Below are 56699 nucleotides of genomic sequence, written 5' to 3'. Positions count from 1 at the left end.
GGCCAGATCGCCGTCCTTGTCATAAAACACCTTCATACTGCCTCCTTTTTGTGAGTTCTGTGTTCTGTATACAGAGTTCAGTATTGTGGGGAGATATTCGAGGTGTCAAGGAAAAATTGGCAGGTCGGGGGAAATCCCTAGAACAGAAATTTTGCTTAGCGCATCGGGGTCAGGCTGGCCTCGCGAAGCAGCCATTCACGCAGGTGTTCAACGCGTTTGAGCGTGTCGCGGTGGTTGCGGTAGTAGAGAAAATGCATCTCGCGTTGCAGGCTGCGACCATTGGGGGCGGGCAAGACGATCAGTTCCCGATTGTCCAGTTCGCGTTCGGCAAAGCGCTGTGTTTCCAGGCAGACACCCAACTGATCCACCGCTGCTGCAACTGCCATGGCTCCGCGGTCAAAGGACAGACGTGGACCGGGGGAAGCGGCCATGCCATTGCTGCCAAACCAGTCGGCCCAGCTGACCGGACTGATGGTGGAATCGATCAAGGGCAAATGCAGGTACCAGGGCTGATGCAGAGCCAGGCTGGCATAGAGTTTGGGTGAGCATAAAGGCAATAGGGGTTCAGGATGCAGCGACTCCACCACCAGCCGGGGATCGTGGCTGGGGGCGTGTCCATAGCTGATCACGCAGTCAATGTCGGTGGCCTGGTGCAGATCGGGCGGCGTGGCATCCGTGCGCAAATGGATAGCCAGTCCGGGGTGATCCCGCATGAAGGCATGTAGACGTGGTCCCAGCCACTTCACCGCCAGGCTAGGAGCGCAATGCACGGTCAAGGCGTGCGTACCCCCGCCCTCGCCCTGTGTGTCCTCGCAAAGCCGGGCCAGCTTGTCCAGCAAGGGCGTCAGTTCTCGATAGAACTCCTGGCCCCGGCTGTTCAAGCTGACACGCCGGTTGTGACGGACGAACAGGCTGCGTCCCAGATGGGTTTCCAGGCTTTTGACCTGATGGCTGATCGCAGAAGGAGTCAGGTGCAGCTCATCGGCTGCCAGGCTGAAACTCTCCAGCCGGGCGGCCGATTCAAAGGCTCGTAGCCAGGCGAAATTAGGGATGGCTCGCATGAGGGTGCCTTAAACAGATGAATATTTTTAATCAATAGCTGAAAAAGCTTCGTTTGTCATTCATGGTTTTCGACCTCTACCATGGTTTTACGTTTCACCCGTACGCTGCGCTGGATGGGCTGGCGTGCGGGCAACGCAACATCTTGCCGAACCCGAAGGAGACCTTCCCATGAACGCTAAACCCGATATCAAAGAAATTTTGGCCATGACGGGCCGAAAGTCGATTTATCAGCCCGAACAGCAAGGCCTGATCTACCCGGAAGAGCCCCAGTTTGATTCTTTTGAAGAAGCGCGCACGCATTTGAAGCAGCGCCTGGTGGCCGCCTGCCGTGCCTTTGCCCTGCATGGTCTGGACTATGGCTTTGCAGGCCATCTGACCATTCGCGATCCCGAGCATCCCAGCCTGTACTGGACCAATCCCATGGCCGTGCACTTTGCTGACGTGAAGGTTTCGAACCTGATCCTGGCTGACCATGAAGGCAAGGTGGTGGAAGGGGATTACGCTCTGAACCGCGCAGGTTTCGTACTGCATGCCGCCGTGCACGAGGCTCATCCTGACATTGTGGCGATGTGTCATGCGCATACCGTCTATGGCACTGCCTTCGCTTCGTTGGGTCAGGAAATTCTGCCCATTACGCAGGATGCTGCCGCCTTTTTTGAAGACCATGTCGTCATTCGCGAAGAAGCCGGTCAGGTGGCGGTGGAAACCAAGGCTGGTCACAAAGTGGCTAATGCCTTTGCTGGCGTCAAGGCGGCCATCCACCAGAACCATGGCTTGCTGACGGCCAGCCGCCACAGCATTGAAGCCGCCGCTTTCTGGTTCATTGCGCTGGAACGCTGCTGCCAGCAGCAATTGATGATCGCTGCAACCGGCATGACGCCCACATTGGTGACCCCCGAACGTGCCCGTTACAGCCGTGAGCATGTAGGGAGCGAATACATTGGCTGGCTGCACTTTCAACCGATTTGGGAAAACCTGTTGCGCACCCAGCCCGATATGTTTGATTGATCCGTCCCGCAGGCAGCTCGATCCGTTGGGGGCAAGCTGCTGACTTTGCATAAATAAAACGAGGAGACACAAGCGTGGAACGACGAGCAATGCTGAAACTGACCGGCCTGGCCGGCATTGTGGCCAGTGGCATGGCCCCTGCGGTCGTCAAGGCGCAAGAGAATTTGCGCTGGCGACTGGCATCCAGCTTCCCCAAGAACCTGGATACGATTTATGGCGGTGGGGAAGTCTTTGCGCAGAAAGTGCGTGAGCTTAGCGATGGCAAGTTCAATATCTCCGTGCATGCGGGCGGGGAACTGATGCCGGCCATGGGTGTGGTCGATGCGCTGGAACAGAACTCGGTGGAAGCGGCTCACACGGCGCCCTACTATTTCTTTGGCAAGAATGAAGCGTTTGCCTTGAGCTGTGCCATTCCATTTGGCATGAACTCTCGCCAGCTGACGGCCTGGATGTACCACGGCAATGGCTTGAAGCTGACGCGCGACTTTTATGCCAACTACAACATCGTCAACTTCCCCTGTGGCAACAGCGGTGTGCAGATGGGCGGCTGGTTTCGCAAGCAGATCAATACCCCGGAGGATATACGGGGCCTGAAGATCCGGATTGGTGGTTTGCCCGGTAAAGTCATCGAGAAGCTGGGTGGCATTCCACAAAATATCGCCGGTGGCGAGGTGTACCAGGCACTGGAAAAAGGCGTTATTGATGCCGCCGAGTGGGTGGGACCCTATGACGACTTGCGACTGGGCTTTCACAAAGTCGCGCCCTATTACTATTACCCAGGATGGTGGGAAGGTTCAGTAGGGCTGGATCTGCTGGTCAACAAGAAAGCGTATGACGGTTTGTCGCAGCACTACAAAGATATTGTCTCGGCAGCCAGCACGTATGCGCATCTGGATATGCAGGCCAAATACGATGCCCGCAACCCAGGTGCCTTGAAAGAACTGGTCGGTCAGGGAGCCAAGGTCTTGCCTTTCTCCAAGGAAGTGCTGGATGCCTCATTCAAGGCGAGTGAGGAACTGTATGCCGAACTGAATGCAAGCAATCCGCAATGGCGAACGATTTATGCGGATTATCGGGCGTTCCAAAAGGACGAGCTGCTGTGGTTCCGCTTCGCGGAAGCTCGCTTTGATCAGTACATGCAGTCCGTGTCTTTATGAATGACTGGTAGGAGTGGCAGGACCTCAAGGCCGCTTTCTGTCAGGGAAAGCGGCCTTTTTATGTCTGCCAGCAGGTAGTTTCAACCCGGCTATCTAGCGAAATACATGCCCTGGCCATGACTTTTCCATATAAATATATAGACTAAAGTCCGTACAAATAAACCGACAACCCACGTCGGTGTTTTCCCTTAAATTGGTGCGTATCCCCCTGTAGGTGCTGGTTATAAGGTCATTATCAATCCATATTTCCATAGACAAGTATCGGCTCCTTATTATATTGTTCGTATCAAACAACAATTATGTCCGGTCAATTAATAGGAGCAGGTCCATGAAAAACGGGATACGGAGTGTACTGGCAGCAGCAGGGATGGTGGCCGCGCTGGGCGCGCAGGCTCAAACGCTCAAGCTGGGTGTGGTAGGAGGCATGACAGGTCCAGGCGCGCCCTGGGGTCTGGCTATTGATGGTGGCGTGAAAATCGCCGTGGATGAAATCAATCAGGCCGGCGGCCTGGAAGTGGGCGACAAGAAGTACAAGGTTGAAGTGCTGACCTACGACGACCACTACAAGGCAGCGGATGCAGTAACCGCCACCAACCGTCTGATCGATCAGGATGAAGTGAAATACATCATCGGCCCGATTGGCTCGGCTTCGGTCATGGCCATGAAGCCGATTACCGAGCGCAACAAGGTCATCATGCTGTCCAACAGCTACTCGACCGAAGTGCTGGATGCGAATACGCAATACATGTTCCGCGTGCTGCCTACGCAGTACGAATACAACCGTCAGCTGATCGGCTGGTTGAAGCAGGAACGCCCCGAGCTGAAGCGTCTGGCGATCCTGTCGCCTAACGATGCAACCGGCTGGAGTACGCAAAAGATCCAGACCGCTGCATACAAGGACGCCGGTTACGACGTGGCTGAAACCAAGTTCTTCGAGCGCTCGCAAAACGATTTCCGCACCTTGCTGACCAGCATTCTGGCCAAGAACGTGGACTTCATCGAACTGGATACGGTGCCACCCGGCCCGGCCGGTATTGTGATACGTCAGGCACGTGAAATGGGCTTCAAAGGCCAGTTCACCAAGTTTGGCGGCAATAACGTGGCTGAAACCGTGAAGTCTGCCGGTGCGGACAATGCGGAAGGGACCTTGGTGTATTTGTCTGCCGATCCGTCCAGCGAACCCTACCAGAAGCTGAGCCAGGCTTACGCCAAGGTCCACAGCAACAGCATGGATGACTTCGTTTTCTACTTCTACGATGCCACCCGCCTGCTGTTCAAGGCCATTAACGAAGCTGGCACCGTGGACGATACCGATGCCGTGCGTGCCCGCATTGAAGCCAATAGCAGCTTTGATGGTATTCAAGGCGCGATTGTGTGGGGCGGCAAGGATGTCTATGGCGTGAACCACCAGATCGCCACCCCGGCCTACCTGGGTGTGATCGAGGGCGGCAAGGCCAAGGTCATCAACAAGTTCGACGCCCGCTAATTACCGGTTTTGTTTCAGTACGCACTCCGCCACGGCGGTGGAGTGCACCTTGATACGGTTAGCAATTATGCAGATCGCAATGCAAATCGCCATCATCGCCCTGATGTCCACTTTCGTGTACGCCCTGGTAGCCCTGGGTTTCACGCTGGTGTTTGGCATCTTGCGGGTGGTGAACTTCGCTCACGGCGAGTTTTACATGCTGGGCGCTTACGCCATGTATGTGTTTTATGGTCAGTTTGGCTGGCCCTACCTGCCCTCTATCGCGGCCGCTGCCGTGCTGGTGGGGTTCCTGGGTTTACTGGCTGAACGTGGCCTGTTCCGTCGCTTTGTGGGCGACGAGATGGGCGGCATGATCATGTCCCTGGCTTTGGCGATTACCTTGCAGGCCGGGATCTCGCTGTTGTTCTCGGTGGACGAGCAATCGGTACGCCGTCCGGTGGAAGGTGCCTGGCAAATTGGCCAAGCCTTTTTCGCCAAGGATCAATTGCTGATCGTGGGCATGAGTGTGCTGGCGCTGGCTGCCTTCTATTTTCTGATCGAGCGTACCCGTATCGGCATGACGATACGTGCGGTGGCGCAGGACCGGGAAGTGGCACGTCTGCAAGGCGTCAGTTCCTGGAAGATCATGGCCTTCACCTTTGCCTTGAGCTGCGGCCTGGCTGGTTTGTCGGGTGCCCTGATGGCGCCGGTTTACACCGTGCACCCCTATATGGGCGAAGCCGTGGTGGTGAAAGCCTTCATTATTGTGGTTCTGGGTGGCCTGGGCAGCTTGCCCGGTGCAGTGGTTGCCGCCCTGATTCTGAGTGTCACCGAGGCCGTGGCGTCGACCTTCTATAACGCGACCGTGGCCACCATGTTGTCCTTCCTGATCGTGATGGCCGTGTTGCTGGTCAAACCCAGCGGTTTGATGGGGAAATCGTCATGAGCGCGATCAAAACTGCTTCGTTCTATCCGCGCGATGGCGCCCTGCAATGGGTCTGGCATGCCGTCGTGGTCGCGGTGCTGCTGGGCTGGCCCGTGTGGGCCGGACAGCCTCGCTTTGCCCTGCATCTGGCCATCATGGTGTCGCTGTACGCCTGCCTGGCCATGAGCATGAATCTGGTTTTGCGCATCGGCCAGCTCTCGCTGGCGCATGGCGCCTTGTTCGGGCTGGGGGCGTATGCCTCGGCCATTTTGAGTCGAGATTATGGCTGGTCCTTTCCAGCCGCGTTTTTGGGCGCCGGAGTACTGACGGCAGCATTAGCTGTGATCACCGGCCCTGTTTTTATGCGTATCAAGGGCGTGCATTTCGCGCTCTTGACCTTCGCCCTGGGCGAAGCCGTGGTGCTGTGCTTTATCGAGTTCCACGAACTGTTTGGCGGCAATAACGGCTTTGGGCAGATTCCGTCCCTGCAAGCCAGCTTGCCGATTCCTGAAGGGCGTTACGGCGTTTATCTGGTGACGGTCAGCTTTGCCTTGGTGGTGTATTTCGTGCTGCGGGCCTTGTACCGCCGCGAATGGGGCATGGTGGCGGACTCTTTGCATCAGAACGAGCAACTGGTGCGTTCCGGTGGTTTGAATGTGCTGCGCTTTCGGGTCAGTGTGTTTGTCCTTAGCGCCCTGATTGCCGGCTGGACAGGCAGCTTGTATGCCCATTACCAAGGCTATATCTCGCCTGATTCCTTCGGTTTCTGGACAGCGGTAAATGCCGTCATCATGAATGTGCTGGGTGGTGTGGGTGCCCTGGCTGGTGCCGTGGTGGGGGCCGCAATCCTGATCCCCCTGCCCGAATTGCTGCGCGACTTGCAGCAGTATCAGCGCCTGATCTATGGCCTGACTTTGATTTTGCTGCTCTTGTTCATGCCGCAAGGTTTGGCGGGTCTGTGGCGTAAGTGGCGCGGCGCGCGCAAGGAGGCAGCATGAGCGTGCAATTGAATGTTCAGGGTCTTAGCCGACATTTTGGTGGGATCCGTGCGGTGGACGAGGTGTCCTTCAGCACGGCCCCCGGCCAGATTACCGGCGTGATCGGCCCCAACGGTGCCGGTAAAACCACGCTGTTCAATCTGATTGCCGGTACGACCAAGCCCAGCGCGGGTGCTGTCACCATGGATGGTGCCGCGATTACGGGTCGCCCGGCCGCGTCCCTGGCGCGTCAGGGTCTGGTGCGTACCTTCCAGATGACGCATGTATTTGCAGGCCATACGCTATTTGAAAACCTGTATCGCGCGGCTCTGTTTCGTCAGTTTCCTTCGCCCTGGTCGCTGTTCAACCCTTGGGGTGTGCGTCGTGGCCGCGAAGAGGCCGCGCGGCAGGCTGAACAAGCCTTGGCCTTGATTGGGCTGGAGTCTGTAGCCGATGAGCAGGCCGATTCGTTGGCCTACGGTTTGCAGAAGATTTTGGGTGTGGGCATGGCCCTGACAGCCATGCCCCGCCTTCTTTTAATGGATGAGCCCGCTGCTGGCCTGAACCCGGTGGAAACCGTGGCCATGGCCGATCTGATCGAACGCATTCACGCCAGTGGCATTGATGTGGTGGTGGTCGAGCACGATATGGGTCTGGTGATGCGCCTGTGCCAAAAGCTGGTGGTGCTGGTCAATGGTCGTTTGCTGGCCGAAGGCCCGACCGCACAAGTGCGCCAGGACCCGCGGGTGATTGAAGCCTATCTGGGTGCGGATCTGGACAAGGAACCTGGGCTGGAGCCAGCAGTGGAAGCCCGCGCTGCGCAAAACGGGACGGGACACTCGGCTTCGGTCGCTACAGCTGGTCAGGGAGCTGCCAAGGTCAGCAAGCCTGCGCCCATGCTGGAAATCAAGGACTTGAGCGTGTCCTATGGCGCAGTACGGGCCTTGGACAAGGTCAGTTTTGCGGTGGAAGAAGCCAGTGTGTGCGCCGTGATCGGAGCCAATGGCGCGGGTAAATCGACCCTGATGAAAGCCATTAGCGGTCTGGTACCGGTTGCCGGGGGAGAAATCCTGCTGGAAGGCCAGCCTATCCAGAACCTGAGCGCAGAGCGCCGTGTGAATCTGGGCATCGCGCTGTCGCCTGAAGGTCGTCGCCTGTTCCCCGAACTGACGGTGCGCGAGAACCTCTTGATGGGGGCGTATCTGCGTCGCGATCATGTCGACATTACGGTGGATCTGGAGCGTATTTATGGCTACTTTCCGCGCCTGTTGGAGCGCGAGCAAAGCCAGGGTCGTCATCTCTCGGGCGGCGAGCAGCAAATGTGCGCGATTGGCCGTGCCCTGATGTCCCGGCCTCGTCTGCTCTTGCTGGATGAACCCTCTTTGGGGCTGGCCCCGGCGGTCACTTTGGAAGTGGCGCGCGCAATTCGCCAGATCAGCCAGGACGGCACCACGATTGTGCTGGTGGAGCAAAACGCCAGACTGGCCTTGAAGTTGTCCAAGCATGCTGTGGTGCTGGAAACCGGGCGTTTGAGCCTGGCAGGCGACAGTAAGGAAATCATGAATAACCCACAGATTGCAGCGGCCTATCTGGGCCATGCCGCAGAGGCTTCGCATCATGCCTAATATTTACCAGGTCGCCATGTTTAATGCCGAACGCTACCCCGACAAGGTAGCGGTCTCGGACGAACGCCAGGCCCTGTCCTTTGGCCAGTTCTGCGCCCGTGCGCGCGCCTTGTCGGCCTATTTGAAAGGTTTGGGTGTACAGCCAGGGGATCGGGTGGCCATCATGACGCCCAATTCCATCGATTATCTGGCCTTGCTGCATGCCACGGCCGTAGGCGGTTTTTCTCTGGTGCCGGTGAACACCCGTTACGGCGCTGCCGAACTGCGTTACTTGCTGGACGATGCCCAGCCTACCGTGTGCATTGTGGACCCGGCCTACCGTCCCTTGCGCGAGCAGATCGAGTCTGAAGGCGGCTTGAACAGCGCCGTGCAGTGGCTGGAACACCTGCCTGAGTCCTTGCCCGATCACCGTGCGGATGATCCGGTGCAGCATCGTTTTGGACGTGTGGGGGATGAGGATGTTGCCATTATCATGTACACCTCGGGTACGACCTCAGCCCCCAAGGGGGCCATGCTGACACATGGCAATCTGTCGGCCAATGCGGTGAACTACATCATGGAGCTGGGCATTGATGCCAACAGCCGCTCCTTGCTGGCGACACCCTTGTTTCACATTGGCGGTTTCGGGGTGGTGAATGGCCCCATTCTGTATGCCGGTGGCAGCTTGCATGTGGTGCCGCGTTTCGAGGCCGATGCGGTCATGGACGCGCTGCGTCTGTACCAGCCTACGCATGTGTTTTTGTTGTCCGCCATGTGGGTGGGCTTGACCGATCACCCAGAGTTCAAAGCGCTGTCCCTGCCCGGTGCCCAGTTTGTGCAAACTGCGGCTGCGCCTTTGGGCCAGTGGCGTCAGGATTTGATCCGTACCGTGTTTCCCAACGCTGAATTCAGCTGGGGCTTTGGCATGACGGAAAGCTGTGTCACTACCATCAAGAATCGCTACACGCAGGAGATTCTGGAGCACCCCGGTTCCATCGGTTACCTGTGGCGGCATGTGCAGTACCGCTTGGTCGATGCCGACGGCAAGGTGCTGCCCGATCAGCGCGGGCCGGGCGAAATGCAGGTGCGTGGCCCGACTGTGTTCAAAGGCTATTGGCGGCAGCCCGAGCTGACTGCCCAGGTGCTGGATGCGGATGGCTGGTTGCACACGGGTGATTTGATTCGGGTGGACGATGAAGGCTTTGCCTATTTCATGGGCCGCAGCAAAGATATGATCAAGACAGGTGGCGAAAACGTGGCCGCGCTGGAAGTGGAAAACTGTCTGGCCAGTCACACCGATGTACGCGAGGCCGCCGCCTTTGGCCTGCCCCACGAGTATTGGGGCGAAGAGCTGGTTGCTGCGATTGTGCCTGCCAATGGCCGTGAGCCGGATGTGGAAGTCTTGCGCGAGTTTTGCCGGGAAAAACTGTCCGGCTTTAAAGTACCCAAACGCATCTTTATTGTGGATTCCCTGCCCCAGTCCTCTTCGGGCAAAGTGCAGAAGTTCCTTCTTCGACAAAGGTATGTCTGATGCTGACTTCTTTATCTCTGTTTGACCCTGCCGTGCTGGCTGCCTGGGCCAAGCGCGCCCGCGCCGATGATTTTGTACGGCAGCACAGTGTGCTGGCCGATGTGTGTGTGGCGCTGCGCAATACCGACACCGGCGAGCATATTTGGCTGGCCGTGTCAGAGCAGGATGTGCAGGCGGGCACAGGCCCGCGCGAGGTGCCATTCTGGCTGGAAGGCGATAGTGCCGCCTTTGCAGATCTGGCCCAGGGCTTTCCATTTAACCGCTTGGTGCGTCAACACCGACTGGTGGTGGGAGGCGATTTGCGCGCCTGCGTGCAGAACTGGATGTTGTTGTACGCTTTGACCCGCCTGACGGGCGAGCTGGAGGTCTGAGCATGCCTTATGTGACAACTGCGGATGGTATCCGCGCCTATTACGATCTGGCCGGTTCCGGTCCAGCCTTGGTGATGGTGCACGGCGCCAGTCAGGACAGCCTGTCCTGGCAATATGTGCTGGATCACTTTGCGCCCTTTTACACGGTGTATGCCCTGGATTTGCCCGGTCACGGCAAGAGCGGCATGCCATTGGGTGGTCCTCATACCGCCACCCCGCAAAACGCTCAGTATCTGTTGCAATTTCTGGATGCGGCGGGTATTCAAAATCCGGTCCTGATGGGCCATTCCATGGGCGGGGGCGTTGTCGCGCAGGCCGCTGCCATGGCGCCCGAGCGTATTCGTGGCCTGGTGCTGGTTGATGGCGCCTCGGTGAATGTGGTGAAGTCCTCCGGCTACAACCCGCGCATTCTGGAGATGGCGCGTATCAATCCGGGTGACTGGTTTGAAGTGACCTTTCGTACCTTGATGGGCACCTTGTCCGACCCGGCCCGTGCGCTGGAAGTGGTAACGGACGCCCGACGTTGCATTCCGGCGGTAGCCTTTGCGGATATCTGCGCCTTTGGCGGTTTTCGCATGGAGCAGATTCTGGAGGATATTCATTGTCCGGTGGTGATTGTGGAAGGCAGCGAGGACTGGTCCGTGCCGCCAGAGTCCGCCAGAGAGGTCGAACGCTTGCTGCGAGAAGGCAAAGTTCCGGTGGAATATATAGAATGGCCGGGCATCGGGCATTTTCCCCAAAGTGAATGTCCTGAGCAGTTCACCCGCGACACCCTGGCTGCGATGCGCCGCCTGTCTCTTTAAGCTGAAAACCGTATGGCAAACACCGAATCCCAGTCCAGCGCCAAGCCAACCCTGTATCAGAACATGAGCGATCGCTTGTTGGAGCTGATCCGTTCGGGCCATTACCCCGTCGGTTCCAAGCTGCCCACCGAGATGGAGCTGTGCGAGATGTACGGGGTCGGTCGGCACACGGCGCGTGAAGCCATACGCAAGCTGACCGATCTGGGTTTGATCGAGCGGCGTCGCCGTGCCGGTACCACCGTGATACGTCAGCATCCCAAGCCGCAGTTTGGTCTGGCGCTGGATACCACGGATCAGTTGCAGCGCTATCTGGAATTTACCGATCTGCACGTGCATAAAAAGGCGGTCTGTGTGGACAAGCAGCCGCCTGAAACCGCGCTGGACGGTGAGCCGGCAGATTGGGTGAAGGTGGAAACCTACCGCAGTGTGCCGGGCAGCAAGCGCGGCATTTCCTGGACAGATATTTATCTGCGCAAGGAATACCAGGCGGTGGCTGACCTGATTTCCACCCAGCCTGGCGGTGTGTATCCGCTATTGGAGGAGCACTGTGGCGAAGTGGTGGAAACCATCGAGATGGAAATCTCCGCCTCGCGCTTTCCCCCGCATGTTGCCCGCTTTCTGGGCTACGAGGACTCCGACCCGGCGCTGCTGATTATCCGTACCTTCCGCAATCTGGCGGGCAAGGTCATGGAAGTGGCGGTCAGCTTTTACCCACCTTATGAATTCCGCTACGTCACGCGCCTGTCGCGCAGTGATGGGAGCCACCGCTCACAGAGCTGATTTTTCCGAACCTTTGGGGAGACATTCATGAAACGCAAATATGGCCGCAGTGTGACGGTCAAGGTGACGGGCGACCATGCGCTGGTGCGCTTTGATCGCGGCGTGAACCGTAATGCTATTGATCAGGACACTTTGCTGGCCCTGACGCAAGTGGCGCAGGATCTGGCCTTGTCGCTGGAGATTCACACCGTGGTGCTGACCGGGGCCAAGGATATTTTCTCGGCCGGGATTGATCTGAAAGACCCGCAAAAGTGGAACGATGAACAGGCTGGTTTGCTGGAGCGTCGCGATGTGGCCCAGCGTGGTGCGCGTTTGTGCCGTTTGTGGGAAGAACTGCCACAGCTGACCATTGCCGCCATTGAAGGCGCCGCCGTAGGTGGCTCGGTGGCCTTGGCACTGGCTTGCGACTGGCGTGTGGCCTCGCAGACGTCTTTCTTGTATCTGCCTGAAGCCAAGGTGGGCTTGAACATGGGCTGGGGCGCTATTCCACGCATGGTGAACATGCTGGGTGCCGCTCGCACCAAACGTGCCATCTTGCTGGCCGAACGCTTCGGTGCTGAACAGGCGCTGGACTGGGGCCTGCTGGATGAAGTCTGCGAACCCGGTCAGGCCGTGGCGGTGGCACAGTCTTTGGCCAAGCGGGCTTCGGAGTCGCCTGCGGCGATTATTCGTATGACCAAGGAGTCGGTGAATCAGGTCGCCAATGCCTTGAACCGTCTGGGCATTTATATGGATGCCGATCAGGCGCTGGTGTGTCGTGACAGCGTAGAGGGAGCCCAGGCGCGTGCGGGTTTTTTGTCGCCGGGCCGCCCCAAGACAAAAAGCTCCCCCTCGGGAGGCAGCAAGCCGAAGGCGTAGCGTTAGTGTCAGCAAATAGCGTGTTGCGTGCCCCTTGCCGTGTTCGCGGACAAGGGGCTATCTATACCGTGGTATCAAGCGGTTTGACGCTCTTGTGCCAGTCGCCCCATCCCCTGTGGGAACAAATCCAGTCCCGCCGTTGCCACCAGATCCCAGAAACCGGCGGGGGAACTGGACACGACGGTGACGCCCAATTTGTCCTCGACCTGACGCACGGCTTCCAGCGACACCAGGCCACCGCAAGACAGCAGCAAACCTTGTGCCTGACCGGGAGCCTGCTCCTGGGCGATGTCCCAGGTTTTCAGGCACAGATCGACCAGCTCCTGCGTGCTGATCTTGGACATGGCCGTGACGTCATTGACGCCCAAACCATAGGCGCAGACGGCTTGAATCTGGTTCTGGCCCAGGAAGTGGACCAGGCGCTGGTTCACGTCATCAATATAGGAAGAGGCGACCGCCACCCGTTCGATGCCGCTGGCACGCAGACCGCGCAAGATGGCATGGCTCATGGTGGAGCACGGCAGGCCGGTGGATTCGCGCAGACGCGCCACCAGATCTTCATTAAAATCCGAGCCCCGGTAAAAGCTCAGCGACGTCCCCATCAGGGACACGGCCTGGGCACCCCGGGCGGCCAGCTTTTGAGCGGCTTCGACTACCTGGTCAATGACCTGGTCATAGCCTTCCTTGTCTACCGAACTTAGTGCCAGACCTTGGGCGATGAAGTCAATTCCCGGGTACATTTCCGGGCCTTCCGGAGGCACCAGACCGGCGGCCGGTGGCACGATCAGGCCCAGTACGGGGCGCTTGGTGTCAGAGTTGTCAGTCGTCATAACAGTAGCTGCTTGTTTCATTGTTTAAAGTCGAGTTGGGCGGTCTTGATGACCTGGGCCCAGCGTTCTGTTTCTTCACCCAGCCATTTATCAGTGGCCTGGGCATCTTGGTAGCCGGCTACCGAGCCTTGAGCCAGGAAGGCATCCTGTACCTGCTGTTGCTGCATGCTGTTTTCCAGCGCCTTGCTGACGGTGGCGACCAGGGCGGGGTCTACGGTCTTGGGGGCCAGCATGAACAGCGACGGTGTCACGCTGTAGCCGGGAATGGTTTCCGAGACGCTGGGCAGATCGGGCATGCCGGGGAAGCGGCGCTCGGACAAGGTGGCCAGCAAGCGGATGCGGCCGGAGTTGGCCAGGCCAATGGAGGAAGCCAGGCTGGCAAAGGACATGGACACTTCACCTGCAGCCAGAGCCTGGCTGGCCGGTGCACCGCCGCGATAGGGGACGTGCACCAGTTCGGTTTTGGTCTGCAAGGCGAACAGTTCACCGCCCAGATGGTGCACCGAGCCTACGCCCACCGAGGCGAAGGTTTCTGTTTGAGGAGGTGCCTTGCGAATGGCTTCGATCAATTCGGCTACGGTTTTGACAGGGCTGTCACCCGGAACGGCCAGAGCCAGATCAGACTGGCCCACCATGCCGATAGGGGTGAAGTCACGTTGAAGGTCGTAGCGCAGCGCCGGGTAAATATACGGGGCGACCAGCAAGGAGGTATCGGCAAACAGCAGCGTGTTGCCATCGGCCTGGGATTTGGATACGTAGTCGGCCGAAATGGTGCCGCCTGCGCCGGATTTGTTTTCCACAATCACGGTGCGGTCCAGCTCCTTGCTTAGTGCCTGGGCGGTGACGCGGGCCAGGGTGTCGACCCCGCCGCCAGGGGCAAAACCCACGACCAGGCGAATGGGTTCGGCAGCGTGTAAAGCGGCCACAGGGCTTAATGTCAGGGCGAGCGCAGCCAGCGCACGCCGTGTGAAACGGCTTGCAAACATGAGAAAGTCTCCTCGGTATGAGTGGTAGTTTTTTAGCTAATTATTAATTCAGTGCCGCATATAAAACCCGGCTAAAGGGTTGAGCTGGGCGTTTAGCCAGCTATAGCGCTCGCGCTTGTCGAACTCCCATTTCTCGGGATGGGCTTGGGCGACACGACGCAGGGATTCGGCCCCGGACAGCACATGGCTGGCCGCTGCCTGCATGGCGCTGGGGCCGTCGCGTTTGGCCAGGGCCTGGGTCAGTGCCTGATGTTCATGCCAGGACTGCTCCATGCGGTTTTCCTGATCCAGATGGCGGTGGCGGTAAGGGTTGGTCAGACGGCGCAGATGTTCAATTTGCTGCACCATGAAGGTATTGCCGGCAATGCTGTGAATCAGGGCGTGCAATTCGGCGTTGTACGTGGCGTAGTCAGCCAGGTTTTTGTCCTGCAGGGCCTTGGCACCGCGCTTTTGCAAACGCTCCAGTTCGCGAATCTGGGCATTGCTGATCCGGTAGGCCGCCAGTTGCGTACAGGCGCCTTCCAGCAAGGCCAGGGTTTCCAGCATTTCTTCCAGTTCTTCAATGGTGTGCTGGGTGACAAAAATCCCGGCGCGCGGGGCGATGCGCACTTGCCCGGTGGCCGCCAGTTGCAGCAAGGCTTCGCGCACTGGGGTGCGTGATACCCGGAAAAACGTGCACAGCAAGGATTCATCAATGGCGCTGCCCGGCGGCAGATCACCGCTGGCAATGCGGTGCTCCAGTTCGATTCGTACCCGGTCGGTATTGCTAAGCGTCATGTCTGTCTCCCAAGCCCTTTCCTGTTTTTTAGGCTTAAATGATTCTAGGGAGGGCTTTTTGATATATCAATTAAGGCTTATCCGAGGGTAAAGAAAGTTTTGCCCCGTTTTGATTCAGGGAAATTTCACGGATAATCATTTTTTGCACCCCCCCTTTGCCCCTGTTCGGTCATAGGGAAAAGCACGCTATTTTTCGGATAAAAAAACCATGAGCGAAGAACGTAAACCACTGGATGCGCTGGCCAGCAGTGCCATGCTGGTTTTGTGCCTGATCTGGAGCTTTCAGCAGATCTTGCTCAAGGCGACGGCGCATGACATGGCGCCTATTTTCCAGATTGGTTTGCGCTCGGGCGTTGCCTGTGTGCTGGTCGCTTTGCTGGTTCTGGTACGCACACACAAGCTGGCCTTTACGGAAGGGGCCTGGCGGCCGGGGCTGATGGCCGGTTTGTTGTTTGCGCTGGAGTATTTGCTGCTGGGCGAGAGCCTGCGCTTTACCTCGGCAGCTCATGTCGTGGTGTTTCTCTACACCGCACCCGTGTTTGCGGCCTTGGGTCTGCATATTCTCTTGCCTTCGGAGCGTTTGGCCCGCCTGCAATGGGTGGGGATCGGGCTGGCAGTGGCGGGTATTGCCATTACCTTTTTGGGCCCGGCCAGCATGGACGGGGCTGATCTGGGACGCATGTTGATCGGGGACTTGATGGCCTTGGCAGCCGGGGCCTTGTGGGGCTTTACCACCGTACTGATCCGCAGCACGCGCCTGTCTGCTGTGCCGCCTTCGGAAGCCTTGCTGTATCAGCTATTCAGCGCTTTTGTGATTCTGATGGTGGCCGCGGGCCTGACCGGGCAAACCGAGATACATTGGTCCGGTTTGCTGGGTGCCAGCCTGGTCTTCCAGTCCGTGGTGGTGGCTTTCCTGAGCTTTCTGGTCTGGTTCTGGTTGCTGCGTAATTATCAGGCGTCGCGCCTGGGGGTGTTTTCATTCGCAACCCCTTTGTTCGGTGTTTTATTCGGCGCTTTCCTGCTGGGCGAGGCCATAGAACCCCGTTTTGTGATGGGCGCTTTACTGGTGTTGATGGGCATTACCCTGGTCAGCGCCTATAGCTGGATCAGTCAGCTGCGGCGTCGCAGAGCTTGACTGAATCAGCGAGATGACGCGAATGGCCTCAAGGCGCAATGCGTTGTCGCAAGCTGCTTTTCAACCATCGGCAAAACTGGCGGGCCTCACTTTGCTGGGGTGATTGTGCGTTGACATAGGCCATGTAGGTCGCGCCTGTGGCCACTTGGCCAGGGCCGACTTCCCGCAGGACGCCATCGCGTAGATGGTCCATCACCAGTAAACGCGGCACAACCAGAAATCCGGAGCCGGCAATGGCCCCGGCAATCGCGAAAAACAGGTGATCGTAGGTGGCGCTCATCAGCAGCCGCGAAGGCTCAATACCCTGATCCAAAGCCCATAAACCCAACATGTCTGGTCGTGAGCGTGCGGTCACCATAGGCCAGTGCTCCCAGGCCTGCCCGCTATGTTGCTGGATCAAGGCGGGTGCTGCCACGCATACCAGCTCTTCGCGTATGAGCTCCCAGCTTTCGCTGTCGGGCAGGCTCAAGTCGCGGCTGATCAATACATCAAACTCTTCATTAGGACGGGGTGGCGACAGATTGGTGATCAGATCAATCTGCCTATTGTGCTGGGCGGTGAACTGGCCAAGCATGGGCACCAGCACCGTCATTGAAAAGCTGGGCATGGAGGTGCGGACTCTCAGCCGTTCGTGCTGATCCTGCTGATGGGTGATTTGCTGAATGGCCATCTCCAGGGTGGCCATGGCATCTTTGACCGTGTCATACAGCTGCAAGCCGGCTGCCGTCAGCTCAATATAGGGGCCGCGCCGAATGAACAGAGCCTGCTTGCTGACTTTTTCCAGGGTGGCGATATGCCGGCTGACTGCGCTTTGGGTGATCCCCAGGCTTTGGGCTGCACGGGTGAAATTGCCTTGTCGGCCCACCGCGACAAATACGCGCAGGGGGACCAGAGGAACATTCTCAAGCATGATTAAAACTCATGATAGGGCCACGCTTAACAGGGGGTAGGTGTAGGGTGTAACAGAACCGTCATCTAAGATAAATACCATGATTTTCATGCAATTTTATTGAAATTACAGGAAATAATCATGCAAAACCGTTTCCCTTATCTATCCGCTTTGCTCATGCTTTCCTGCCTGGGTACGGGGGCTGCCAAGGCGGATGAAGTGGTGTTGTACTCCTCCAATAACATCGATGTGGTGAACACGGTGATTGAGCAGTTCCGTCAGGTCCACCCCGAGATATCGGTGTCCGTGGTGCGGGCGGGTTCCGGTGCCCTGATGCAGCGTATCAAGGCAGAAGCAGAGCAACCCCTGGGCGATTTGTTCTGGTCCGGCGGGTTTTCCACCTTGTCGCAGTATGCCGAGTACCTGGTGCCCTATTCGTCGCCCGAGGCCAGTGCAGTAGGTGCACAGTATCAGGGAGCCGGGCAACGCTGGCTGGGTACCAATACCCATGTCACGGTATTGATGCTCAACGAGCGTCAGTTGGGCAAGCTCAAGGCGCCTGCCAGCTGGGCGGATCTGGCTGATCCGGCCTGGAAGGGCAAGATCGTGATTCCAGATCCGGAGCGCAGCAGCTCTTCTTATGTTGCCTTGTACGGCCTGCAAGATCTGATGGGTCAGGAGGTGTTTGAGAAGGTCGTGCGCAATGCTGTGGTGGTCGGGACCACCTCCGGCGCCTACGAGGGCGTTGCCAATGGCGAGTTTGCGGTTGCGGTAACGATGGAATATGCCGCCTATCAATATGTGGCCGGTGGTCTGGATACGATTGACCTGGTCTACCCCAAAGAGGGCACTTTCTTGTCGCCGGAAGGCATGGCCTTGATCAAGGGCGGGCGTAACCCCGAATCCGCTCGCAAGCTGTATGACTTCCTTGCCTCCCGCCCTGCGCAGGAAGAGGTGTTCAAAAGTGCGTTCCGCCGCCCTTTGCGCAGCGATATTGCCGTTAATACGCTGACAAGCTTGCCTGCCATGGATCAGATCCGTGTGCATGCGCTGGATGATGATCGTATGGGGGTGGATCGTGAAGCCTTCCTGGCACGTTGGCGTGCACTGGTTTCCCAGCGCTAGGCGGGACTGGTATGCAGATACATCTATCAGGTATTGAGCAAAGCTACGGCTCACAGACTTTGTTTCACGGTTTGGGTCTGGACATCCCCAGTGGCTCCTTGTTTACCCTGCTGGGGCCATCGGGTTGTGGCAAGACGACCTTGCTGCGCATGCTGGCCGGGTTTGTGCGCCCTGATCATGGCAAGGTGCTGTTCGGCCAAACAGACATGACGCGAGTGCCTGTGCACAAACGCAATGTGGGCATGGTGTTTCAGGATTACGCGCTGTTTCCGGATCGCAGCGTGCTGGATAACGTCAGCTACGGTTTGCTGGCGCGTGGCCAGTCTCGCTCCCAGGCTCGTGTCCCCGCGTTGGAAATGCTGGCGCGCGTGGGCTTGAAGGACAAGGCGGATGCCTTGCCGTCTGCCTTGTCCGGTGGGCAGCGACAGCGAGTAGCCATGGCACGCGCTTTGGTGATCAAGCCCGATCTGCTCTTGCTGGATGAGCCTTTGTCTGCCCTGGATGCAAAGCTGCGCACCGATCTGCGCGAGATGCTGCGGGACTTGCAGCAGGAAGCCGGCATTACTACCGTGTTTGTGACGCATGATCAGGAAGAAGCGCTGAGCGTGTCTGATTACATTGCCGTCATGGATCGGGGCTGCGTCCGCCAGGTCGGGACACCCGAGCAGATTTATCGCTGCCCTGACAACAGCTTTGTGGCTGATTTTGTGGGAGGGGCCAATCTGATCGAGCTTCAGGAGGAGCTCGGTCAAGCCGCAGACGGCTGCCGCCGCTTCCGGACGGCAGGCTGCATTGTGCGTATCCAGTCTGCCGGGCGTTTTTCTGAGCAGACGATGTTGGCTGTGCGGCCTGAAACCCTGAGTGTGGATGCCTTGCGTCCGCTGGACGAGGGGGACATTGCCGCGCGAATTGAGAGCGTGGATTACCGGGGCCCCAGCACGGCATATCAATTGCGCACCGAATTCGGTTTTCTGAAGGCGGTGGTCTGGAATACCGGCGTCAGCCAGAGCTGGGAACGGGGCGATGCGGTGGTATTGCGCGTTCCCGAGTCGGCTCTTTTAGTGGAGCGGGCATGATGCTGGGTTCTTTGCGACGCGATCCAGCCTGGTTGATGCTGGCGCTGGGGGCGGTGGCCTTGCTGGGCTACTTTTTGCTGTGGCCGGTCTTGTCCATGCTGACCAGTTCCCTGTTCAACAAGGAAGGTCAGTTTGGCTTGCACGGCTACGTGCAGTTCTTCTCTGAGCCCGCTTACCGGGAGAGCCTGTTCAACACCTTGTGGCTAGGAGCTGCGGTCACCTTGCTCAGTCTGGTGCTGGGCGCCGGTTTGGCCCTGGCCGCCGCTCGCTTTTCCTTCCCCTTGGCCGCCTGCCTGGGTGTCTTGCCCCTGCTGACCCTGGTCATTCCAGATGTGGTGGTGGCGGCCGCCTGGATCGTGGTGCTGGGTAAGCAAGGCGTGCTCAATAGCTTGTTGGCGCCCTTGGGCCTGGAGCTGCCTTCCTTGTATTCCTGGTGGGGTCTGGTTTTTGTGATGACCTTGAACAACTACGTGTACGCCTATGTCGCCGTACTGGTTGGTTTGAAGTCCATGGATCGCAACCTGGAAGAGGCGGGCCTGAGTCTGGGCAGTTCCCCGGTTCGCACTTTGCGCACAGTGACCTTCCCTTTGATGGTGCCGGCTTTATGCGGTGCTGCGGTGCTGGTTTTCATGCACGTCATCGGGGATTTTGGTGTCCCAGCCATTCTGGGAGCCCGCACCCCCGTGCTGGCGGTCAAGACTTATAACGAGTTTGTCAGCGAGATGGGCGGTAATCCGCAAATGCAGACCACCATGGCTTCTTTGCTGGTGTTTCTGGGCCTGGCCTTGCTGCTGATTCAAAAGTGGGTGGTGGCCCGACGCACCTACCAGATGGAGTCCGGACGAGCTCCGGAGCGCGTGCCCCTGCGTGCCTGGCAGGCCGCCGTGTGTGCCACTTTGGTATCGATCCTGATTGTGCTGTCAGTGCTACCCGTGATGGTGGTGATTGTCACCGCATTTACGCCCTCTATCGGGCCGGTGCTGAAGTATGGCGGCTTTACCTTGAGCCATATGCAGCAAGCCTTGGTGCAGGCACCTGGACCTTTGTACAACTCCTTGCTGCTGGGTGCTGCGGCAACCAGCGCTGGTGCCGTGTTCTCCATCGTGGCGGCCTATCTGATTGTGAAACGGCCGTCCGGCTTGAGTGCGGGCCTGGATGTGCTGGTCATGCTGCCCTTGACGATTGCCGGCACGGTGCTGGGCATTGCCTTGATCAATGTGTTTAACAGCGGCTGGCTGGTGCTGACGGGCAGTTGGGTGATTATGGCGCTGGCCTACTTTTTACGCCGGGTGCCCACCAGTGTGCGTGCAGCCATGGGGCCTTTGCATAACTTGCGTAGCTCCATCGAAGAGGCTTCCATCAGCCTGGGCGTAGCGCCGATGCCAACCTTTGCAAAGGTCGTTCTGCCGGTGGTATGGCCTGCCGTCATTGCGGCCACGGTGCTGATGTGGATTACGACCTTGTCGGAGTTATCCGCCACGGTGGTTCTGTATTTTGGCGGGATGAGCACCCTGCCTATCGAGGTTTTTCAATTGGTGGACAGTGGGCGTTTGGCGCAGGCCAGTGCGTATAGCCTGGTGCTGTTGATGGCGATATTCCTGCCGCTGCTGCTGACCCGTTTCGTTTTCAAAGTAAAAGTAGGATGGACACAATGAGCTTTGTGCAATGTCAGGAAGAGATCGCGCTGGCCCAGCGCGTGTTGGGAGCCAAGGCATCGGCCACCAAAGAGATGACGCGTCTGGCCAATCAAATGAGGCAACAGGGACAGTCTGTGATTACCCTCAGTCAGGGCGAGCCGGACTTTGCAACCCCCGAGCATGTGCGTCAGGCGGCCAAAGAAGCGATTGATCGCAATGAGTCCCGCTATACCGAAGTAGCCGGCACCCTGGCCTTGCGTGAAGCTGTGGTGCGCAAGTTCGAGCGTGACAATGGCCTGCATTTCAGCCCGGATCAGATCCAGGTGGGTTGCGGGGCCAAGCAAGCCTTGTATAACGCCTTGCAGGCCACCGTGCAGGACGGGGATGAGGTCATCATCCCTACCCCTGCCTGGGTGTCTTACCCTGAAATGGTCTTGTTGGCAGGTGGCCAGCCGGTCATTGTGCGTTGCAGTGCCCAAGCCGGTTTCAAGCTGCAAGCCGACCAGCTTGAACGTGCCATCACCCCCCGTACCAAATGGCTGATGCTCAATTCTCCCTCCAATCCCAGTGGTGCCGTGTATTCACGGCAGGAACTGGAAGCGCTGGAGCAAGTGCTGTTGCGTCACCCGCATGTTTGGGTGATGGCCGATGATGTATACGAAAAAATTCGCTATAGCGATGAACCCTTCGCAACGCCTGCTGCCTTGTCTCCATACATGGCGGCGCGCACCTTGACCATCAATGGTGTCTCCAAGGCCTATGCAATGACTGGCTGGCGGGTGGGGTTCGCCGCCGGTCCGCTGCCTCTGATCAAGGCCATGAATCTGGTGCAGTCGCAAGCGACGTCCCATACCAGCTCCATCAGCCAGGCAGCGGCCGTGGCCGCACTGGATGGCCCCATGGATTTTCTGCCCGAGTTTGTGGAAGCGTTCCGCCGTCGCCGTGACAAGGTGGTAGCCGCGCTCAATGCCATGCCAGGCATTGAATGCGATCTGCCCATGGGGGCGTTTTACGTTTTCCCCAGCTGCCAAGGCGTATTGGGCCTGCGGGACCCGTCAGGCCAGTTGATCAGTACCGACAAGGACCTGTGCATGTATTTCCTGCGTAGTGCGGGGGTGGCCGTGGTGCCCGGTTCGGCGTTTGAACTGCCGGGCCACTTTCGGGTGTCTTATGCCTCCAGCGATCAGGAGCTGGAGGAGGCGATGAGCCGCATTGCCCAGGCCATTGCGCGACTGAGCTGATTCCTTACGGAGAAATAGTGTGAATAGCAAAAAAAACCAGGTGTTGAAAGAAGCGTTCTCCCAAGGGCGTTTGATGACGGCAATGGCCGCACATAATCCCCTGTCTGCTCGCCTGGCGCAGGATGCCGGTTTCGGGGCAATTTGGGGTAGCGGTTTTGAGTTGTCAGCCAGTTATGCCGTGCCTGACGCCAATATCCTGTCGATGGGAACCCACCTGGAGATGATGCGGGCGATCGCCTCGACCGTAGACATACCTTTGATTGCCGATATTGATACCGGCTTTGGCAATGCGGTGAATGTCAGCTACGTCATTCCGCTGTACGAAGCAGCGGGCGCCAGTGCCATTGTGATGGAGGATAAAACCTTCCCTAAAGACACCAGCCTGCGGGCGGATGGGCGTCAGGAACTGGTACGCATTGAGGAGTTCCAGGGCAAGATTGAAGCGGCGTGCGCGGCACGCCGTGACCCTGACTTTCTGATCATTGCGCGGGTCGAGGCCCTGATTGCTGGCCTGGGGCAGGAAGAAGCCCTGAAGCGAGGGCTGGCTTACGAGCAGGCGGGTGCAGATGCCATTTTGATTCACTCCAAACAAGCCACGCCAGACCAGATTCTGTCCTTTGTGCAGGCCTGGACCGGCAAGGTGCCGCTGGTGCTGGTGCCAACGGCCTATCCTCAACTGACCGAGGCGGACATTGCGCAACTGGGCAAGGTGGGCGTGGTGATTTACGGCAATCATGCGATTCGTGCGGCCGTAGGGGCCATGCAAGCTGTATTCGCCCAGATTCGCCAGGATGGTGGCATTCAGAATGTGGATGCCGGTCTGCCTTCCGTCAAAACCATTATTGGTTTGCAAGGTGATGCACATATGCGTCAGATTGAGGCCCGGTTTCTACGCTAGAAGGGACAGTATTGGGCTTCGTATAATGGCTGGTGGCCCGACGGCGGGCCCTTAGCCGGATGAATACGATGCCCAAATCTGCACAAGGCCCTATCCCGGTCACACTGTTGACCGGTTTTCTGGGTAGCGGGAAAACGACTCTGATCAATCGTGCTTTGCAAGAAGCGCAGATGGCCGACACCCTGGTCATCATCAATGAGTTTGGGCAGACGGCGCTGGATCATCATCTGGTGGCTCACAGTCAGGAAAACGTGATCGAGGCCATGGGTAGCGGTTGTCTGTGCTGCACCATACGGCGTGATCTGGTGCAGACCTTGCGTGACATTACCTGGCGGTTTTCGCGGGCCGGTCAGCGGCAGTTTCGACGGGTGCTGATTGAGACTACCGGGCTCGCCAACCCTGCCCCTATCTTGCATACCTTGTTAAGCGATCCACAGTTGGCGGGCAAGTACAGCCTGGCGGGTGTGGTGACGGTGGTGGATTTGGAGCATGGGTTGGAAACGCTGGCCCGTCATGTCGAAGCGCGACGGCAGGTAGCCGTGGCAGACCTGCTGCTGTTCAGCAAGCGCGACCGGGTGGATGCAGGGGCGGAAACGGCACTGCGTGAATACGTGCGCAGTTTGAATCCTTTGGCGCAGCAGCAGATTTTGTCGGCAGCGCAGACCGTTGCGCCCAGTTTGTTGGGCTTGGGCGAGCAAGCCGGACAAGGTCGGGCCTGGAGCCTGGAAGCGTTCGAGGCATTGGGGCAAGATACTGGCGATCACGATCACGATCACGATCACGATCACGATCACGATCACGATCACGATCACGATCACGATCACGATCACGATCACGATCACGATCATGTACATAGCCATAGCCATAGCCATAGCCATAGCCATAGCCATAGCCAAAGTCACGGCACGGGCACCATGGCTGGCGACAGCGACAGTCCTGGGTTCGCTCACTCTCATGGAAAGAGTCCAGAAACGTCTGCGGTCAGCACGCCAGATGTCTCCCGCCATGGAGACTCCATCTACTCGTTAAGCGCCCTGTTTCCTCAGCCTGTGCCTGCCGACAAGCTGCAATCCTGGCTATCGGATCTGTGCCAATGGGCAGGCCCGCGTCTCTTGCGCCTGAAGGCTGTTCTGCCCGTACAAGGCATGGCCCAGCCACAGGTGATTCATGCTGTGCAGCATCAGTCTTATCCTTGGCAGGCTGTGCCGCAATGGCCGTGGCCGGATCAGCAAGGACGTATGGTCTTGATTACACAGGATGTGGGTTTTCAGGAGCTTTGGGCGCGATTGCAGGCTTTGGATGCGGCGGTTCGCAAGACGGATTAAGACTCGATGAGTCCGGGCCTCTCTTGGCCGGATTTTCTTGAGTCTGAGCCTTTCTTGATCGGGCTCTTGAGTAGCCGGGAGCTTGATAAAGCATTGTCTCTTCGTCCTCCGAGCAGGCGACTCACCATTACGGTAGCCAGTTCCCCAAGCCGAAAAAAAGGACGCCTAAGCGTCCTTTTCAAAAGCCTTTGGGCTAACAGGTTTTATTGGGGCTCTACGCCCACTTTCTTGAACAGGGCGGCCCACTGGGGCACTTGTTGCTCCACCTTGGCCTGCAAGGCGGCCGGGTTGGCTTCCTTGTCCATGACCGTGGCTCCCAGAGTGGCCATACGGCTTTGGAAGTCCTTGTCAGCCATGCCAGCTTGCAGCGCTTTCACCAGGGTATCCACAACCGGCTGAGGCGTATCTTTAGGGGCCCACATACCGTGCCAGATACCCACTTCAAAGTCCTTGAAACCGGACTCCTGCATGGTGGGCACGTCCGGGAGGGTCGGGACACGCTCGCGGCTGGTCACCGCATAGACCTTCACCTTGCCGGATTTGATTTGCTGGGTGGTGTTGGTGGTCTGGTCACACATGACGTCCACTTGCTTGCCCATCAAGTCCGCGATGGCGGGGGCGGTGCCTTTATAGGGGACCGTCAGCAGCTCGATACCCAGTGCTTCGGTCAGCATGGTGCCGCACAAGTGGCTGGCTGCACCAATCCCGGCGTTGGCCAGGGAAACCTTGTCCTGGTTGTCTTTCAGGTACTGCACCAGCTCCTGGATGTTGTTGGGCGGGAAGTCCTCGCGGGCAATGATGGTCATGGGAACGTCCACCACCAGACCGATGGGGGACATGCCATTGATGGCGTCGTAGCCGGGTTTCTTGTACAGCGAAGGGGCGGTGGAAAAGCCGATGTGCATCAGCAGGATGTTGTAGCCGTCCGGTTTGGCGCGGGCGACCTGGGCGGTACCAATGGAGCCGCCTGCCCCGCCTTTGTTTTCAACCACAATGGTTTCACCCAGGACCGGGCGCATGGCTTCGGCCAGAGCGCGTGCCACGTTGTCCGTGGGGCCGCCCGCCGCAAAAGGCACCACCATATTGATGGGGTGGTCCGGATAACCCGCTGCCTGTGCGGTGACCGAGCAGGCCAAGGCCGCGCTCAGACTGACAAACAGCTTGTTTAATGCAACAGCCATAATGCCTCCTTGATAAGGATTGCTTATTCTTTTGGGAGATACTTGGGTCCGGTCGCTCTGTGTTGCGAAGCGCTGCAGGAGTGGCTTTATTCTACTGAGGGTAGGCGCGTTTCTTTTTCAGGTCTAACCCTAGTAAGGGGCCTAAATGGACTAGGGGAATATACGGGGTCAGCATGGGCAGCAAGCCACGCGCACAGGCGGTGGCTTGCCCCGATGCTTGTTCAGGTAGAGGCTGGTTTTTGCAGGACCGGCGTCAGGTAGGCAATGACGGCAACCGTTAGCGCGGCAGTGGCGATCAGGCTGCAAAAGATCATCAGACCCTGGTCCAGACCCAAGTGGTCGGCCAGCCAGCCCAGGCCCAAGATAGGCAGAATGGCGCCCAGATAGCCGGTAATCAGGTAGGTGGACGTCAGGCCGGCACGCTGATGCGGGGGTGAGACACGCTGCACGATGGACATGCCGCCGTACATGCACAGGCCGTGGCCAAAGGCGGTCAGCAGCACGCATAGAATGAATAGCAGCGAGGAGCTGGCCCACAGATTGATTAGCAAGGCGATACAGGCCAGGGTGAAGGACAGCAGTCCCACAATGACGCTGCGTTTGGCCGGCCAGCGGCGGATCAGTAGCTGAAAGCCCGAGGACAGGAACAGAATGATCCCGATGGAAAAGCCACTGGTGGCCGGGCCGTGCCAAGGCACCATTTGCGCCATGAAGCTGGGGGCCAGAGACGCAAACAGACTGAACATGGCAAAGGCGCAGCAGGCGGACAGACAGCCAATCAGGTAGGGACGGCGCAGATGCGTGGCGGGTAGCGTCAGGCGCGGCATCCAGGTGCGCCAGTTGGTTTTTTGTGGCACAGGCTGTTTGCTGGCAATGGGCCTGATCTGAAACAGGGCGTAGATGGCCAGCACGCCCAGCGCCATGGACGGGATGTAGCTGGAGAACAGCGGGTTCGGTACCCATTGTGCGATCAGGCCGCCTACGACCGGACCCAGGCCAAAACCGAAGGCCAGCATCAGCGAGGTGGTGGCTGCGGCTCGTTGTACATCCCCGCCCCGGTTGAATTGCCCCAGGCCGATGGAGGCCGAGGTCACAATCATGCTGGAGGCCATCCCGATCATGATGCGGCTAAACAGAAAGCTGCCCACATCCCAGGCGAAGGCGGACAGGGTCACGCCGCTGGTCACCAGAATCAGGCCGGTACGCAGTACGGGCATAAAGCCTTTCATGTCGCTCAAGCGGCCCAGGAACAGCAGGCCCGTCAAGCCGGCGGCCATATAGGCCACATACAGCTGGGTGATATGGCTGGCGTTCAGATCCCAACGGTCCTGATACAGCGGATACAGCGGGCTGGCCAGGGCCGTGCCCATCACCCCGATACACATGGCGATACTGATCCACACGTACGGGTCCCACTTGCTCTTCTTGCAGGCGGGCCGTGCTACTGCGGGCTTGTCGGTGCCCGCTTGTGGGCTCGGGTGGTTCAGGTGTTGTTCGACCCGTGCTTTTTGCAGGGTCTGGGCGGGGGCGCTGGCGTGAAAATCCTTGCAGCTTTGGGCGTCTCGCCAGCTTTCGTGCAGCACCCAGTGTCCTGGAGGCTGGTCCTTGCGCAATACATCGAAGCGTAAACAGGCCGCGTTGGCTCGGGCTTGCTCAGCCAGCGAGCCTGCATATGCGTCCTGCGCCTGCGGGTCCAGATCAGTGAAATGGTAGTTTGTAGTGCGAAAGTACGTATCGCCCATGCGACGCAATCCTTGACAGCGAAATCATTCGGGACCAACAAGGATACTCTTTCGTGTCTGTACTTACATGGCAAATAGCTGACACTAGGCTGGCTGGCGCAAATCCAGATGTATATCAGCCACACGCAAAATTTCAGCTTCGTGATCGGGATCGCGCCAGGTGTCCTGGCAGGCCATCTGGTGCCAGTGTTGCATGGCGGGCAATTCCAGCAAGCGATTCATGTAGTTCTGACAGGCTTCGTCCAGCTTCAGTCCGTAGGTTTGCAGGCGAAACACCACGGGGGCGTAAAAGGCATCGACCGCGCTGAAGCGCTCCCCGGCCAGGAAGGGGCCGCCAAACCGGCTCAGACCCTCTTGCCAGATTGTTTGCAGGCGTTCCAGCTCGCCTTGCAGGCGCATGTCCTGCTGATGGTGATGGGCGCGCAGGGCGACGGCGAAGGGGCACAGATTGCGTAGCGAGGAAAAGTTGGCGTGCATTTCCGCACTGGCACTGCGAGCCCAGGCGCGGGCTACGGGGTCGATCGGCCAGACGCCGGGATGCTGTTCGGCCAGGTATTCGGCAATGGCCAGGCTGTCCCAAATGATTTGTCCGTTGGCATGAAGGACGGGCACTTGGCCTGCAGGGGCCATTTCGTGAAAAGCCAGGGTGCTGAAGGGAGGGCCAAAATTGAACCATCTCACGTCAAAGTCCATGCCCAGGTGGCTCATTAGTAGCCAGGGGCGCAGGGACCAGGACGAATAATGGGGATTGCCCAGAACAAGGGTATAGCGTTTGGAGGCTTGCATGGTGGCACGGTGTCACGAAGGTGATAGTGTTTGCACTTTAGTAGGCTTTGTTCTGCTTGGGTAGTACCAGCGCAGGCTTGTCGTTTTGGTATGCTGTTTTTTTTGCGGATTTGGGGAGCGGTGCATGGCGTATGACCTGGAAAAACGACTGGTGATCGGGCTGGCTTCCAGCGCCCTGTTTGACCTGAGCCAGTCTCATCAGGTCTTTCTGGAGCAAGGCGAGGCGGCTTATCGCGATTACCAGCTGGCTCGCGAGCACGATCCCTTGAAGCCGGGCGTGGCCTTTTCCTTTATCCGGCGCTTGCTGGCCCTGAATGATCTGTCCCCTGACGATCCCTTGGTCGAGGTGGTGCTGCTGTCCCGTAACGATCCCAATACAGGGTTACGGGTGATGAATTCCATTCGCCACCACGACCTGGACATTACGCGGGCGGTGTTTCTGCAAGGGGGGGACCCCAGCCCTTATATTCAGCCACTGTCCATCAGCCTGTTCCTGTCGGCTAATCAGGAGGATGTGCATCGGGCGGTACAGCAAGGCTATCCCGCAGGCCAGGTTCTGAATTCTTCGTACGAGGATGCTTATGACGACCAGCCCATTCGCGTAGCGTTCGACTTTGACGGGGTGATTGCGGACGACGAGTCCGAGCGTGTGTATCAGCAGGAAGGCGGCTTGCCGGCCTTTTTTGAACATGAAGTGCGTTTGGTGCAAAAACCGCATAATCCCGGCCTGTTACAGGCGTTTTTGCTGAAATTGGCGCATATTCAGGAAGTGGAGCAACGGCGACAGGAGCAGGATGCCAGCTATGTGCCGCGCCTGCGGATTGCGATTGTGACGGCGCGCAATGCGCCGGCTCACGAACGTGTCATCAATACCATCCGCAGTTGGGGTATTGAAGTGAACGAGGCCTTCTTTCTGGGCGGCATCGAAAAGCGGCGGGTGCTGGAGGTCTTGCAGCCCCATATCTTCTTTGACGACCAGACCACGCACCTGATTCCCACCGCGCAGACTTTGCCTTCCGTGCATATTCCGTTTGGAGTGGTGAACCACCTGCCGGTGAAAGTGGCGGAGCCGGAAAAGAAGAAAGGGCGGAAACAGATAAAACCCAAGTCGAAACCGTAGCTGCTTGCTAATCAAATCCAGTGCCGGAATTGTCGTGCGCTAGGTGTCGTTCTCAAGCGATTGTGCAACAGATCAAGCCCCCTCATTGATGACCAGGCTTGTCCTGTTTTAGCCCCGCTCTGTACTCCTTGTGCTCTGACAACTGCGGTTGCAGCAAAGACAAAGCCGCGAACTGATGCTGGATCAGGCGCGGCTTGGTTCTTGTGGGCGTCAAGTCCTCAGACTTGGGCCAGAGCACGGCTAACGGCGCGTGCAGCGGGTTGGATCAGGCTGGCCAGCGCCTCGGGGTTGATGGCCTCAAAGCGTTCCAGCGACCCCAGCAAGGTCAGGCTGCCGAAGATACGTTTGGCATCGTCAAAAACAGGCGCGGAAATACCGGCTATGCCCGGATTGATCTGCTCCTTGGTAATGCAATAGCCCGCGCGGCGCAGCTCCTGCATGTGGGCGGAGAAGGCCGGCCATTCCTTGCCCAGGCGCTGTACGTAATCAATGTTCTGATTCTTCTCGTACAGACGGCGAAGATGGCGGGTGGGCAGGTAAGCCGTGACGATACGTGCCGTGGAACTGCGGAACATATCCATGGTGCGCCCTCGGCCAAACAGCAGCTCGAAACGCTCCGGCCCGGTTTCCTGATGGGTGGTCAAAATGCGTTCGCCGTATTGCTGGCCGATCAGGACGTCCAGCCCGGTTTGCTCGACCAGCGAGCGCAACAGGGGGCGGCAGCGGCTGACCAGCGGATCAAATTCGCGGATCAGCAAATCCATTTCTATAAACCGGGGCCCGGGAGCGTAGCCTTCTGGGCTGCGGATCAACAGGCCGCTATTGCATAGCTCTTTCAGATAGCGATAGGTGGTGGCGGGAGGGTAGCTCAGGCGGGTGCAGATGGTCTCCACATCCAGAACCGGCGTGTGTGCACCGTACAAGTCCAGAATTTGCAGCATGCGTCTTAGACTATTCATGTGCCCTCGTAAAAACGGAGTTGTTGGTTCTCTATTCTAACCACGCTCTGGCCTGTCAGTGGGGAGCAACAGCAGGCATCACTTCGGCCTACTGGTTTATACCTAAACTATCACATTATTCGAAAAATTTTCTCAGACTGCGGTAATAATCTTGAACATAAGCGGGTCTGTTATGCATTTGCTTACACATGGCCTACTCCTTTTGTGATGTCGGGTGAGGGATTTGCCCGGCCCCAGTTTTTATCGAGGCGGACATGGATCAGGCTCAGCCCAGCCAGGTGTCTTCAGAGATCAAGAATGTGCTGTTCATCATGTGTGACCAGCTACGTGCAGACCACCTGTCCTGTTATGCCCCTGGGGGCGCATTAAAGACCCCCAATCTGGATCGTCTGGCCGCCATGGGCGTGCGCTTTGATCGCGCCTATGTGAACTCTGCGGTCTGCGGTCCTTCGCGGGCCTCGTATTACACCGGCCGCTATCCCTTGTCGCACCGGGTCACCTGGAACCGCGTTCCTCACCCTATCGATGAGCTGTATCTGGGCGACTATCTGGCACAGTCCGGGCGAGACTGCCATCTGCTGGGCAAGACTCACCATGTGCCGGACTCGGCTGGCGCCAAGGCACGGCGTTTTCAGATTCAGCCCGAGGCGGCCGAGCGTTTCTGGCAAGGCGGCTTTACCGCCATTGAGCGCTACGACGGTCACTTTGAAATGGGCCCGGATAGCGAGTACCACCAGTATTTGCAGGCCCAGGGTTATGACAGCGAGCGTCCCTGGGAAGATTATGTGATCGGCAGCCAGGACGCCCAGGGCCAGTTCGCCTCTGGCTGGTACATGCGCAATGCCAGCCTGCCTGCACGAGTGCAGGCGCAGGACTCGGAAACCGCCTACTTCACCCAGCGGGCCATGGATTTCATCACGGCTAAAGGTGAAGAGCCCTGGGCCTTGCACCTGTCTTTCATCAAACCGCACTGGCCTTATAAAGCGCCGGCGCCCTACCACGATCGCTTTGGGGCGGAAGACGCCTGTACGCCCTTGCGTGCGGAGCATGAGCGCCAGAATGCACACCCGGTGCACGCGGCCTATCAGCAGCACGAAGAGTCTCAGTCCTTTGCTCAGGACGAGGTCTGGCGCACGATCAAGCCTGTCTATATGGGCCTGGTTCAGCAGATTGACGATGAAGTCGGCCGCTTGCTGGATATGCTGGACCAGCAAGACCGCCTGAAAGACACCCTGATTATTTTCAGCTCCGATCACGGCGATTTGCTGGGCGATCACTGGCTGGGCGAAAAAGAGTACTTCTTTGAAAACGCCATTCGCGTCCCGCTGATCGTGGTTGATCCACGGGCCTCGGCGAACGCCACGCGCGGCCAAAGCAGCGATGCCTTTGTCGAATGTGTGGATGTCACCCCCACAATTCTGGATGCCCTGCACCTGCCTGCCCAGGAACACCGGGTGGAAGGCCGGTCCCTGATTCCGCTTTTGCACGGCCAGTCCGAGTGGGCGCGTGAGTACACCGTGGCCAGCCTGGATTACGCTTATCGGGAAGCCCGCCAGATTCTGGGCCGTGGCGTGGACGAATGCCGTGGCCTGATGTTGCGTGATGGCGAGTATAAATACATGCATTGGCAGGGTTACCGGCCACAACTGTTCGATTTGAAGCAAGACCCTGACGAGCTGCACGACCTGGGCGCAGATCCGGCGTATGCAGCGGTTTGTCGGCGTATGAAAGAAGGCCTGCTGGACTGGCATGACACCCTGAAAGGGCGTGCCAGCGAGAGTTGGGCCGCGGTAGAGGATCGTACCAATGCGCACGAGCGCATGATGAATATCTTGATTGGACGATGGTAGATGCGCTGCGGGGGGCTACCAGTTGGTGGCGGGCCGCAATCAATAACGATAAGGAGTGGACAAATGAAGCAGCTTAAAAATACGACGCTGGCCCTGTTGTTGGCCGGCGTGGGTGCCTTGGCCCCGATGATGGCTCAGGCCGCCTGGCCGACTACGGATCAGGTTCGTATTGTGGTCCCTTACCCACCCGGCACCGAACCTGACATTCTGGCTCGCGATCTGGGTGTACATCTGAACAAGGCCACCGGCAAGGTCTTTGTGATCGAGAACCGTCCGGGTGCCAATGCCATTATCGGCACCGACAATATTGCCAAAGCCAAGGGGGACGGCTCGGCTCTGTTGATGGTTGATAGTCTGGCGGTATCGACCAACCCGCTGCTCTACAGCAACCTGCCCTACAAATGGGAAAAGGATCTGAAGCCGGTCACCACAGTCGCTGGCGTGAACCTGTATCTGCTGGTGCGTAATGATTTCCCGGCCAAGGACTACAAGGAATTCATCGCCCAGGCCAAGAAAGCCAATGGCGACACCAATGTGGGCACAGGTGGTCGCGGACACGTTACGCACCTGGGCATGGGCCTGCTGGCACGTGAGGAAGGGGTGAACTTCACCTATATCCCCTACAAGGGCATGGCCCCGGCCACGAATGCGATTCTGGGCGGTGAGACCGATGCCATGCTGGTTGGCGGCATTCTGGCTTCGCAGCATGTCGATGGTGGCAAGATCCGAGTTCTGGCGGTAGGAGCGGACAAACGCACTGAATTGCTGCCTAACGTACCTACTGTGCAGGAAGCAGGCGGTCACGCCAATAGTATTCCAACAACGACTTTTGCCCTGTTTGCACCCGGCACCACACCGGATGACACCGTGAAAGAGATTCAGGAAAAGGTGGATGCTGCCCTGAAGACCCCCGAAATGCAGGCTGCCTTCAAAAACCGTGGCCTGGCCCAGTTCTTCACCACCCCGGCCCAGACGCTGGAGCGCGTGCAGAACGACTCCAAGGTCTATTCCGAGCTGATCCCTACCCTGGGCATTCAGCCTGAGTAATGGGCTATCTGGCAGAGCCATACATCTGATCAGTAGCCTGGCTGCTGACGGTTATGGCTCTGTTAAGCCTCAAGGTTGGAAAGGATAAAAAAACACCACACACGCCCCGTTCAGGTGGGACCGGTGTGGTGTTTCTGGAATCTGGAAGTCGCTGCAGACCAGGGTCAGGACGCCAAGCCCGCGCTATGCAGGGTTAGAACCGATAGTGTGGCCGGGCGGGCTGCGTTTTACTGATCGTTGTAGTCGTGCTGCTCGGAAATCAGCCGCCGCAAGGTGGTCTTGAGGGCGCCGACATCCAGTGGCTGCAGGCGCTGCACCACTTCCTGCTCGTGCAGGCGAGCCTTGGCAATCAGACCCGAGATCAGGGTTTGGCCTTCCTCGGTAATGCGTACCAGCGTAATGCGGCGGTCCACATCGTGGGCCACGCGACGCAGCAAGCCCTGTTTTTCCAGCCTGTCCAGCAGGCGGGTGACGGTGGGTTGTTTGGTGGTGGCAATACGAGCCAGATGGCCAATACTGACTTCGCCCGCACCCGACAGGGTGGACAGGACACGCCACTCGGAAATGGACAAACCGTTGCTCAGCACCACTTCGTGGAATTCGGCAGAGATCAGCTGGCTGGCCTGGGCCAACAAGGCGGGCAGGTAGTTTTCGACAAAGACGGTGTCGTGTTCGGTGGGGCTCATGTGCTTATTGTCATTACAGGCTAATGGGTGCCGCAAGGCGGCAACAGGGCTCACTATAACCAAGCTGTCCGTTTGCGTGTCGCAAATAATTTGCTGACTTTACTAGGGAAAACCATGAGGATGGATATGTTGAGATATAAACATATTCAGATGAAAATAAATACCATGTTCACAATGAGCGGTAAGTAAGGAAAGAAAAATGGCTGAGCGATCGTTTGTCGAAGAAGTCAAAAAGCTGCGCCTGGGTGATGGAGACGTATTCAGTGGCGAAGGCATTCTGGCGGTGACCAAGGCCCTGCTGGAATCGGGCGTGTCCTACGTGGCCGGTTACCAGGGTGCGCCTATCTCGCACTTGATGGACGTGCTGGCCGATGCCCAGGACATCTTGCAAGAGAACGGTATCCGTTTTGAAAACAGTGCCAGCGAGGCAACGGCGGCGGCAACACTGGCCGCGTCGGTCAACTACCCGCTGCGTGGCGCCATCACGTTTAAAGCAACTGTGGGCACCAACGTGGCCTCGGACGCGCTGGCCAACCTGGCCTCCGGTGGGGTCAAGGGCGGTGCGCTGATCATTGTGGGCGAAGACTACGGCGAAGGCTCGTCCATCATGCAGGAGCGTAGCCACGCTTTTGCCATGAAATCCCAGATGTGGATGCTGGACCCGCGTCCTAACCTGCCCTGTATCGTGCAAGCGGTTAAAGACGGCTTTGATCTGTCCGAAGCGTCCAATACCCCCGTGATGCTGCAACTGCGTATTCGCGCCTGTCACGTGCATGGTCAGTTTGTGGCCTCGGACAACCGCCGCGCCAAGTTCACCATCAAAGAAGCCATGGAGCAGCCCACACGCGATATCAACCGTATCGTGTTGCCGCCCGCCAGCTTCCTGCATGAAAAAGAAAAGATCGAACAGCGCTGGCCGAACGCCGTCAAGTTCATCGAAGAGCGTCAGTTGAATGAATTCTTTGCTGATGGCACCGATGACGTAGGCTTGATCGTTCAGGGCGGTGGCTACAACACCGTGATCCGTGCTCTGGAGCACCTGGATATGGCCGACGTGTTTGGCGAATCCAAAGTGCCCATGTACGTGATGAACGTGGCTTACCCGCTGATCGAATCTGAAATTGTTCGCTTCTGTGAAGGCAAGCGTGCGGTGCTGGTGCTGGAAGAAGGTCAGCCCAACTTTGTGGAACAGAACATCTCCGATATCGTGCGTCGTCACAATGTGGACGTAAGCCTGCACGGCAAGGATCTGCTGCCTCTGGCCGGTGAATACAACACCGCCACCATGTTGAAAGGCCTGCGTGCCTTCATGGAAAAATACGAGCGCATCGAGCCCCTGCCAGCCCGCAAACCACGCGTGATCCCGATGAAAGTCGAGACCGTGGAGCGTCCTAAAGCAGAACAAGCCAGCCTGGTGGAAGTGGAAGCCGCTGAAGTGAAACCCTTGGGCAGCCTGGATGAGAACGTCCATGCCCGTCCGCCAGGGTTTTGTACCGGCTGTCCCGAGCGTCCTATCTTTACCGCACTGAAGCTGGTGGAGCGCGAATTGGGCGAACACCACGTGTCGGCCGACATTGGCTGTCACCTGTTTTCCATTCTGCCGCCCTTCAACCTGGGTAACACCACCATGGGTTATGGCCTGGGTGGCGCTGGTTCGGCCGCCTTGAACGTGGATTCGGACAAGCGTGCGATTTCGGTGATGGGTGACGGTGGTTTCTGGCACAACGGTTTGACCAGCGGTATTGCCAACGCCGTGTTCAACCGCAGTGACAACCTGACCATCGTGATCGACAACAGCTACACCGCGGCTACGGGCGGTCAGGACATTCTGTCCTCCAAGGCCAAGAACGAAACGCGCAGTACCGGTCACCTGATCGAGAAAGCGGCGCGTGGTGTGGGTGTGGAATGGCTGCGCATGATACGTCGTACCTACGACTTGAAGACCATGACGGCAACCCTGCGTGAAGCCCTGACGACCAAGGAAAAAGGTCCCAAGGTGCTGGTGGCGCAAAGCGAATGTATGTTGAACCGTCAGCGTCGCGAGAAAGGCCAGGTGCGTAAAGCCGTGGCCGCGGGCGAACGTGTGGTGCGCGAGCGCTTTGGTGTGGACCCGGACACGTGTACCGGCGATCACTCCTGCATCCGCTTGTCCGGTTGTCCGTCGTTGTCGATCCGCCCCAATCCGGACGCCCTGCGTCAGGACCCAGTGGCTAACGTGATGAACAGTTGTGTGGGTTGCGGTCTGTGTGGCGAGGTTTCCCACGCCGCGATTCTGTGCCCGTCTTTCTACCGTGCACAAGTGGTCAGCAACCCGACTGGCTGGGACAAGTTCCGCGAAAAAACCCGCCGTGGCTTTATCGGCTGGTTGCAGCGTCGTGACGCTGCTCGTCGTGATCGTCTGGCCTTCTAAGCACACCCGTAGAGATTTTTATCATGCAGATCAAACCAATCAAGATTGCTATTTTGGCCATGGGTGGCGAAGGCGGCGGCGTGTTGGCCGACTGGATCGTCAACCTGGGCGAACAAAACGGCTACTTTGCACAGACCACCTCGGTGCCTGGCGTGGCCCAGCGTACCGGCGCCACGATTTACTACGTGGAACTGTTCCCGCACTCGGCCGCCGTGGATGGCAAAAAGCCTGTGCTGGCCCTGATGCCCATGCCCGGTGACGTGGATGTGGTGCTGGCTTCCGAGCTGATGGAAGCCGGTCGCGCCGTACAACGTGGCCTGGTGACAGAGGACCGCACCACGCTGATCGCTTCGACTCACCGTGTCTATTCCATTGCCGAAAAATCGGCCATGGGTGATGGCCGTGTGGACGACAACGCCCTGATTGCGCACGCAACCCAGGCTGCCAAGCGCTTTGTGTACTTCAATATGGAAAAAGCGGCCGAGGATTCGGGCAGCGTGATTTCCGCCGTGCTGTTCGGCGCATTGGCCAGCACCGGCGTGCTGCCTTTTAGCCGCTCGCAGTTCGAGCAGACCATCGAACGCGGTGGTGTGGGCGTCAAACCCAGTCTGAAGGCTTTTGGTGCCGCCTACGCCCGTGTCGCTGAAGGCGATGCTGGCAAGGCCGATTCGGAAAACAAGCCGGTTGATATGGCGACGCTGGCCCCCCGCGACCCTGCAGTGGCCAAGCTGATTGAGCGCGTCCGTGCCGAAGTGCCCGAGCAGGCCCAGCCTATCGTGGTGGAAGGTGTGCGCCGTGTGCTGGATTTTCAGGACGTGGCCTACGCCAATCTGTACCTGGACCGCCTGAAAAAGATCAGCCAGTTTGCGCGTCCTGACGATGTGGCCCTGATCCGTGAAACCGGCCGTTATCTGGCCTTGTGGATGTCCTACGAGGACGCCATTCGCGTGGCCGAACTGAAGACCCGCTCCAGCCGTTTTGACCGTGTGCATAAAGAAGTGCGCGCTGCCGACGGCCAGATCGTGGCGATCAACGAATACATGCACCCCCGCGTGGAAGAAATCAGTGAGATCCTGCCGTTTGCCAGCGTTGGCCGTTGGTTGATGCGTCCTACCTGGGGCAACAAGCTGGTGAAATCCCAGACCAAATCCGGTCGCGTGATTCAAACCAGTTCGGTGCGTGGTTTTATTCCCCTGTACTTGCTCTCGGGCTTCAAGCGCTGGCGTCGTCGCACGCTGCGTTACCAGGCCGAGCAGCAGCGCATTGAAGGCTGGTTGAAGCAGATCGAACAAGCTGCCGATGCTCACCCAGCTCTGGCGCTGGAAATTGCCCAGTGTCAGCGTCTGGTTAAAGGTTATGGCGATACCCATGCTCGTGGCTTGCGTAACTACCAGACCGTGATGTCGGCTCTGGAACGCAACCCCAGCACCTTGTCGCCTGCTATTTTGGGCGCCCTGCGCGATGCGGCTTTGGCCGACGAGCACGGCGTGAAGCTGGAGGCTGCCCTGCGCCAGTACGCACTGGTGTAAGGGGCCACACCAGGCCGCTTTCGGGCGGCCTCGGTGAAAACCCTTGAGGACGCGTTTTTATACCCCCAAATACTTTATTTCTAAAATATTCATAGTAGAATATAAATTCGGATTGGCACTGCGAAGAAGGCCCTGAAAGCCAACGATCCCGTGTCTACTTGGCCACTTGTTCAAGCAAGAATATCCCGCTGTTGGTCAAACTGAAATTAGCCAAAGTTTGGGGGAAAAACAATATGAATCAAAGCGAAGCAGCACTTGAATTCCTGGTAGAGCCGGCCGATGCCGGATTTGAAGGCCGCGTCGGTCCCAAGGACCCGGCCAGCCTGAAATTGTGGTTGCGCATGCTGACCTGCACCAAGCAGATCGAGGACGAAATCCGTCGCCGCCTGCGCCAGAATTTTGATATTTCGCTGGCCCGTTTTGACTATATGGCCCAGTTGTACCGCTACCCGCAGGGTCTGAAGATGGGCGAGTTGTCGCGCTATCTGATGGTGACCGGCGGCAATATTACCGGACTGACTGACGAGCTGGCCCGCGAGGGCATGGTGTCTCGCCAGAGCAGCCCCACTGACCGGCGTGCCTGGGTGTTGCGTCTCACCCCCAAGGGCAAAAGCAGTTTCGAGGCGATGGCCCAGGCCCACAGCGACTGGATTGCAGAAATGTTTGAAGGGCTGGGTACCGAGGAAGTCGTGCACATCCATCAGCACCTGGGCCTGCTACGGGTTCATCTGCAAAGCGCGGCCAGCTAGCATAAGGTGCATCCTGCCAGGCCTGTGAACCAGGCAGGATGCGGATAGCGTCACGAACAGGCGCACAAAACACTTGCTAAAAAGGTGTCTACAACATGGTTTCCAAGCTGTACGAACAAGAACATCGCATCCGTTTTTCGGAATGCGATCCAGCGGGTATCGTTTTTTATCCGCAGTACTTTGTGATGTTTAACGACCTGATGGAAGCATGGATCGACTCCATGACCCCCGAGGGTTTTCACAACATGATCGCCAGCAAACGGGTGGGCATGCCTTCGGTGCACATTGAAGCCGAGTTCAAGTCCATCAGCCGTATGGGTGATGATGTGGTGATGAGCCTGGGTGTGGAACGCATTGGCAATAGCTCCTTGAAGCTGCTGTTGCGCTGCATCGGTAAGGACGGCGTGCTGCGTATGCAAGTGCGTCAGACCGTGGTGACCACTTCGCTGGAGACGCACCTGGGTATTCCTATCCCCGACTTCCTGCGTAATCCCATGCAAGAGTACGTGATTGCCCAGGCAGAAAGCAGCCAGGCTTGATCTAGTTTGAAGTAGTAGCAGGCAGTGTGCAGGTCAGCCATTTTTTTTGATTTAAATAGTTGACTTGTATAATATTTATTAATAAATATACTATGCTCAGAAGCATGTATTCAGACCATACGGACATATCATGAATATCGTATGTATTGGCGGAGGCCCAGCCGGCTTGTATTTCGGTTTGCTGATGAAGTTGCAAAACCCTCAGAACGAGGTTTTTGTAGTCGAGCGCAACCGACCGTACGACACCTTTGGCTGGGGTGTGGTGTTCTCGGATGCGACCATGGAAAACCTGCGTGAAGCTGACCCCGTGTCCGCGCAGACCATCGGTGACGCGTTCAACCACTGGGACGACATTGAGTGCCATTTCAAAGGTAGCGCCGTGCGCTCCAGCGGCCATGGCTTTATTGGGATTGGTCGCAAGAAATTGCTGAACATCCTGCAAGCCCGCTGTGAAGAAGTGGGTGTCAAGCTGGTGTTCGAGACCGTGGTCACGGACGAAGCTGAACTGGCCCGCAAGTACAACGCCGATATCTTGATTGCTTCTGACGGCATCAACAGCGCCATTCGTACCCGCTACGAAGACGTGTTCCAGCCTGATATCGACACCCGTAACTGCCGCTTTGTGTGGCTGGGTACGGAAAAAGTGTTCGACGCCTTTAACTTCATTTTTGTTGAAACCGAGCACGGCTGGTTCCAGGCTCACGCCTACCGCTTCCAGGATGGCCTGTCCACGTTCATCGTGGAAACGCCTGAAGAGACCTGGCAGAAAGCCGGTATTGGCGAAATGTCGCAGGAAGAGGCCATTGCCTACTGCGAGAAGCTGTTTGCCGACCACCTGGATGGCAACAAGCTGATCAGCAATGCCACCCACCTGCGCGGTTCGGCCATCTGGATTCGCTTCCCACGCGTTATCTGCAACAAGTGGGTGCACTGGCAAGATTACGGCACCGGCAAGAAGGTTCCTGTGGTGCTGATGGGCGACGCCGCTCACACCGCTCACTTTTCCATCGGTTCCGGTACCAAGCTGGCCCTGGAAGATGCCATCACGCTGGCCCAGCACATGGACCACGAGTCCATGGAAGAGGCCCTGAAAGATTACGAAGCCGCTCGTAGCGTGGACGTATTGCGTATTCAGAACGCTGCCCGCAACTCGACCGAATGGTTCGAGAACGTGGCCCGTTACGCCAATATGAAGCCCGAGCAGTTCACCTACTCCATGCTGACCCGTTCGCAGCGCATCTCGCACGAGAACATGCGCATGCGTGACGCCGCCTGGCTGGAAAAATACGAGCGCTGGATGGCGACCGAAGCCGGCTTGAAGCTGGCCGACGGTGAAAAGGCCCCATCGCCCATGTTCACGCCCTTCAAGCTGCGCGATATGCAGTTGAAGAACCGTGTCGTGCTCTCGCCCACGCTGATGTACAGCGCCAAGGACGGTATGCCCGGTGCTACGCACCAGGTGCATTACGGCAGCCGCGCCATGGGTGGTGCTGGCCTGATCATGGCTGAAATGACTGCCGTGACGCCTGAAGGCCGTGTCACCCCCGGTTGTACCGGTCTGTGGAACGACGAGCAGGCCAATGCCTGGAAACCTGTGGTGGCATTTGCCCACGAACAGGGTGCCAAGATTGGTGTGCAGCTGGGCCATGCTGGCCGTCGCGGTTCGACGCAACTGGGCTGGGAAAAAGCCAATCAGCCGCTGGCTGAAGGCAACTGGCCTTTGGTGTCGGCTTCCGCCCTGCCTTACCAGGCTGGCGTCACTGCCGTGCCTGCCGAGATCACTCGTGCCCAGATGGACGAGATACGTGACGCCTTTGTGGCCGCTGCCAAGCGCGCTGACCAGGCCGGTTTTGACTGCATTGAATTGCAAGCCGCCCACGGTTACCTCTTGTCCAGCTTCATCTCGCCGCTGACTAATCAGCGTAGTGATGAATTTGGTGGTAGTCTGGAAAATCGCATGGCTTACCCGCTGGAAGTGTTTGCCGCTATCCGCGCCGTCTGGCCAGAGAACAAGCCCATCATGGTGCGTATCTCGGCAACAGACTGGGCCGAAGGCGGCAACACGGCGGACGACGGGGTGGAAATTGCCCGCCTGTTCAAGCAAGCCGGTGCCGATCTGATCGACGTGTCCTCGGGTGAAGTGGTGCTGGAGCAGCAGCCAATTTACGGCCGCATGTACCAGACGCCATTCTCCGACCGTATCCGTAACGAAGCCGGTATCGCCACCATGGCGGTGGGCTCGATCATGGAAGCGGATCACGCCAACAGCATTATTGCTGCAGGCCGTGCTGACCTGTGCGCCCTGTCGCGTGGCTTCCTGGCCGACGCGAACTGGCCACAACGTCAGGCAGCGGAGCTGGGTTACACCGACCTGGCCTGGCCCGTTCAGTACGAATGGGGCAAGGACTGGTTGCAGCGTCAAATCAAACGTGCGCCAGTGGCCCAGGACGGCCCTGCCAAGTCATAAAACACGAAAGGAGACAGCATCATGTCGGAAGAACGTTTTGACACCCACCGCGAAAGCGTGCTCGGTCGTGCAGATGTTGAGGACACGCCCGAATTGGTGAAGTACTACCAGGATTTGACTCAGTTTGAAGCCGGTGCCCTGTGGACCGTGGCGAACAAGATTGAGCCCTGGGAGCCCAAGTCCGAGTCCGTGCCTGTGGTGTGGCGCTACCGCGACCTGCGCGACTACGTGTTGCGTTCGGTGGATCTGGTCAGCCCTGAAAAGGCCGGTCGTCGTGTGATTTACCTGAACAACCCCGGTCGCCAGGAAGTTTCGGCGGCGGTGGGCTGGCTGTACTCCGGTTTGCAGGTCATGAAACCGGGCGAAGCGGCTTCCGCACATGCGCACTCCTCCTCGGCCCTGCGTTTCATCATGGAAGGCCGTGGTGCCTACACCATCGTGGACGGCCACAAGATGACCTTGGGCGCCAACGACTTCGTGCTGACGCCTAACGGCTGCTGGCACGAGCATGGCGTGGAAGCCGACGGCCTGCCTTGTATCTGGCAAGACGGTCTGGACATTCCACTGGTCAACGCGCTGGAAGCCGGTTTCTACGCCGTTCACCCTGACCTGTCCCAGGCCATTACGCACCCCGTCAACGACGCGGTGGGTATCTGGGGCGGTCGTGGCCTGAAGCCTACCTTGCACGACTGGCAAAAACCGTACTCGCCCCTGCTCAAGTACGAGTGGGAGCCTACCTACGAAGCCTTGTCGGCCTACGCCAAGGTTACGGACGGCAGCCCCTTTGATGGCGTCATCATGGACTACATCAACCCGCTGACCGGCGGTCCTGTCATGGCCACCATCGGTGCCAGCATGCAAATGCTGCGCCCTGGCGAGCACACCAAGGCCCACCGTCACACCGGCAGCATCATTTACCAATGCGCCAAGGGTGAAGGCTATTCGATCATCAATGGCAAACGCTTTGACTGGCGCGAACGTGACATTTTCTGCGTACCATCCTGGATGTTCCACGAGCACGTGAACGGTTCTTCGTCCGAGGACGCTTGCCTGTTCTCGTTCCACGACCTGCCCGTGATGCGTGCCCTGAATCTGTACCGCGAAGAAGCGCTGGCCGAGAACGGTGGCCATCAAGTCTTGCTGTAAGACTACTTAATTAAGCTATATGAACAGCCTGCCACGGCAGGCTGACCTGATTTACTTAAGCCATCCGCATAGATGGCCCAATCTGGAGATAGAAATGCGTCTTGTAACGTACCGTAGTGAAGTTGCTGCCGCTGGCCGCCTGGGTGCCATTGTGGGCGATCTGGTGGTTGACCTGGGTTACCTGGGCGACGCCACTGGCCACATGCTGCCTGACAATATGCTCGATTTCATCGACCTGGGCCCAGCCGCTGTGACCTCCACGGCTCGCTTGCTGGAAACCTACGCCGACGATATGCCTTTTGGTGTGGCACTGCCCCTGGCCAACGTCAAGCTGTTGGCTCCTATCCCACGCCCACGCAAGAACATCTTTGGTATCGGCCTGAACTACGTGGAACACGTGGCCGAATCCAGCCGCACTCTGGACACCTCCAAAGAGCTGCCCAAACAGCCCGTGATCTTCTCCAAGCCACCAACCACCGTGGTTGGCCCTGGCGATGCCATCGAGCACAACAAGAACATCACTCAGCAAATGGACTGGGAAGTTGAACTGGCCGTGATCATGGGCACCCGTGCTCAGCGCGTGGCCAAAGAAGACGCCCTGAAGTACGTGTTCGGTTACTCCGTCATGATCGACGTGAGCGCCCGCGACTGCCGTCGTGCCGGTCAGTGGATCTACTCCAAAGGCCAGGACACCTACGCTCCTTTCGGTCCCGTTATCGTGACTGCTGACGAGCTGACCGACCCTCACAACCTGAACCTGAGCCTGACTCTGAACGGTGTGACCAAGCAAAGCTCCAACACCAAGCACATGCTGTTCAACGTGAACGACCTGATCGCTGACATCAGCGCCGGTATCACGCTGGAACCCGGTGACATCATCGCTACCGGTACCCCGGAAGGCGTGGGCGCTGGCCGTGATCCTCAAGAGTGGATGTGGCCTGGTGACGTGGTGCACGCTGTGGTTGAAGGCATCGGCGAATTGCGTCACCCCATCGTGGACGTGACCCCCCAAAACTAAGTAAAGGAGAGCATGATGCTGGAATTGCGTCAGTTCAAGGCCGCCGCCGTTCAGGCAGCGCCTGTGTTCCTGGACACGAATGCGACCATCGAAAAAGTATGTCGTCTGATCAATGAAGCAGCCGACAACGGTGCCGAGCTGATCGCCTTTCCCGAGGTGTTCGTCTCCGGTTACCCCTACTGGAGCTGGGTGATGAACCCGATCGACGGCAGCCCGTGGTTCGAGCGCCTGTGCAAATCGGCCATCGAAGTGCCCGGTCCCGAGATCCAGAAGGTTGCGCAAGTTTGTCGTCAGCGCAAGGTCAACGTGGTGTTGGGTGTGAACGAGCGCAGTCCCGTTGGCATCGGCACCATTTACAACACGCTGGTCACCATCGGCGCGGACGGTCGCATTCTGGGCCGTCACCGCAAACTGGTTCCCACCTGGGCTGAAAAGCTGACCTGGGCCAACGGTGATGCGTCCTCGATGCGTGTGCATGACACCACCATCGGCCCTCTGGGTGCCTTGGCTTGCGGTGAAAACACCAACACGCTGGCTCGTTTCAGCCTGTTGTCGCAAGGTGAACTGGTCCACGTTGCCAGCTACATCGCCTTGCCCGTGGCACCAAAAGACTACGACATGGCTGAAGCGATTCGCCTGCGTGCCGCTGCTCACTGCTTTGAAGGCAAGGTGTTTACGGTGGTGGCTTGCTCGACGGTTTCCGAGGAAATCATCGAAGCCATGTCGGCCAGCCATCCTGAAGCACGTGATCTGCTGGCTCGTCCCAACAGCGCGTTCTCGGGCATTATTGGCCCCGATGGCCGCGTTCAGGGTGAAGCACTGATCGACAAGGAAGGCATTGCCTACGCCGACATCGATCTGTCGCGCTGCATCCAGCCGCGTCAAATGCATGACATCACGGGTCACTACAACCGTTTTGACGTGTTTGACCTGCGTGTGAATCGCAAGGCTTTGACGCCTGCCCGCTTTTACGAAGGCGACGCAGCGTCCCAGCCAGACCTGAATCCTGCCGAGTTCTCCGTTCTGGACGACAAGGAAGTGTAAGAAGGTTCAAGACGGTCCCTTTCCCCCAGTGGATTGGGGCCGTTTTTTGACGGGTCTCTTTGCTCAAGTGACCTGCTCAAAAAAACCGCCGTGGCCTTGCCGCAGCGGTCCAAGATGCAAGCTGCCTTTGTAAAGAAGGCGGTGCCGGGCCTGAAGGAGCGGGCTGTTTTAACGGCTGGTCCCTATCCTGCGCCATGCAGGGCAGGCAACGATAATGACGACATAAGACCCAAGTAGGAGATGAAATGAGCGACAAGAACCCATTGGCAGCCTTTATCCAGGCGATCGACAGCAAGCAGGTCCGTTTCGTGGATCTGACCCAGACTCTGTCTCCCAGCTTCCCCGCCTTGCAACTGCCCCCCCAATTTGGCCAGACTGCCGGTTTCTCGATTGAGCGCATCAGCCAATACGACGAGAACGGCCCAGGCTGGTACTGGAACAACTTCACCTGTGGCGAACACACCGGTACCCACTTTGACGCGCCTGCGCACTGGATCTCCGGCAAGGACCATCCAGACAACACGGTCGACACTATTCCAGTGGACAACTTCCTGCGCCCTGCCGTGGTGGTTGATGCTTCCGCTGAAGTGGCCCAGAACGAAGACTTCATCCTGACCTCCGAGTTCCTGTTGAACTGGGAAGCCAAGCATGGCCGTATCCCTGAAGGCGCCTGGGTGCTGTTTCGCACCGACTGGTCCAAGCGCGTGAACGACGCCGAGGCATTCCTGAACATGCGTGAAGACGGTGCTCACACGCCTGGCCCAGCTCAGGAAGCGGTAGAGTGGATGATTCACGAGCGCAAGGTTCACGGTTTTGGCGTTGAAACCATCAACACCGATGCTGGCCAATCCTACTCCTGGCCTATTGGCTACCCTTGCCACACCCTGATGCACGGTGCCAACCGCTACGGTCTGCAGTGCTTGTGCAACCTGGATCAGCTGCCCCCTCAAGGTGCACTGATCATGTCGGCCCCTTTGAAGATTGAAGGTGGTTCCGGCAGCCCATTGCGCGTGGTCGCACTGGTTGCTCAGTAAGTAGAAAACGGTGGGGAAGTGGCAGAACTGTGTACCATGCGGTTCTGCTGTTTTCTCACCTAGTGGTTTTCCATTATATTCGGCAGTATATATTTATCCGTAAACTATTCATCAATAAAATAAATTCACAAAAGAATGAATAGAGATCCAGCCATACAGCCAGTCTTGGTGTCAGGCAGCCGGTTTTAGCGGAGACAGTAGACGAGCCTTACGCAGCCTTTTTCAGGTTACGCGATACCGTCCCATTGCCCCCTGCGGCGCTACATCATGCCACGGCTTGGCCTTTTTGGCTGGGTAATTGATGTAGTCATGCTCAATGGTAGGCACATGATGGATACTTTTGAACTCGTCATCCGGGACATCCAGAACGCATCCCCGCTGATTCGCAGTTTTACGCTGGAGCCTGCCCAGGCCGGTTCCCTGCCCGCGTTTGCGCCGGGTTCGCACCTGCAGGTACAGATTCCTGATCTGAACGATCACCGCTGCTATTCCCTGATTTCGCTGGACGCCGACACGGCACAGGGTCCGACCTGTTACCGTCTGGGCGTGCGCCTGGAAGACAACAGCTCGGGTGGTTCGCGCTTCATGCACAGCCTGAAAGTAGGCGATACGCTGCGTGTGGCTGGCCCCAAGAATGACTTCCCCTTGCATGCTGCCGCTGAAGGCGAAACTGAAACCGTGCTGATTGCCGGTGGTATCGGTATCACGCCCATTGCCAGCATGGCCGCTGCCCTGCATCACCAGGGCCGCCCTTATCAGTTGCACTATGCCGGTCGCAGCGTGGAACAGTTGGCCTTTCTGGACGAACTGAGCGCCCTGTCCGGCCCGGCCCTGCGTCACTACGCGGACGACAGCGAAGGCCGTTTCTGCCTGAATACCCTGCTCGATGGTCTGTCCAAAGACCAGCACATTTACGTCTGCGGCCCCAAAGGCATGATTGATGCCGTGATCGAAGCCTGCAAGCAACGCGGCTGGCCTGGCGACCATGTTCACTTCGAGCTGTTCGTGACGGCGGCTCCCCAGGAAGGTGACCAGCCTTTTGAAGTGGAATTGCGCCAGACCGGCGTGACCCTGCAAATTCCCGCCGACAAGACCATTGTGGACGTGATGGAAGAGCAGGGCCTGGACCCCATGATCGACTGCAAGCGCGGCGAGTGCGGCGTCTGTACCTGTGATGTGATCGAAGGCGAGGTTGACCACCGCGACTACTTCCTGAGCGACTCGGAAAAAGCCAGCAACAAGGTCATCCAGATCTGTATTTCCCGCGCCAAGACCCCGCGTCTGGTGCTGGATCTATAAGCCCAAGGGCGACGGAGAACATGATGGAAAAGTATCGTGATAATCCCCAGGCCATCCGCGAATTGGTACGCGAGGCCGAGGTCCACAAGGATTTGTACATCAACCAGGAGCTGTTTGAACTGGAGATGGAGCAGTTGTTCGTCAATACCTGGGTCTACGTTGGCCATGCCAGCCAAGTACCCAATAAAGGCGACTTCTACACCACGACGGTCGGTACTGAGTCCGTCATCATGGTGCGCCATACCGATGACAGCATCCGCGTGCTCTACAACCGTTGCCCGCACAAAGGTGTGCAAGTGGCGGGCGAGACCTGTGGCAACACGGGCAAGTTCTTCCGTTGCCCCTACCACGCCTGGACCTTCAAGACGGACGGCTCCCTGCTGTCCATCCCCTTGAAGAAAGGCTACGAGAACACCGGCTTTGAATGCACCGAAGGCAGCAAGGGCATGGCCGCGGTACAGAACGTCAAGGTGTACCGCGATTTCGTGTTCTGTCGCCTGGCCGACGAAGGCGTAAGCTTTGAGGACTTCTTTGGCGAGTCCCTGAGCACCATCGACAATATGGTGGATCGCTCCCCCGAAGGCCGCCTGGAAGTGGCCGGTGGCGTGATGCGCTACATGCACCAGTGCAACTGGAAAATGCTGGTCGATAACCAGACCGATACCTGTCACCCCATGGTGGCGCACGAGTCCTCGGCTGGTACGGCGGTTAAAGCCTGGGAAGCTGCCCCTCCAGGTACGCCCAAGCCCATGGCGGTCGAGCTGTTTGCTCCTTTCATGTCGCCTTACGAGTTCTACGAAGGCATGGGCATTCGCGTGTGGGAAAACGGTCACGGCCATACCGGCGTGAGCAATTCCATCCACGCTGATTACTCCGAAATCCCCGGCTACTGGGACCAGATGGTCGAAGCCTATGGTGAAGAACGCGCCAAAGCCATTTTGGGCGACACGCGTCACAACACCTGTTACTTCCCCAACATCATGGTCAAGGGCCCGATCCAGACCCTGCGTTTGTTCAAGCCGCTGGCCGCTGACAAGACCCTGGTGGAATCCTGGACCTTCCGACTGGTGGGTGCCCCTGACACCTTCCTGGAACGCACCCTGATGTACAACCGCCTGATCAACGCTCCGACCTCCATGGTCGGTCACGATGATCTGGAAATGTACGAGCGTGCCCAGCACGGTTTGCAGTCGCGTGGTCGCGACTGGATGAACCTGGCCCGTCTGGTGGAAAAAGATGAAGACCAGCAAAAGAACGTGGTGATCAACGGCACCAGCGAAATGCAGATGCGCGCCCAGTTCCGCGCCTGGTTGAAGTTCATGCTGCCCGAGCAGCAGGCCAAGAAAGAAGAGGAATAACCATGAGCGAAATCAGCCGTCAGGCCCTTATCGATTTTGTGTATGCGGAAGCCCGCCTGCTGGATGAACAGCGCTACGAGCAATGGCTCGACCTGTTCACCGAGGATGGCTACTACTGGATGCCGCTGGTGCACGATCAGCAGGACGCCCGTTTGCATGCGTCCCTGATGCACGAGGACAAGCTCTTGCTGCGTATCCGTGTGGAGCGTCTGGCAGGCCGTCGCACTTTCTCCCAGCAGCCCAAGAGCCGCAGCCATCATTTGCTCCAGCAACCCACTGTGGAAAGCATGGACGAGGAGAAAGGCGAATACACCGTGCGTTGCGCCTTCCACTACACGGAAACGCGTGGCGACAACCAAGATATCTATGTGGGTTGGAATACCTACACCCTGGTGCGCCAGGACGACGCTTTGAAGATCCGTCTGAAACGGGTGGATCTGCTCAATTGCGACGCGCCTTTCGGCAATATCCAGTTGTTTATGTGACAGGACAGGAGAATTTTTGATGGCCAACACCACGGTCTACCAGGCTTTTCGAGACACCGCCCAGAAATGGGGCGACAAGCCCTTTGTATGTACCCTGCCTGAGACCGCCGAGATCTACGGTATTGAAGCGGGCGAGCTGACTTACGGTCAGGCTCTGGAGCGTATCGACGCCTTGCGCGCCGGTTACGCCGCTGCTGGCTACGGCCACGGTCACCGCGTCGGCATCCTGCTGGAGAACCGCCCTGTGTTCTTCCTGCACTGGTTCGCACTGAACAGCCTGGGCGTGTCGATTGTGCCAATCAATCCTGATTTGCGCGCTGCCGAGCTGGAATACCTGATCGGCCATTCGGAAATGATCATGGCCATTGCCCTGCCCAGCCGTCACCAGGATCTGGTGGAAGCGGCTCAGCGTGCCGGTCAGCCTTTTGCCATCATGGCCGATGGTGATGTACCTCCGATGGTGGAGCGCGCCGCCTCCCGTTCCTGTGACATTCCTGATGAAAACAGCGAATGTGCCTTGCTGTACACCTCCGGTACCACAGGCCGCCCCAAGGGCTGCATGCTGGCTAACCAGTACTTCCATTATGCTGGCGAGTGGTATCGCGACATTGGTGGTTTGGCTTCGCTGGAGCATGGCAAAGAGCGCATGCTGACTCCGCTGCCCCTGTTCCACATGAATGCGATGGCCTGCTCGACCATGGCCATGATCAAGACCGGCGGCTGCCTGATCTCCCTGGACCGTTTCCACCCACGCAGCTGGTGGGATTCGGTGCGCGAATCCGGCGCAACCGTGGTGCATTACCTGGGTGTGATGCCTGCCATCCTGATGAAGGCCGAGGCCAGCGAAAAAGACCGTCAACACAATGTGCGCTTTGGTTTTGGCGCTGGTGTGGACCGTGGTCTGCATCCTATTTTTGAAGAACGCTTTGGTTTCCCTCTGCTGGAAGCCTGGGCCATGACGGAAACGGGCGCCGGTGCCAGCATCATCGCCAATCACGAGCCCCGCTTTATCGGCACCTCCTGCTTCGGTAAGGAAATGCCTGTGGTGGAAGTGCTGCTGCGTAAAGACGATGGCGAACCTGCTCAGGCCGGTGAAAACGGCGAGCTGCTGGTGCGCTCGGCCGGTGACAACCCACGCTACGGCTTTTTCTCCGGTTACTGGAAAGACCCGGCGGCGACTGATGAAGCCTGGGAAGGCGGCTGGTTCCACACGGGCGACATCGTTTGCCGTGACGAACAAGGCTACCTGCACTTTGTGGACCGTAAAAAGAACGTGATCCGTCGCAGTGGCGAGAACATCGCTGCCGTGGAAGTGGAAAACATCATGCAGCAGCATCCGCTGGTGCGCTCCATTGCCGTGGCCGCCGTGCCCGACGCCATCCGTGGCGACGAAGTGATGGCGCTGGTGGTGCCGCACAATCCTATCGAAACCCAGGAACAGCGCGAACAGGCTGCCCAGGAAATGGTGCAGTGGGGCCTGACCCAGCTGGCCTATTTCAAGGTGCCCGGCTACGTGTTGTTTGTGGATGCCCTGCCGCTGACCTCGACCAACAAGATTCAGCGCGGTGAGTTGAAAACAGTGGCCCTGGCCGCTTTGGAAAACCCGGCCTGCGTGAACACGAATCACCTGAAAAAACGTCAGGAGGCCTGAGCCCATGGCCTTGCCGCAAGCAGCCCGCCAGGGCTATGACGATGTGGTGCTGGTCGCTCCGGTGACCATTCCCTACGAGCGCCATTCCGAGCAGACCGCGCATTGGTGGCTGGGTGCGGCATTGGGCCAGTTGCTGGCCCAGTCCGGCCTGAAAAAAGCCGACGTCGATGGCGTGTGTGTATCCAGCTTCACGCTGGGTTCGGATAGTGCCGTCGGTGTGATGCAGCATTTTCAAATGAGCCCACGCTGGCTGGACCACATCCCTATGGGTGGAGCCAGCGGTGTGGTGGCCATGCGCCGTGCGGCTCGTGCCGTGCAGTGTGGCGATGCGTCCATCGTGGCGTGTATCGCGGGCGATACCAATCACCGTGAGTCCTTCAAGAACACGGTGTCGGGCTTCTCGCGTTTCTCGCAGGATGCCGTCTACCCTTACGGTGCCGGTGGCCCCAACGCCAGCTTTGCGCTGCTGACGGACTACTACATGCGTCACTACGGTGCCACGCGTGAAGACTTCGGCAAGCTGTGCGTCGCTCAGCGTGATAACGCGCTGCGCAATCCGCACGCCCTGATGAAAAAGCCGCTGACGCTGGAGCAGTACATGGAAGCGCGCGTCATTGCCGACCCCATCCATCTGTTCGATTGCGTGATGCCTTGCGCCGGAGCCGAAGGTTATCTGGTGATGCGTCGTGAACAGGCCGAAGCACTGGGTCTGCCTTATGTGCGTATTCGTTCCACCATCGAGCGTCACAATGCCTTCCCTGAAGATGCGGTACAGCATCGCGGTGGCTGGGCCATGGACAAGGATGCGTTCTACGAACACGCGGGCCTCACCCCGGCAGACGTGGATTTCATGGAAACCTACGATGACTACCCTGTCATCAACGTCCTGCAGTTTGAAGACCTGGGATTCTGCGCCAAGGGCGAAGGCCCGGAATTCATCCGCAAGAACACCTTTACCGTAGACGGCAGCTTTCCCTTCAATACCAGCGGCGGCCAGTTGTCGGTAGGCCAGGCGGGCGCTGCCGGTGGTTATCTGGGTCTGGTTCAGGCGCTGCGCCAATTGACGGATACCGCAGGCGATACGCAGGTGGCCAATGCCCGCATCGGCCTGGTGTCCGGCTTTGGCATGATTAATTACGACCGCGGCATTTGTACTGCTGCGGCCTTGCTGGAACGGGGACAGTAATGAGCGATACCCAACTTCTGCCACCCGGCGCACGCAGCGCTACGGCAGCCGGTCTGACCGAGGCCGCCCGGCGCGGTGAATTCGCCCTGCAAGTGTGCCCGTCCTGCGGCACGGTGCAGTATCCCGCCAGGGACGTCTGCGGCCATTGCCTGCACACCACGCTGAACTGGAAGCCGGTGGCGGACACAGGCGTGTTGCGTGCCACCACGACCCTGCATCACAGCAACGAACCCTATTTTCAGGCACGACTGCCCTGGCGTATCGGCACCGTTCAACTGGATTGCGGCCCTTTTGCCATCGCCCACTTGCCCGAAGGCGGGCAGGCCGATGAGAAAGTGCGCCTGAGTCTGGAACTGGATGCCGGTGGCGTAGCCGTGCTGGTGGCGCGCCCTGCGCCTTGAATTTGCCTGGAGACAATCAAGATGACACAAGCTCAATACACCGCCATTGTGACGGGCGGCAGCACCGGTATTGGTGAAGACATTTGCCGCAAGATGCTGGATCAGGGTTACACCGTTATCAGCATGGCGCGCAATGTATTGCCCTGGACGCACGAGCGTCTGCATTGCGTGCAGGTGGACTTGCTGGATGCCGTGGCAACCGAGAAAGCCGCCAAGGATATTGCCGAACGTTTTGAAGTGACCCACTTCATCCACAACGCAGGCGTGATCTGGCCGGCCTTGCTGGACGAGGTCAAGCTGGAAGACTTGCAGGGCCTGACACAGATTCACCTGGGCGCAGCCTTGCAGATTACTCAGGCAGTGGTTCCTGGCATGCGCGAGCGCCACTTTGGCCGCATCGTGCTGATGTCCTCGCGTGGGGCATTGGGTCTGCAAACCCGTACTGCCTATGCCGCTACCAAGGCTGGCATGTTGGGTATGGCCCGCACCTGGGCGCTGGAATTGGCTGACCAGGGCATTACCGTCAACGTGATTGCCCCCGGCCCCATCACCACCAATATGTTCTACGACGTGGTTGAGGCCGGTAGCGAGCGTGAAGCCAAGCTGGCGGCCGCAATTCCTGTGAAGCGCCTGGGCCGTGCGGATGACATCAGCCGCGCCACCCTGTTCTTCTCGGACCCTGAAAACAGCTTCATCACGGGTCAGACCTTGTATGTCTGCGGTGGTGCCAGCGTGGGTACGCTGACAATCTGATCGACGAGCAACGGGACTGCCCGTGATCGCGCTTTGATGAGTGCGTTCAGGAGCGAGTCCATTTGCTTGGCGGCATATAAAACCCCCTTGGAAAACCAAGGGGGTTTTTGCTTTTGGATGGCACCAGTTCGGCCAGTTCAGTGGTGCCTGGATTTTTTGCTGCCTAAGTTTTTTCTTTGTCGTAGAGGTCGGTTTTTGGTGTCAAACGTCGCCGTTTCAGACCTGCTCGCATCGCATGAGAGTATGTCCAACACGTGAGGGGCCTGTTCATTTTCGACTCTTTTTTGTCACATGAAACACCCGGGTCTCAGGGTTTGGCTACCGGTCTAGATGCTGCCTGATTGCTAGTCGGCTGATCCTTTTATTGCCGTTCTTGAAGCCAATGTTCGTCTGCTCGACATTACGCCACGCCAGTACTCACGCCTGTTCCAGCAGTTTTTATCAGCTCTTGCACAGGACAAGCGAGCTGGTTTGTGACCGTATTTCTTGCTATGTGAGATAGAAGCCACGATTCCATGATTTTGGATGGAATTAAGGGTTTCTTTCTATTTACCTGGATTTGTTCATCTATAAACTATTTAGAACAGAAATATAACAATGCACATCGGTTTTCCGGGGTGCATGATGACCCAAAAAACGGGCCTTCGTCGGCCAAAAAGAGTGGAGCTGTAATGAACGACGATCTGCCAGGAATGGAGCTGGTGCGTTCACGTGGAGTAGTACGAGTTGTAGAGACAATTCTGGATACTGCCTGTGTGGTCATCTTGATCCTGATGACAGGGATCACTACCGTGGACGTGATAGGCCGGTATGTTTTCCACGCCCCGTTGCTGGGCGCGTATGAAGCCAGCGAACTCTTGCTGGGCGTGCTGATTTTTGCGGCCTTGCCGCGTGTCACCTGGCACCAGCAACACCTGACCGTCAGTCTGATTGACGCCTGGCTCGGCCCAGTGGCGCGTCGTATCCAGCAATTTGTGATCAATGTGATCTCTACCGTCATGCTGGCTGTGCTGACTGTCTACCTGTGGAGTCACGCCAACGAGCTGGCCGACTACGGCGATATGAGCAATGCCTTGCAAGTGCCGATTGCCCCTTTTGCCTACATCATCGCCACCATGACAGGCATTGCCACCGTGGCGTCCCTGTTCAAGATTTTTAGCTCTCCCCGCCGATAAAGACGGAGTTTTTGCATGTTGATTTCTATTATCGGACTGGCTGTCCTTCTGGGTAGCTTATTTCTGGGTTTGCCCATTGCCTGGGGCATGTTGCTGGTTGGTACGCTGGGTTTTGCCTTCTTTACTGGCATGGAAGCGGCCTTGACCATGGCGGCACAGACCAGCTACGACACAGCCATGAGCTACAGCTTTACCGTGCTGCCGCTGTTCATTTTGATGGGTAATCTGGTCAATGCCTCGGGTTTGTCCAAGGACCTGTACAAAGCTGCCCACGCCTTTATTGGTCACCTGCGTGGTGGTCTGGCGATGGCCACGATTGTTGCCTGTGGTGCCTTTAGTGCACTCTGTGGCTCCAGTATGGCCACCACAGCGGCCATGGGTCGTGTGGCCATGCCCAATATGCGCAAGTACAACTATGACGATCGTCTGGCTACCGGCAGTATTGCGGCAGGCGGCACCCTGGGCATTCTGATTCCGCCCAGCGTGATGATGGTGGTCTACGGGATCTTGACCGAAACCGACATTGGCAAGCTGTTTGCCGCCGGTTTCCTGCCCGGCATGATTGCCATGCTGCTGTACCTGATTACGGTGCTGATCATTACCGCGGTCAACCCGAATCTGGGTCGTCCCGGCGAAAAAGCCAGTTGGCGCGAGCGCTTTGAGGCCACCAAAGGCGTGATGGCCATTACCGTGCTGTTTATCGTCATCATGGGTGGTATTTACGGTGGTGTATTCACCCCGACAGAAGCGGCCGGTATTGGTGCGGCAGCGACTTTCTTGCTGACCTTGAAGCGTCGTGGCTGGCAGCCTCGCATGTACCTGACGGTGCTGATTGAAGCCGCTCAAACCACGGCCATCATGTTTGCGCTGGTGATTGGTGCGCTGGTCTTTACCAACTTCCTGACCGTGGCTGGTTTGCCCAATCAGTTGCTGGGCTTCATCCAGGGTATTGATGTCTCGCCCATCGTGGTGATTCTGATCATCTGTGTGATTTACCTGGTTCTGGGTTGTTTCCTGGAAACCATGTCCATGGTCATGCTGACTGTGCCTATCTTCTACCCGATTGTGGCCTCCTTGGGCTTCGATCTGGTGTGGTTCGGCATCATCGTGGTGGTGGCCGCTGAAATCAGCCTGATTACCCCACCGCTGGGTCTGAACATTTTCATGATCAAAAACGTGATGCCCGATGTGCCTTTGGGCACCATTATTCGGGGAGTGACTCCCTTTGTAATGATGGATATCCTGCGTTTGCTCTTGCTGGTGTTTGTTCCCTGGATTGTTCTGGTCGTTCCGAACAGTATGTAAACCCGGCCCGGATGCGGGTGTGATCCGGGCAGCAGTAAAGCCGCTGGGCAAGCAGGTTCAGGATCTGTTTACCGTCCCATCAAGTGGCCAAGACGCCGGGCTGTAGTGGCCCGGCAGCAAAATAATTTACGAGGAGTCGAGATGCGTGTTTTCAAAAAATTGGCCTTGAGCCTGGGTCTGGCTGCTGCAGCCCTGGCACCGACCATGCCTTCGGTTGCGGCTGAAGTCACCACCCTGCGTTTTTCCCAGTGGATGCCGCCAGGCCACTTTATTGTGACCAATATGTTTGAACCCTGGGCTCAGGAAGTGGAAAAAGTCACCGAGGGTCGCGTGAAAGTGGAGTTCATCAACGCCTTGGGCAAGCCGCAGGCTCACCTGGATCTGGTGCGTAACGGTATTGCTGATATGGGCATGTCGGTACACAGCTACACGGCTAACCGCTTCCCGATGATCGAATTTGCTGAACTGCCTTTCACCACGGATGATGGCGGCGTGAACTCGGTTGCCTACTGGCGCACTTATGAGAAATTCATGATGGGCGCCAACGAGCACAGGGGCGTGAAACTGCTGGGTATGTGGACCAGCCCTGCCACTGTGATCTTCACCAGCCAGGACAATGTGCAAAGCATTGACGATCTGAAAGGCAAGAAGCTGCGCTCGCCTAGCCCCTTGTTTGATGCCATCGGTAAAGCGTTGGGTATCGTGACGGTGAACGCGCCTGCATCAGACAGCTACGAAATGCTGTCGCGTGGCGTGATTGACGGTATGTACTTCCAGTACGACCAATTGGATAACTGGAAACTGGACAAGCTGGTCAAGACCGCGGTGTCCGTGGAAGGTGGCTTTGGCAAATCCAGCCAGTACATGTTCATGAACGAGCGCAAGTGGAAGAGTCTGTCTGAAGCCGACCGTGCTGCTATCGAAAAAATCAGCGGCGAATGGATTGCCAATGACTTTGGTTCAAAATGGCAGGCGGCTGAACAGCAAGCCATCGAGAAGCACACTGCAGCTGGCCTGAAAACACTGCGTATCCAGGGCGAAGCAGCAGACCAGATGAAAGAGCGTCTGGCCTTTGTTGAAGAAGACTGGATCAAGGCTGCCGACAAGAAGGGCATCGACGGTAAAGCAGCGCTGGCCTACTTCCGCGAGCAGATCAAAGAGCTGAGCGCTGCCAAGTAATCAGCAGCAAGAGACACACTATAGTCTTGGCCCCGCTTTCCTTTGGGAGAGCGGGGTTTTTTTTATGATTTTTTTGGGGGCGTCGTCGTGAGGGTGGAGGATAGGCAGTTGGGTTACTGTTGTAGTCCTGGTCGAGAGAG

51 protein-coding genes and 1 pseudogene (1 of these 52 running past the window's edge) are annotated in these 56699 nt (G+C 57.9%); 40 read left to right on the top strand and 12 right to left on the bottom strand.

Going from position 1 to position 56699, the window contains the following annotated elements; translation table 11 throughout:
* Both ilvC and Q9R35_RS12400 read right to left on the bottom strand, forming a co-directional pair.
* Positions 1-81: the beginning of a ketol-acid reductoisomerase gene (gene ilvC / locus Q9R35_RS12405; RefSeq protein ID WP_226349122.1), read on the bottom strand. 981 nt of this gene lie to the left of the window's left edge; 81 of the gene's 1062 nt are visible here — the first part of the coding sequence; its start codon is at positions 79-81; its stop codon lies off the left edge, out of view.
* 74 nt (positions 82-155) lie between these two features.
* The gene (locus Q9R35_RS12400) at positions 156-1061 is read right to left on the bottom strand and encodes a LysR substrate-binding domain-containing protein (protein ID WP_094195133.1); all 906 of its coding nucleotides are present in this window, start codon (positions 1059-1061) and stop codon (positions 156-158) included.
* A 169-nt stretch (positions 1062-1230) separates the two neighbouring features.
* Here Q9R35_RS12400 and Q9R35_RS12395 point away from each other — a divergent pair, with 169 nt between their 5' ends.
* The 11 genes from Q9R35_RS12395 to Q9R35_RS12345 all read left to right on the top strand — a co-directional run bounded on the left by Q9R35_RS12395 (position 1231) and on the right by Q9R35_RS12345 (position 12541).
* Positions 1231-2070, top strand: a complete 840-nt coding sequence (locus Q9R35_RS12395) for a class II aldolase/adducin family protein (protein ID WP_063690023.1) — start codon at positions 1231-1233, stop codon at positions 2068-2070.
* 74 nt (positions 2071-2144) lie between these two features.
* On the top strand, positions 2145-3227 hold the full coding sequence (locus Q9R35_RS12390; RefSeq protein WP_063690020.1) for a TRAP transporter substrate-binding protein: 1083 nt from the start codon (positions 2145-2147) through the stop codon (positions 3225-3227).
* Between the two features lie 328 nt (positions 3228-3555).
* Entirely contained in the window at positions 3556-4713 is a 1158-nt protein-coding gene (locus Q9R35_RS12385) for an ABC transporter substrate-binding protein (RefSeq protein ID WP_149721232.1), read from the top strand.
* Between the two features lie 79 nt (positions 4714-4792).
* Positions 4793-5638 (top strand): branched-chain amino acid ABC transporter permease, encoded by an 846-nt coding sequence (locus tag Q9R35_RS12380; RefSeq protein WP_021447158.1) that lies wholly within the window; start codon positions 4793-4795, stop codon positions 5636-5638.
* Positions 5635-6615 carry a branched-chain amino acid ABC transporter permease gene (locus tag Q9R35_RS12375; protein WP_063690017.1) on the top strand — a complete coding sequence of 327 codons (981 nt, stop codon included), beginning with the start codon at positions 5635-5637 and terminating at the stop codon, positions 6613-6615. The genes Q9R35_RS12380 and Q9R35_RS12375 overlap by 4 nt, the downstream gene beginning before the upstream one ends.
* Positions 6612-8219 (top strand): ATP-binding cassette domain-containing protein, encoded by a 1608-nt coding sequence (locus Q9R35_RS12370; RefSeq protein ID WP_311219929.1) that lies wholly within the window; start codon positions 6612-6614, stop codon positions 8217-8219. Before Q9R35_RS12375 ends, Q9R35_RS12370 begins: the two co-directional genes overlap by 4 nt.
* Complete coding sequence (locus Q9R35_RS12365) at positions 8212-9729, top strand: class I adenylate-forming enzyme family protein (RefSeq protein ID WP_199265228.1); 1518 nt, start codon at positions 8212-8214, stop codon at positions 9727-9729. The genes Q9R35_RS12370 and Q9R35_RS12365 overlap by 8 nt, the downstream gene beginning before the upstream one ends.
* Positions 9729-10100, top strand: a complete 372-nt coding sequence (locus tag Q9R35_RS12360) for a hypothetical protein (protein ID WP_026483956.1) — start codon at positions 9729-9731, stop codon at positions 10098-10100. The genes Q9R35_RS12365 and Q9R35_RS12360 overlap by 1 nt, the downstream gene beginning before the upstream one ends.
* 2 nt (positions 10101-10102) lie before the next feature.
* Positions 10103-10903, top strand: a complete 801-nt coding sequence (locus Q9R35_RS12355) for an alpha/beta fold hydrolase (RefSeq protein ID WP_197313475.1) — start codon at positions 10103-10105, stop codon at positions 10901-10903.
* A gap of 12 nt (positions 10904-10915) precedes the next feature.
* Positions 10916-11683, top strand: coding sequence for a GntR family transcriptional regulator (locus Q9R35_RS12350; RefSeq protein ID WP_009461466.1), 768 nt, complete (start codon positions 10916-10918; stop codon positions 11681-11683).
* A gap of 27 nt (positions 11684-11710) precedes the next feature.
* Complete coding sequence (locus Q9R35_RS12345) at positions 11711-12541, top strand: enoyl-CoA hydratase/isomerase family protein (protein WP_042485005.1); 831 nt, start codon at positions 11711-11713, stop codon at positions 12539-12541.
* A gap of 74 nt (positions 12542-12615) precedes the next feature.
* Here the strand turns inward: Q9R35_RS12345 and Q9R35_RS12340 are convergent, their stop codons facing one another.
* The 3 genes from Q9R35_RS12340 to Q9R35_RS12330 are packed head-to-tail and all read right to left on the bottom strand — an operon-like array spanning position 12616 to position 15134.
* The gene (locus Q9R35_RS12340; protein WP_063690003.1) at positions 12616-13371 is read right to left on the bottom strand and encodes a hypothetical protein; all 756 of its coding nucleotides are present in this window, start codon (positions 13369-13371) and stop codon (positions 12616-12618) included.
* Positions 13372-13388: 17 nt separating this feature from the next.
* On the bottom strand, positions 13389-14357 hold the full coding sequence (locus Q9R35_RS12335; RefSeq protein ID WP_063690000.1) for a tripartite tricarboxylate transporter substrate binding protein: 969 nt from the start codon (positions 14355-14357) through the stop codon (positions 13389-13391).
* Between the two features lie 48 nt (positions 14358-14405).
* Positions 14406-15134, bottom strand: coding sequence for a GntR family transcriptional regulator (locus Q9R35_RS12330; protein ID WP_125304029.1), 729 nt, complete (start codon positions 15132-15134; stop codon positions 14406-14408).
* A gap of 208 nt (positions 15135-15342) precedes the next feature.
* Between Q9R35_RS12330 and Q9R35_RS12325 the strand changes: the two genes are divergently transcribed.
* Positions 15343-16269, top strand: coding sequence for a DMT family transporter (locus Q9R35_RS12325; protein ID WP_026483949.1), 927 nt, complete (start codon positions 15343-15345; stop codon positions 16267-16269).
* A 28-nt stretch (positions 16270-16297) separates the two neighbouring features.
* Here Q9R35_RS12325 and Q9R35_RS12320 read toward each other — a convergent pair whose 3' ends face one another.
* Entirely contained in the window at positions 16298-17179 is an 882-nt protein-coding gene (locus tag Q9R35_RS12320) for a LysR family transcriptional regulator (protein WP_026483948.1), read from the bottom strand.
* Between the two features lie 120 nt (positions 17180-17299).
* On the opposite strand from Q9R35_RS12320, the gene Q9R35_RS12315 reads away from it, so the two are divergent.
* The 6 genes from Q9R35_RS12315 (at position 17300) to Q9R35_RS12290 (ending at position 24460) form a co-directional block, all read left to right on the top strand.
* Entirely contained in the window at positions 17300-18283 is a 984-nt protein-coding gene (locus tag Q9R35_RS12315; protein WP_311219928.1) for an ABC transporter substrate-binding protein, read from the top strand.
* Positions 18284-18294: 11 nt separating this feature from the next.
* Positions 18295-19359 carry an ABC transporter ATP-binding protein gene (locus tag Q9R35_RS12310; RefSeq protein ID WP_063689980.1) on the top strand — a complete coding sequence of 355 codons (1065 nt, stop codon included), beginning with the start codon at positions 18295-18297 and terminating at the stop codon, positions 19357-19359.
* Complete coding sequence (locus Q9R35_RS12305) at positions 19356-21014, top strand: iron ABC transporter permease (protein ID WP_063689977.1); 1659 nt, start codon at positions 19356-19358, stop codon at positions 21012-21014. Before Q9R35_RS12310 ends, Q9R35_RS12305 begins: the two co-directional genes overlap by 4 nt.
* Positions 21011-22237: a pyridoxal phosphate-dependent aminotransferase gene (locus Q9R35_RS12300; RefSeq protein ID WP_060186761.1), complete on the top strand. Its 1227-nt coding sequence runs from the start codon at positions 21011-21013 to the stop codon at positions 22235-22237. The genes Q9R35_RS12305 and Q9R35_RS12300 overlap by 4 nt, the downstream gene beginning before the upstream one ends.
* 19 nt (positions 22238-22256) lie before the next feature.
* Positions 22257-23135 carry a phosphonopyruvate hydrolase gene (locus Q9R35_RS12295; protein WP_081251413.1) on the top strand — a complete coding sequence of 293 codons (879 nt, stop codon included), beginning with the start codon at positions 22257-22259 and terminating at the stop codon, positions 23133-23135.
* Between the two features lie 68 nt (positions 23136-23203).
* Positions 23204-24460, top strand: a complete 1257-nt coding sequence (locus Q9R35_RS12290) for a GTP-binding protein (protein ID WP_311219927.1) — start codon at positions 23204-23206, stop codon at positions 24458-24460.
* A gap of 203 nt (positions 24461-24663) precedes the next feature.
* Here Q9R35_RS12290 and Q9R35_RS12285 read toward each other — a convergent pair whose 3' ends face one another.
* The 4 genes and pseudogenes from Q9R35_RS12285 to Q9R35_RS12275 all read right to left on the bottom strand — a co-directional run bounded on the left by Q9R35_RS12285 (position 24664) and on the right by Q9R35_RS12275 (position 28169).
* A complete protein-coding gene (locus tag Q9R35_RS12285) occupies positions 24664-25641 on the bottom strand; it encodes a tripartite tricarboxylate transporter substrate binding protein BugD (RefSeq protein ID WP_042484978.1) in 978 nt (325 codons plus the stop codon).
* A 221-nt stretch (positions 25642-25862) separates the two neighbouring features.
* Positions 25863-27026, bottom strand: coding sequence for an MFS transporter (locus tag Q9R35_RS12280; RefSeq protein WP_042485315.1), 1164 nt, complete (start codon positions 27024-27026; stop codon positions 25863-25865).
* A 132-nt stretch (positions 27027-27158) separates the two neighbouring features.
* Positions 27159-27383: pseudogene (locus Q9R35_RS18700) on the bottom strand (antibiotic biosynthesis monooxygenase); the annotation flags it as partial.
* 84 nt (positions 27384-27467) lie between these two features.
* Positions 27468-28169 (bottom strand): glutathione S-transferase family protein, encoded by a 702-nt coding sequence (locus Q9R35_RS12275; RefSeq protein ID WP_063689972.1) that lies wholly within the window; start codon positions 28167-28169, stop codon positions 27468-27470.
* 124 nt (positions 28170-28293) lie between these two features.
* Between Q9R35_RS12275 and Q9R35_RS12270 the strand changes: the two genes are divergently transcribed.
* Positions 28294-29289: a 5'-nucleotidase gene (locus Q9R35_RS12270; RefSeq protein WP_042484974.1), complete on the top strand. Its 996-nt coding sequence runs from the start codon at positions 28294-28296 to the stop codon at positions 29287-29289.
* 218 nt (positions 29290-29507) lie between these two features.
* Here the strand turns inward: Q9R35_RS12270 and Q9R35_RS12265 are convergent, their stop codons facing one another.
* A complete protein-coding gene (locus tag Q9R35_RS12265; protein ID WP_042484971.1) occupies positions 29508-30248 on the bottom strand; it encodes an IclR family transcriptional regulator in 741 nt (246 codons plus the stop codon).
* A gap of 254 nt (positions 30249-30502) precedes the next feature.
* Here Q9R35_RS12265 and Q9R35_RS12260 point away from each other — a divergent pair, with 254 nt between their 5' ends.
* Together Q9R35_RS12260 and Q9R35_RS12255 are read left to right on the top strand one after the other, a co-directional pair.
* Positions 30503-32098, top strand: a complete 1596-nt coding sequence (locus tag Q9R35_RS12260) for a sulfatase-like hydrolase/transferase (RefSeq protein WP_311219926.1) — start codon at positions 30503-30505, stop codon at positions 32096-32098.
* Between the two features lie 63 nt (positions 32099-32161).
* The gene (locus Q9R35_RS12255) at positions 32162-33145 is read left to right on the top strand and encodes a tripartite tricarboxylate transporter substrate binding protein (protein ID WP_063689969.1); all 984 of its coding nucleotides are present in this window, start codon (positions 32162-32164) and stop codon (positions 33143-33145) included.
* 227 nt (positions 33146-33372) lie between these two features.
* Here Q9R35_RS12255 and Q9R35_RS12250 read toward each other — a convergent pair whose 3' ends face one another.
* A complete protein-coding gene (locus Q9R35_RS12250) occupies positions 33373-33831 on the bottom strand; it encodes a MarR family winged helix-turn-helix transcriptional regulator (RefSeq protein WP_009463827.1) in 459 nt (152 codons plus the stop codon).
* A gap of 199 nt (positions 33832-34030) precedes the next feature.
* Here Q9R35_RS12250 and Q9R35_RS12245 point away from each other — a divergent pair, with 199 nt between their 5' ends.
* The 19 genes from Q9R35_RS12245 to Q9R35_RS12155 all read left to right on the top strand — a co-directional run bounded on the left by Q9R35_RS12245 (position 34031) and on the right by Q9R35_RS12155 (position 56559).
* Positions 34031-36241, top strand: coding sequence for an indolepyruvate ferredoxin oxidoreductase subunit alpha (locus tag Q9R35_RS12245; protein WP_042484961.1), 2211 nt, complete (start codon positions 34031-34033; stop codon positions 36239-36241).
* Positions 36242-36264: 23 nt separating this feature from the next.
* Positions 36265-37770, top strand: a complete 1506-nt coding sequence (locus Q9R35_RS12240) for an indolepyruvate oxidoreductase subunit beta family protein (protein ID WP_042484958.1) — start codon at positions 36265-36267, stop codon at positions 37768-37770.
* Between the two features lie 233 nt (positions 37771-38003).
* Positions 38004-38519 carry a MarR family winged helix-turn-helix transcriptional regulator gene (locus tag Q9R35_RS12235; protein WP_052362948.1) on the top strand — a complete coding sequence of 172 codons (516 nt, stop codon included), beginning with the start codon at positions 38004-38006 and terminating at the stop codon, positions 38517-38519.
* 95 nt (positions 38520-38614) lie between these two features.
* Positions 38615-39058, top strand: a complete 444-nt coding sequence (locus Q9R35_RS12230; RefSeq protein WP_042484955.1) for a thioesterase family protein — start codon at positions 38615-38617, stop codon at positions 39056-39058.
* A gap of 130 nt (positions 39059-39188) precedes the next feature.
* The gene (locus Q9R35_RS12225; protein ID WP_203145252.1) at positions 39189-41525 is read left to right on the top strand and encodes a bifunctional salicylyl-CoA 5-hydroxylase/oxidoreductase; all 2337 of its coding nucleotides are present in this window, start codon (positions 39189-39191) and stop codon (positions 41523-41525) included.
* Positions 41526-41546: 21 nt separating this feature from the next.
* Complete coding sequence (locus tag Q9R35_RS12220) at positions 41547-42671, top strand: cupin domain-containing protein (protein WP_045930500.1); 1125 nt, start codon at positions 41547-41549, stop codon at positions 42669-42671.
* Positions 42672-42765: 94 nt separating this feature from the next.
* Positions 42766-43689 (top strand): fumarylacetoacetate hydrolase family protein, encoded by a 924-nt coding sequence (locus Q9R35_RS12215; protein ID WP_009463820.1) that lies wholly within the window; start codon positions 42766-42768, stop codon positions 43687-43689.
* Positions 43690-43704: 15 nt separating this feature from the next.
* Positions 43705-44733: a carbon-nitrogen hydrolase family protein gene (locus tag Q9R35_RS12210; RefSeq protein WP_042484948.1), complete on the top strand. Its 1029-nt coding sequence runs from the start codon at positions 43705-43707 to the stop codon at positions 44731-44733.
* 245 nt (positions 44734-44978) lie between these two features.
* Positions 44979-45767 (top strand): cyclase family protein, encoded by a 789-nt coding sequence (locus tag Q9R35_RS12205; protein WP_009463818.1) that lies wholly within the window; start codon positions 44979-44981, stop codon positions 45765-45767.
* A gap of 330 nt (positions 45768-46097) precedes the next feature.
* Complete coding sequence (locus tag Q9R35_RS12200) at positions 46098-47066, top strand: PDR/VanB family oxidoreductase (RefSeq protein WP_042484944.1); 969 nt, start codon at positions 46098-46100, stop codon at positions 47064-47066.
* Between the two features lie 23 nt (positions 47067-47089).
* Entirely contained in the window at positions 47090-48424 is a 1335-nt protein-coding gene (locus Q9R35_RS12195; RefSeq protein WP_045930501.1) for an aromatic ring-hydroxylating dioxygenase subunit alpha, read from the top strand.
* A gap of 2 nt (positions 48425-48426) precedes the next feature.
* On the top strand, positions 48427-48909 hold the full coding sequence (locus Q9R35_RS12190) for an aromatic-ring-hydroxylating dioxygenase subunit beta (RefSeq protein WP_009463815.1): 483 nt from the start codon (positions 48427-48429) through the stop codon (positions 48907-48909).
* 19 nt (positions 48910-48928) lie between these two features.
* Positions 48929-50560, top strand: coding sequence for an AMP-binding protein (locus Q9R35_RS12185; protein WP_042484938.1), 1632 nt, complete (start codon positions 48929-48931; stop codon positions 50558-50560).
* Positions 50561-50564: 4 nt separating this feature from the next.
* Complete coding sequence (locus Q9R35_RS12180; protein ID WP_311219925.1) at positions 50565-51746, top strand: thiolase family protein; 1182 nt, start codon at positions 50565-50567, stop codon at positions 51744-51746.
* Positions 51746-52147, top strand: coding sequence for a Zn-ribbon domain-containing OB-fold protein (locus Q9R35_RS12175; RefSeq protein WP_063689949.1), 402 nt, complete (start codon positions 51746-51748; stop codon positions 52145-52147). The genes Q9R35_RS12180 and Q9R35_RS12175 overlap by 1 nt, the downstream gene beginning before the upstream one ends.
* A 21-nt stretch (positions 52148-52168) precedes the next feature.
* A complete protein-coding gene (locus tag Q9R35_RS12170; protein ID WP_042484928.1) occupies positions 52169-52900 on the top strand; it encodes an SDR family NAD(P)-dependent oxidoreductase in 732 nt (243 codons plus the stop codon).
* A gap of 671 nt (positions 52901-53571) precedes the next feature.
* Positions 53572-54075 (top strand): TRAP transporter small permease, encoded by a 504-nt coding sequence (locus Q9R35_RS12165; RefSeq protein WP_063689946.1) that lies wholly within the window; start codon positions 53572-53574, stop codon positions 54073-54075.
* A gap of 15 nt (positions 54076-54090) precedes the next feature.
* Positions 54091-55380, top strand: a complete 1290-nt coding sequence (locus tag Q9R35_RS12160; RefSeq protein ID WP_063689944.1) for a TRAP transporter large permease — start codon at positions 54091-54093, stop codon at positions 55378-55380.
* 141 nt (positions 55381-55521) lie between these two features.
* Positions 55522-56559: a TRAP transporter substrate-binding protein gene (locus tag Q9R35_RS12155; protein WP_086069732.1), complete on the top strand. Its 1038-nt coding sequence runs from the start codon at positions 55522-55524 to the stop codon at positions 56557-56559.
* Positions 56560-56699 lie beyond the last annotated feature (140 nt).

It is taken from the genome of Alcaligenes sp. AB3 (assembly GCF_031844565.1).
Taxonomy (GTDB): domain Bacteria; phylum Pseudomonadota; class Gammaproteobacteria; order Burkholderiales; family Burkholderiaceae_B; genus Alcaligenes; species Alcaligenes faecalis.
Note: the sequence above shows the minus strand (reverse complement) of the source record. Positions and strands in the feature narration are given on the sequence as shown.

What these genes read in the sequence shown, in the direction of transcription:
- Q9R35_RS12400 (WP_094195133.1), bottom strand. Translation starts at nt 1,061, where the DNA reads ATGCGAGCCATCCCTAATTTCGCCTGGCTACGAGCCTTTGAATCGGCC.
- Q9R35_RS12395 (WP_063690023.1), top strand. Translation starts at nt 1,231, where the DNA reads ATGAACGCTAAACCCGATATCAAAGAAATTTTGGCCATGACGGGCCGA.
- Q9R35_RS12385 (WP_149721232.1), top strand. Translation starts at nt 3,556, where the DNA reads ATGAAAAACGGGATACGGAGTGTACTGGCAGCAGCAGGGATGGTGGCC.
- Q9R35_RS12380 (WP_021447158.1), top strand. Translation starts at nt 4,793, where the DNA reads ATGCAAATCGCCATCATCGCCCTGATGTCCACTTTCGTGTACGCCCTG.
- Q9R35_RS12375 (WP_063690017.1), top strand. Translation starts at nt 5,635, where the DNA reads ATGAGCGCGATCAAAACTGCTTCGTTCTATCCGCGCGATGGCGCCCTG.
- Q9R35_RS12370 (WP_311219929.1), top strand. Translation starts at nt 6,612, where the DNA reads ATGAGCGTGCAATTGAATGTTCAGGGTCTTAGCCGACATTTTGGTGGG.
- Q9R35_RS12365 (WP_199265228.1), top strand. Translation starts at nt 8,212, where the DNA reads ATGCCTAATATTTACCAGGTCGCCATGTTTAATGCCGAACGCTACCCC.
- Q9R35_RS12360 (WP_026483956.1), top strand. Translation starts at nt 9,729, where the DNA reads ATGCTGACTTCTTTATCTCTGTTTGACCCTGCCGTGCTGGCTGCCTGG.
- Q9R35_RS12355 (WP_197313475.1), top strand. Translation starts at nt 10,103, where the DNA reads ATGCCTTATGTGACAACTGCGGATGGTATCCGCGCCTATTACGATCTG.
- Q9R35_RS12350 (WP_009461466.1), top strand. Translation starts at nt 10,916, where the DNA reads ATGGCAAACACCGAATCCCAGTCCAGCGCCAAGCCAACCCTGTATCAG.
- Q9R35_RS12345 (WP_042485005.1), top strand. Translation starts at nt 11,711, where the DNA reads ATGAAACGCAAATATGGCCGCAGTGTGACGGTCAAGGTGACGGGCGAC.
- Q9R35_RS12340 (WP_063690003.1), bottom strand. Translation starts at nt 13,371, where the DNA reads ATGACGACTGACAACTCTGACACCAAGCGCCCCGTACTGGGCCTGATC.
- Q9R35_RS12335 (WP_063690000.1), bottom strand. Translation starts at nt 14,357, where the DNA reads ATGTTTGCAAGCCGTTTCACACGGCGTGCGCTGGCTGCGCTCGCCCTG.
- Q9R35_RS12330 (WP_125304029.1), bottom strand. Translation starts at nt 15,134, where the DNA reads ATGACGCTTAGCAATACCGACCGGGTACGAATCGAACTGGAGCACCGC.
- Q9R35_RS12325 (WP_026483949.1), top strand. Translation starts at nt 15,343, where the DNA reads ATGAGCGAAGAACGTAAACCACTGGATGCGCTGGCCAGCAGTGCCATG.
- Q9R35_RS12320 (WP_026483948.1), bottom strand. Translation starts at nt 17,179, where the DNA reads ATGCTTGAGAATGTTCCTCTGGTCCCCCTGCGCGTATTTGTCGCGGTG.
- Q9R35_RS12315 (WP_311219928.1), top strand. Translation starts at nt 17,300, where the DNA reads ATGCAAAACCGTTTCCCTTATCTATCCGCTTTGCTCATGCTTTCCTGC.
- Q9R35_RS12310 (WP_063689980.1), top strand. Translation starts at nt 18,295, where the DNA reads ATGCAGATACATCTATCAGGTATTGAGCAAAGCTACGGCTCACAGACT.
- Q9R35_RS12305 (WP_063689977.1), top strand. Translation starts at nt 19,356, where the DNA reads ATGATGCTGGGTTCTTTGCGACGCGATCCAGCCTGGTTGATGCTGGCG.
- Q9R35_RS12300 (WP_060186761.1), top strand. Translation starts at nt 21,011, where the DNA reads ATGAGCTTTGTGCAATGTCAGGAAGAGATCGCGCTGGCCCAGCGCGTG.
- Q9R35_RS12290 (WP_311219927.1), top strand. Translation starts at nt 23,204, where the DNA reads ATGCCCAAATCTGCACAAGGCCCTATCCCGGTCACACTGTTGACCGGT.
- Q9R35_RS12285 (WP_042484978.1), bottom strand. Translation starts at nt 25,641, where the DNA reads ATGGCTGTTGCATTAAACAAGCTGTTTGTCAGTCTGAGCGCGGCCTTG.
- Q9R35_RS12280 (WP_042485315.1), bottom strand. Translation starts at nt 27,026, where the DNA reads ATGTGTATCGGGGTGATGGGCACGGCCCTGGCCAGCCCGCTGTATCCG.
- Q9R35_RS12275 (WP_063689972.1), bottom strand. Translation starts at nt 28,169, where the DNA reads ATGCAAGCCTCCAAACGCTATACCCTTGTTCTGGGCAATCCCCATTAT.
- Q9R35_RS12270 (WP_042484974.1), top strand. Translation starts at nt 28,294, where the DNA reads ATGGCGTATGACCTGGAAAAACGACTGGTGATCGGGCTGGCTTCCAGC.
- Q9R35_RS12265 (WP_042484971.1), bottom strand. Translation starts at nt 30,248, where the DNA reads ATGAATAGTCTAAGACGCATGCTGCAAATTCTGGACTTGTACGGTGCA.
- Q9R35_RS12260 (WP_311219926.1), top strand. Translation starts at nt 30,503, where the DNA reads ATGGATCAGGCTCAGCCCAGCCAGGTGTCTTCAGAGATCAAGAATGTG.
- Q9R35_RS12255 (WP_063689969.1), top strand. Translation starts at nt 32,162, where the DNA reads ATGAAGCAGCTTAAAAATACGACGCTGGCCCTGTTGTTGGCCGGCGTG.
- Q9R35_RS12250 (WP_009463827.1), bottom strand. Translation starts at nt 33,831, where the DNA reads ATGAGCCCCACCGAACACGACACCGTCTTTGTCGAAAACTACCTGCCC.
- Q9R35_RS12245 (WP_042484961.1), top strand. Translation starts at nt 34,031, where the DNA reads ATGGCTGAGCGATCGTTTGTCGAAGAAGTCAAAAAGCTGCGCCTGGGT.
- Q9R35_RS12240 (WP_042484958.1), top strand. Translation starts at nt 36,265, where the DNA reads ATGCAGATCAAACCAATCAAGATTGCTATTTTGGCCATGGGTGGCGAA.
- Q9R35_RS12235 (WP_052362948.1), top strand. Translation starts at nt 38,004, where the DNA reads ATGAATCAAAGCGAAGCAGCACTTGAATTCCTGGTAGAGCCGGCCGAT.
- Q9R35_RS12230 (WP_042484955.1), top strand. Translation starts at nt 38,615, where the DNA reads ATGGTTTCCAAGCTGTACGAACAAGAACATCGCATCCGTTTTTCGGAA.
- Q9R35_RS12225 (WP_203145252.1), top strand. Translation starts at nt 39,189, where the DNA reads ATGAATATCGTATGTATTGGCGGAGGCCCAGCCGGCTTGTATTTCGGT.
- Q9R35_RS12220 (WP_045930500.1), top strand. Translation starts at nt 41,547, where the DNA reads ATGTCGGAAGAACGTTTTGACACCCACCGCGAAAGCGTGCTCGGTCGT.
- Q9R35_RS12215 (WP_009463820.1), top strand. Translation starts at nt 42,766, where the DNA reads ATGCGTCTTGTAACGTACCGTAGTGAAGTTGCTGCCGCTGGCCGCCTG.
- Q9R35_RS12210 (WP_042484948.1), top strand. Translation starts at nt 43,705, where the DNA reads ATGCTGGAATTGCGTCAGTTCAAGGCCGCCGCCGTTCAGGCAGCGCCT.
- Q9R35_RS12205 (WP_009463818.1), top strand. Translation starts at nt 44,979, where the DNA reads ATGAGCGACAAGAACCCATTGGCAGCCTTTATCCAGGCGATCGACAGC.
- Q9R35_RS12200 (WP_042484944.1), top strand. Translation starts at nt 46,098, where the DNA reads ATGGATACTTTTGAACTCGTCATCCGGGACATCCAGAACGCATCCCCG.
- Q9R35_RS12195 (WP_045930501.1), top strand. Translation starts at nt 47,090, where the DNA reads ATGGAAAAGTATCGTGATAATCCCCAGGCCATCCGCGAATTGGTACGC.
- Q9R35_RS12190 (WP_009463815.1), top strand. Translation starts at nt 48,427, where the DNA reads ATGAGCGAAATCAGCCGTCAGGCCCTTATCGATTTTGTGTATGCGGAA.
- Q9R35_RS12185 (WP_042484938.1), top strand. Translation starts at nt 48,929, where the DNA reads ATGGCCAACACCACGGTCTACCAGGCTTTTCGAGACACCGCCCAGAAA.
- Q9R35_RS12180 (WP_311219925.1), top strand. Translation starts at nt 50,565, where the DNA reads ATGGCCTTGCCGCAAGCAGCCCGCCAGGGCTATGACGATGTGGTGCTG.
- Q9R35_RS12175 (WP_063689949.1), top strand. Translation starts at nt 51,746, where the DNA reads ATGAGCGATACCCAACTTCTGCCACCCGGCGCACGCAGCGCTACGGCA.
- Q9R35_RS12170 (WP_042484928.1), top strand. Translation starts at nt 52,169, where the DNA reads ATGACACAAGCTCAATACACCGCCATTGTGACGGGCGGCAGCACCGGT.
- Q9R35_RS12165 (WP_063689946.1), top strand. Translation starts at nt 53,572, where the DNA reads ATGAACGACGATCTGCCAGGAATGGAGCTGGTGCGTTCACGTGGAGTA.
- Q9R35_RS12160 (WP_063689944.1), top strand. Translation starts at nt 54,091, where the DNA reads ATGTTGATTTCTATTATCGGACTGGCTGTCCTTCTGGGTAGCTTATTT.
- Q9R35_RS12155 (WP_086069732.1), top strand. Translation starts at nt 55,522, where the DNA reads ATGCGTGTTTTCAAAAAATTGGCCTTGAGCCTGGGTCTGGCTGCTGCA.